This is a genomic window from Microcystis sp. M015S2 (genome assembly GCF_020245945.1).
Classification (GTDB): Bacteria; Cyanobacteriota; Cyanobacteriia; order Cyanobacteriales; family Microcystaceae; genus Microcystis.
In genome coordinates this window covers 1-46,681 of record NZ_JADBTX010000019.1, presented here as the reverse complement: position 1 = coordinate 46,681, position 46,681 = coordinate 1, and the positions used below count along the sequence as shown (strand labels likewise).

The 46,681-nt window shown below is 43.6% G+C and carries 36 protein-coding genes and 2 pseudogenes; 20 read left to right on the top strand and 18 right to left on the bottom strand.

The genetic code is table 11. From position 1 onward, the window contains the following. Window positions 1–144 precede the first annotated feature (144 nt). On the bottom strand, window positions 145–1,218 hold the full coding sequence (locus tag IM473_RS05070) for a calcium-binding protein (RefSeq protein WP_287690368.1): 1,074 nt from the start codon (window positions 1,216–1,218) through the stop codon (window positions 145–147). A 258-nt stretch (window positions 1,219–1,476) separates the two neighbouring features. On the opposite strand from IM473_RS05070, the gene IM473_RS05065 reads away from it, so the two are divergent. Together IM473_RS05065 and IM473_RS05060 are read left to right on the top strand one after the other, a co-directional pair. Continuing rightward, window positions 1,477–3,276: an acyl-CoA dehydrogenase family protein gene (locus IM473_RS05065; protein ID WP_287657857.1), complete on the top strand. Its 1,800-nt coding sequence runs from the start codon at window positions 1,477–1,479 to the stop codon at window positions 3,274–3,276. Beyond that, a complete protein-coding gene (locus IM473_RS05060; RefSeq protein ID WP_004163872.1) occupies window positions 3,254–3,616 on the top strand; it encodes an acyl carrier protein in 363 nt (120 codons plus the stop codon). Before IM473_RS05065 ends, IM473_RS05060 begins: the two co-directional genes overlap by 23 nt. A 321-nt stretch (window positions 3,617–3,937) precedes the next feature. Here the strand turns inward: IM473_RS05060 and IM473_RS05055 are convergent, their stop codons facing one another. The 3 genes from IM473_RS05055 to IM473_RS05045 form a co-directional block, all read right to left on the bottom strand. Continuing rightward, window positions 3,938–4,561, bottom strand: a complete 624-nt coding sequence (locus IM473_RS05055) for a cytochrome c oxidase subunit 3 (protein WP_024970698.1) — start codon at window positions 4,559–4,561, stop codon at window positions 3,938–3,940. 125 nt (window positions 4,562–4,686) lie between these two features. Continuing rightward, complete coding sequence (ctaD, locus tag IM473_RS05050; protein WP_104397273.1) at window positions 4,687–6,363, bottom strand: cytochrome c oxidase subunit I; 1,677 nt, start codon at window positions 6,361–6,363, stop codon at window positions 4,687–4,689. Between the two features lie 29 nt (window positions 6,364–6,392). Then, entirely contained in the window at window positions 6,393–7,358 is a 966-nt protein-coding gene (locus IM473_RS05045) for a cytochrome c oxidase subunit II (RefSeq protein ID WP_287657859.1), read from the bottom strand. A 314-nt stretch (window positions 7,359–7,672) separates the two neighbouring features. Between IM473_RS05045 and IM473_RS05040 the strand changes: the two genes are divergently transcribed. Next, window positions 7,673–8,593 (top strand): COX15/CtaA family protein, encoded by a 921-nt coding sequence (locus IM473_RS05040; RefSeq protein WP_287657861.1) that lies wholly within the window; start codon window positions 7,673–7,675, stop codon window positions 8,591–8,593. Between the two features lie 13 nt (window positions 8,594–8,606). Further along, the gene (locus tag IM473_RS05035; RefSeq protein WP_287657863.1) at window positions 8,607–9,557 is read left to right on the top strand and encodes a heme o synthase; all 951 of its coding nucleotides are present in this window, start codon (window positions 8,607–8,609) and stop codon (window positions 9,555–9,557) included. A gap of 142 nt (window positions 9,558–9,699) precedes the next feature. On the opposite strand, the gene dnaA is transcribed toward IM473_RS05035, so the two are convergent. Then, window positions 9,700–11,034 (bottom strand): chromosomal replication initiator protein DnaA, encoded by a 1,335-nt coding sequence (gene dnaA, locus IM473_RS05030; protein ID WP_287657864.1) that lies wholly within the window; start codon window positions 11,032–11,034, stop codon window positions 9,700–9,702. A gap of 120 nt (window positions 11,035–11,154) precedes the next feature. Between dnaA and def the strand changes: the two genes are divergently transcribed. From def to hemB, 3 genes are all read left to right on the top strand, one after another. After that, window positions 11,155–11,697 (top strand): peptide deformylase, encoded by a 543-nt coding sequence (def, locus tag IM473_RS05025; protein ID WP_287657866.1) that lies wholly within the window; start codon window positions 11,155–11,157, stop codon window positions 11,695–11,697. 426 nt (window positions 11,698–12,123) lie between these two features. Then, on the top strand, window positions 12,124–12,780 hold the full coding sequence (gene folE / locus IM473_RS05020) for a GTP cyclohydrolase I FolE (protein ID WP_287657867.1): 657 nt from the start codon (window positions 12,124–12,126) through the stop codon (window positions 12,778–12,780). Window positions 12,781–12,896: 116 nt separating this feature from the next. After that, window positions 12,897–13,877 carry a porphobilinogen synthase gene (gene hemB, locus IM473_RS05015; RefSeq protein WP_002733412.1) on the top strand — a complete coding sequence of 327 codons (981 nt, stop codon included), beginning with the start codon at window positions 12,897–12,899 and terminating at the stop codon, window positions 13,875–13,877. Here the strand turns inward: hemB and IM473_RS05010 are convergent. After that, entirely contained in the window at window positions 13,874–14,482 is a 609-nt protein-coding gene (locus tag IM473_RS05010) for a chromophore lyase CpcT/CpeT (RefSeq protein WP_004163859.1), read from the bottom strand. The two genes, hemB and IM473_RS05010, sit on opposite strands and share 4 nt — an antisense overlap. Before the next feature lie 77 nt (window positions 14,483–14,559). Here IM473_RS05010 and IM473_RS05005 point away from each other — a divergent pair, with 77 nt between their 5' ends. Next, a complete protein-coding gene (locus IM473_RS05005) occupies window positions 14,560–16,638 on the top strand; it encodes a thioredoxin domain-containing protein (RefSeq protein ID WP_287657868.1) in 2,079 nt (692 codons plus the stop codon). A 194-nt stretch (window positions 16,639–16,832) separates the two neighbouring features. Here IM473_RS05005 and IM473_RS05000 read toward each other — a convergent pair. Then, window positions 16,833–17,024, bottom strand: a pseudogene (locus IM473_RS05000) (type II toxin-antitoxin system HicB family antitoxin); the annotation flags it as partial. Window positions 17,025–17,026: 2 nt separating this feature from the next. Here IM473_RS05000 and IM473_RS04995 point away from each other — a divergent pair. The 3 genes and pseudogenes from IM473_RS04995 to recQ form a co-directional block, all read left to right on the top strand. Then, window positions 17,027–17,233, top strand: a pseudogene (locus IM473_RS04995) (zinc ribbon domain-containing protein); the annotation flags it as partial. Between the two features lie 312 nt (window positions 17,234–17,545). Next, window positions 17,546–18,157, top strand: a complete 612-nt coding sequence (locus IM473_RS04990; RefSeq protein WP_287657870.1) for a DUF3318 domain-containing protein — start codon at window positions 17,546–17,548, stop codon at window positions 18,155–18,157. A 108-nt stretch (window positions 18,158–18,265) separates the two neighbouring features. Further along, entirely contained in the window at window positions 18,266–20,371 is a 2,106-nt protein-coding gene (recQ, locus tag IM473_RS04985) for a DNA helicase RecQ (RefSeq protein WP_287657871.1), read from the top strand. A 105-nt stretch (window positions 20,372–20,476) separates the two neighbouring features. Here recQ and IM473_RS04980 read toward each other — a convergent pair whose 3' ends face one another. Both IM473_RS04980 and lnt read right to left on the bottom strand, forming a co-directional pair. Continuing rightward, window positions 20,477–20,719: a DUF8620 family protein gene (locus IM473_RS04980; RefSeq protein WP_002740130.1), complete on the bottom strand. Its 243-nt coding sequence runs from the start codon at window positions 20,717–20,719 to the stop codon at window positions 20,477–20,479. A gap of 60 nt (window positions 20,720–20,779) precedes the next feature. Next, window positions 20,780–22,306: an apolipoprotein N-acyltransferase gene (gene lnt / locus IM473_RS04975; RefSeq protein ID WP_287657873.1), complete on the bottom strand. Its 1,527-nt coding sequence runs from the start codon at window positions 22,304–22,306 to the stop codon at window positions 20,780–20,782. Window positions 22,307–22,542: 236 nt separating this feature from the next. Here lnt and IM473_RS04970 point away from each other — a divergent pair, with 236 nt between their 5' ends. Continuing rightward, the gene (locus IM473_RS04970) at window positions 22,543–23,301 is read left to right on the top strand and encodes a GAF domain-containing protein (protein ID WP_287657874.1); all 759 of its coding nucleotides are present in this window, start codon (window positions 22,543–22,545) and stop codon (window positions 23,299–23,301) included. 81 nt (window positions 23,302–23,382) lie between these two features. On the opposite strand, the gene IM473_RS04965 is transcribed toward IM473_RS04970, so the two are convergent. Beyond that, on the bottom strand, window positions 23,383–23,769 hold the full coding sequence (locus IM473_RS04965) for a hypothetical protein (RefSeq protein ID WP_002739650.1): 387 nt from the start codon (window positions 23,767–23,769) through the stop codon (window positions 23,383–23,385). Between the two features lie 79 nt (window positions 23,770–23,848). Between IM473_RS04965 and hpsP the strand changes: the two genes are divergently transcribed. From hpsP to IM473_RS04945, 4 genes are all read left to right on the top strand, one after another. Then, on the top strand, window positions 23,849–25,009 hold the full coding sequence (hpsP, locus tag IM473_RS04960; RefSeq protein ID WP_287657876.1) for a hormogonium polysaccharide biosynthesis glycosyltransferase HpsP: 1,161 nt from the start codon (window positions 23,849–23,851) through the stop codon (window positions 25,007–25,009). Between the two features lie 404 nt (window positions 25,010–25,413). Beyond that, window positions 25,414–25,980: a glyoxalase-like domain protein gene (locus IM473_RS04955; RefSeq protein ID WP_287657878.1), complete on the top strand. Its 567-nt coding sequence runs from the start codon at window positions 25,414–25,416 to the stop codon at window positions 25,978–25,980. Window positions 25,981–26,028: 48 nt separating this feature from the next. Next, window positions 26,029–26,370, top strand: coding sequence for a hypothetical protein (locus IM473_RS04950; protein ID WP_061432977.1), 342 nt, complete (start codon window positions 26,029–26,031; stop codon window positions 26,368–26,370). A 28-nt stretch (window positions 26,371–26,398) separates the two neighbouring features. Further along, window positions 26,399–27,733 carry a flotillin family protein gene (locus IM473_RS04945; RefSeq protein WP_287657880.1) on the top strand — a complete coding sequence of 445 codons (1,335 nt, stop codon included), beginning with the start codon at window positions 26,399–26,401 and terminating at the stop codon, window positions 27,731–27,733. A gap of 176 nt (window positions 27,734–27,909) precedes the next feature. Here IM473_RS04945 and hemL read toward each other — a convergent pair whose 3' ends face one another. After that, complete coding sequence (gene hemL, locus IM473_RS04940) at window positions 27,910–29,211, bottom strand: glutamate-1-semialdehyde 2,1-aminomutase (protein WP_043996299.1); 1,302 nt, start codon at window positions 29,209–29,211, stop codon at window positions 27,910–27,912. A gap of 404 nt (window positions 29,212–29,615) precedes the next feature. Between hemL and dnaN the strand changes: the two genes are divergently transcribed. Next, window positions 29,616–30,764: a DNA polymerase III subunit beta gene (gene dnaN, locus IM473_RS04935; RefSeq protein WP_002739977.1), complete on the top strand. Its 1,149-nt coding sequence runs from the start codon at window positions 29,616–29,618 to the stop codon at window positions 30,762–30,764. Window positions 30,765–30,922: 158 nt separating this feature from the next. Here dnaN and IM473_RS04930 read toward each other — a convergent pair whose 3' ends face one another. The 3 genes from IM473_RS04930 to IM473_RS04920 form a co-directional block, all read right to left on the bottom strand. Continuing rightward, on the bottom strand, window positions 30,923–32,974 hold the full coding sequence (locus IM473_RS04930) for an FAD-dependent oxidoreductase (protein WP_287657881.1): 2,052 nt from the start codon (window positions 32,972–32,974) through the stop codon (window positions 30,923–30,925). 244 nt (window positions 32,975–33,218) lie between these two features. Further along, window positions 33,219–33,782 (bottom strand): Uma2 family endonuclease, encoded by a 564-nt coding sequence (locus IM473_RS04925; RefSeq protein WP_287657883.1) that lies wholly within the window; start codon window positions 33,780–33,782, stop codon window positions 33,219–33,221. Between the two features lie 58 nt (window positions 33,783–33,840). Beyond that, window positions 33,841–35,367 (bottom strand): bifunctional aminoglycoside phosphotransferase/ATP-binding protein, encoded by a 1,527-nt coding sequence (locus IM473_RS04920; protein ID WP_287657885.1) that lies wholly within the window; start codon window positions 35,365–35,367, stop codon window positions 33,841–33,843. 1,107 nt (window positions 35,368–36,474) lie between these two features. Between IM473_RS04920 and IM473_RS04915 the strand changes: the two genes are divergently transcribed. Continuing rightward, window positions 36,475–38,289 (top strand): EAL domain-containing protein, encoded by a 1,815-nt coding sequence (locus IM473_RS04915; protein ID WP_287657886.1) that lies wholly within the window; start codon window positions 36,475–36,477, stop codon window positions 38,287–38,289. A 392-nt stretch (window positions 38,290–38,681) separates the two neighbouring features. After that, complete coding sequence (locus IM473_RS04910; RefSeq protein ID WP_149985530.1) at window positions 38,682–39,683, top strand: phosphoribulokinase; 1,002 nt, start codon at window positions 38,682–38,684, stop codon at window positions 39,681–39,683. 52 nt (window positions 39,684–39,735) lie between these two features. Here IM473_RS04910 and IM473_RS04905 read toward each other — a convergent pair whose 3' ends face one another. From IM473_RS04905 to IM473_RS04890, 4 genes are all read right to left on the bottom strand, one after another. After that, window positions 39,736–40,449 (bottom strand): response regulator, encoded by a 714-nt coding sequence (locus tag IM473_RS04905; RefSeq protein ID WP_287657887.1) that lies wholly within the window; start codon window positions 40,447–40,449, stop codon window positions 39,736–39,738. 779 nt (window positions 40,450–41,228) lie between these two features. Next, window positions 41,229–42,296, bottom strand: a complete 1,068-nt coding sequence (mtnA, locus tag IM473_RS04900) for an S-methyl-5-thioribose-1-phosphate isomerase (RefSeq protein ID WP_287657889.1) — start codon at window positions 42,294–42,296, stop codon at window positions 41,229–41,231. A 177-nt stretch (window positions 42,297–42,473) separates the two neighbouring features. Next, window positions 42,474–42,851 carry a helix-turn-helix domain-containing protein gene (locus tag IM473_RS04895; RefSeq protein WP_287657890.1) on the bottom strand — a complete coding sequence of 126 codons (378 nt, stop codon included), beginning with the start codon at window positions 42,849–42,851 and terminating at the stop codon, window positions 42,474–42,476. Between the two features lie 195 nt (window positions 42,852–43,046). After that, the gene (locus tag IM473_RS04890; protein ID WP_287657891.1) at window positions 43,047–44,654 is read right to left on the bottom strand and encodes an MFS transporter; all 1,608 of its coding nucleotides are present in this window, start codon (window positions 44,652–44,654) and stop codon (window positions 43,047–43,049) included. Window positions 44,655–45,103: 449 nt separating this feature from the next. Between IM473_RS04890 and IM473_RS04885 the strand changes: the two genes are divergently transcribed. Beyond that, the gene (locus tag IM473_RS04885) at window positions 45,104–46,207 is read left to right on the top strand and encodes a glycosyltransferase family 4 protein (protein ID WP_287657892.1); all 1,104 of its coding nucleotides are present in this window, start codon (window positions 45,104–45,106) and stop codon (window positions 46,205–46,207) included. Window positions 46,208–46,681 lie beyond the last annotated feature (474 nt).

Sequence of the window (46,681 nt, the reverse complement as noted above, 5' to 3'; positions counted from 1 at the left end):
TCGGGCTACATCAAATGTTCCAAAAAAATATAGAAGAGCTAATGCAAATTAGCCGCTATCGGTTGAAGGATTACATCAAAGGACAAAGAGCGATATCGCTTGCCCTATCTACCTTCTAGCTCGCTTGTCCCCCTCTCAGAAGACTTACAATCCGTAAACGAAGTCAGCATTAGTCATGCCAAATGCGGCACCAGCACCAACATTGGCAATTAGGTAACTACCGACGAGGTTGGAATCGTTATACCAGATGTCGCCGTTGCTAGTGTTGACGTAGATGCCGGAGAGGTTTCCCAATGCTCCCCCAGTGAACCCCGCTCCCTTGAAAAACCAGGCAGAGTTAAGGACACTTCCGTTCACATTACCACTATTAAAGATCAGACCCTTGATCCCCAGATTCAAGGATCCGGCTAAAGTGCTGTCAAGACTGTTCGCCAGAATGATCGTGTCAGCGGGTACAGAGAAGTCGGTGATCAGATCACGGTTCGCTACGTTGTTGAGCCTGAAGAAATCGTTTCCAGCACCACCAGTGAGAGTATCCAGACCCAGGCCACCATCGAGGACATTGCTGCCACTGTTGCCCGTGAGGATGTTGTTTTTACCATTGCCAGTAGCGTTGATATTGCCAAACCCCGTCAGGGTCAAGTTCTCAATCCCATATCCTTGGTTCCCAGGTGTCCCCGGTGCTAGAGAATAAGTGACTGAGGCCAATACCGTATCAGCCGTCCCACCTAGGGCATCATCGAAGACCTCCTTGACGATATCGCCCACATTGTCCACGAAGTAGGTGTCGTTGCCATCACCACCATCCATAGTGTCAGCACCCAGGCCACCATCGAGGACATTGCTGCCACTGTTGCCCTTGAGGATGTTGTTTTTGCTATTGCCAGTAGCGTTGATATTGCCAAACCCCGTCAGGGTCAAGTTCTCAATCCCATGTCCTTGGTTATAAAATGTCCCTGGTGCTAGGGAATAAGTGACTGAGGCAAATACTGTATCAGCTGTCCCACCCAGGGCATCATCGTAGAATTCCTTGACGATATCGCCCACATTGTCCACGAAGTAGGTGTCGTTGCCATCACCACCATCCATAGTGTCGGCACCCAGGCCACCATCGAGGGTATCATTCGACCCGAGTCCCAAATACCATCCAGTGACTCCGGCTGATGCCGAAGATGGAGTAATGGTGTTATTAAGGCCATTTCCCGTAACTAGGGGCATAAATTTAATCCTCCTTAACAATTACATAATTTACACCCTGTGCAACTGTATTTTTAGTCTTGATTTCCAAGGCTTTCAGAAATCGGCAGAGATAAAGTATCCTCGGTAACCCTGATTCCGTCGTTTTTAGTTGCACATCGCATAATTATTGCTACTCTACAGCAAAACGTCTAGAATGGTCATTAATTTTTGTGAATGGTCGGGTCTTCTAACCGAAGGCATTGACGAAAAGCACATTGTATCTGTCCTAGAGGCACTATGAAAAAGCTTAAGCAATACTGGACTGCTGAAGCACTGGAAAAAGACTTAGGCGATCCTCTCAATCCCGATAACCCTCTATCCTACAAGCGGGTGATCGAAATTGACGAGAGCGAAGAATTTCCCCACGAGGAAATTCGCTGGTTATACGACTGGAAACTCCAACACTACTACATTCCCACGGATTGCGGCGGTGAGTTCACCTCTTTTGAGGAATTTGTCGCTTTTGTGCGCGTACTTTCCCGACGGGATCAAACTATCGGTATCGCTTTTACTACCCTATTCTGGTCGTTTTTAAACTGGATGGCGGGAACCCCAGAACAGAAACAGAAGCTCGCCCGTTTTATCATGGATGACTATGGGGCGATGTGTCTGGGTTACTCGGAAAAGGAACACGGCAGCGATCTGATCAATGGTGATCTGACCGCGACGAAGGTGGAAGGAGGTTATATTCTCAATGGGGAGAAATGGCCGATTAACCGGGCGACTATCTCTGGAATTTCCTTTATTTTGGCGAAAACCGATGCTAACGGCGGTCCGAAGTGTTTAACCCTATTTATGGTAGATAAACGGCAATTAGACCCCGAAAAATACTATAATTTACCGAAAATATACACCCATGGCGTGCGCGCCTCCGATATGAGTGGGATTGGTTTTAAGGATTGTTTCGTCCCTGATTCTATGCGTTTACGCGAGGAGGGAGACGGTTTAGAATTAGCCCTGAAAGGTTTCCAAATCACCCGAATGTTGTGCGCCGCTTTTTCCCACGGGGCAGCCGATACCGCTTTAAGAACTACCCTCGGTTTTGCCGTTAATCGGGTAATTTATAACAAAACTGTGATGGATTTGCCCCAACCCCGGCGCACTCTCGTGGATGCTTTCCTTGACATCCTTATTTGCGATTGCGAGACGATTCCGGCCGCGAGAGGTTTTCATATTATCCCCGAACAGTTTAGCGTCTGGGCTTCGGTGGTAAAATATTTTGTCACCGTCCGTCTGGAGGAGATGGTTAATAGTGTTTATGTGGTCTTGGGGTCGCGTTTTTATATGCGAGAAGAACACGAATTCGGCATCTTCCAGAAGCTACTGCGGGATAATTCGATTATCAGTATGTTTGACGGCAGTTCGATCGTCAATCTTCATGCTTTAATCCTACAATTGCGTCCTTTAACCAAATATCGGGCTAAACGCAACTCGGGCACCATGTCGGCGTTAACAACCCGTTTAGAGGCGATTTTTAGCCTAGAAAAGTCGGTTCCTCCCTTTGAACCCAATAATTTAGAGTTATTTGGCCGGGGAATGGATGATTCCCTGCAAGGTTTAGAGATTGCCCTTGATATGCTAGAGGGATTGAAAGATTCTCAGGAGGTGGACCGGGAAGTATTAGAAAATCTATTGATGTTGGGTAATTTAGTTTTAGAGGAACTAAATGCTCACGATGAACAGATTAGTCAATCGAAATTCGAGTATGGTCACGACCAATCACCCGAATTGTTCGAGATTGCCAAGAAATACTGTACTTTACACGCTGCTTCCGCTTGTTTACACACTTGGCTTTATAATCGTTCCATCTTGGGGGAATTTTTTGCCCGGGGGGAATGGTTGGTGTTGAGTTTACACCGATTACTGCGAACTCTCCGGCCGCTGCCTTACACTCTATCTGAGGTGTATGTAGAAAATGTTGCCCAAGAATTGCTGAAATTATATCGAGAAAATCAACATTTTTCGATCGTGCCTTTTCAATTAGCCCCTTCACAAACTACCGAGGAAAAAACCCATGAACTCCAACTCCAATCTTAATAATCTCGTACAAAATTGGTTAGTCAAACAGTTAGCCGATCAGTTATCTTTGGATGCAAAAACGATTAATGTGACTGAACCTTTAACCCGTTATGGTTTAGATTCGATCGATGCGGTAACGATGGTGGGTGATCTAGAAGATTGGGTCGGTCAAGAGTTACCTTCTACCCTTTTCTGGGATCATTCTACTATTGAAAAAGCGTCTCTTTTCCTAGTAGAAAACTACGATCTTTCTAATCTTTCCGGTGAGGAAACCCCCGCAGAAGTTGCTCCCGTCGCTGAAAAAGCTGAACCGGCCGTTAGTGGTGGCAAAGGTTGGAGTTTATTCGGTCGTCGTTAATTTTAGGTGTAGGGTGGGTTAGGCGACGACAATTTATGCTAGGGAAAATTATCTAGTATTCGCCGTAACCCACCTATATTAGTTATCAATTGGCTCTGTTCTCTACTCACCAGTATAGGAATTGCTAAGTACCTAAACAAAATTAATTACCCATTTCTCCGTAAAGCAACAATCGCTGTATTTCTTTTCTGTTGCCCGTTCCGCAGTTCTGGAGTTCCCTCTCACCACTAGGAAATTTATTTTGTACGACTACTTATAAATTGAAATATATAAAAAAGGGCGATCACTTGATCGCCCTTTTCTCCTACTAAATAACAAAAATTAGCGTAAGATATACACCAGTAAAAATAGGATAATCCAGACCACATCGACGAAATGCCAGTATAATTCTGCCGCTTCCACACCAAAGTGAGATTGACTAGAATAGTGGTCTTTTTGACGAGAACGCCAGAGGACCGATAGAATCAGCACTAAACCGAAGGTAACGTGGAGACCGTGGAATCCGGTTAAGGCATAAAAAGCGCTGGTGAAAACATTAGTTGTCAGACCGAATTCAGCGTGATAATATTCGTATCCTTGACCACAAAGGAAGATAATTCCCATCAGGGCAGTAATGCCGAACCACAATTGTAAACCGGCATTATTGTTTTGTTTAATTGCCTTTTGTCCCATGTGCATAACAAAACTACTGGACACCAGAATAATCGTGTTAATTGTCGGTAGGGTTAATTCTAATTCGGGCGTGCCGGCGGGGGGCCAAACGGGTAACATGGTACGGTAGAGCAAGAAAGCGGTAAATAAGCCTAAAAAGATGGAACTTTCCGCCACTAGAAACAAAACCAAACCGAATAAGCGATGATCCGGGTGGCCATGATGCCCGTGTTCCACCGTTTCCTGATGATAATTGACAGAGAGTTGAGAATCTTCGAGCGTTGAACCTTGCATGATTGAATGTCCTTAGTTTACACGGGAGACGGGGAGCTTTTTCTCAGTGATCAGTAAACAGTAAACAGTAATCAGTGAACTGAAAACTCACATCTGATAACTGATAACTGATAACTGATAACTGATTATTGCGATTCGGCGCCCACTTCAGCGAGGATATCTTGTACTGATTCCTCTGCTTCCGATTCTTCCATATCAATACCGTAATCGTAGGGGCCGGACCAAAGAATCGGCATTTCCTCGAAATTCTCGATAATTGGGGGAGAGGAAGTTTGCCATTCTAGGGTTAAAGCGCGCCAAGGATTACGACCGGCGGGTTGACCTTTAAAGGCACTCCAGACCATATTAATAGCGAAGGGAATACTCGATATACCGAGAATATAAGCTCCTGCGGTACTAAGAACATTTAAATCCTGAAACTGCACATCATACAGGGCAATACGACGGTTCATACCCAATAATCCCAATTCGTGCATCGGCATGAAAGTTAAATTCAAACCGATAAAACTGAGAACAAAGTGGATACGACCGAGAGTCTCGTTATACATCCGTCCGGTCATTTTCGGGAACCAATGGTAAACGGCAGAAAATAAGGCCATTGCCGTACCACCAAATAGTACATAGTGGAAGTGACCGACGACAAAATAGGTATCGTGGACGTGGATATCGAAGGGAACAGAAGCCAACATAATCCCGGTCAAACCACCGATGAGGAAGGAAGACAGGAAACCGATCCCAAATAATAAAGACGTATTGAGACTCAGTTTACCGCCCCAAAGAGTGGCACACCAACTAAAGATTTTAATGCCAGTGGGAACGGCGATTAACATAGTTGCCGCCATGAAAAACATCCGTAACCAACCGGGGGTGCCGCTGGTGAACATATGGTGGGCCCAAACGATTAAACCCAAGAAACAGATGGTGAGACTGGAATAGGCGATCGCTCGATAACCAAAAATCGGTTTACGCGCATGAACTGGTAATATCTCCGATATAGTGCCGAAAAAGGGCAAAATCATGATATAAACAGCAGGATGGGAGTAAAACCAGAACATATGCTGATAAACCACCGGATCGCCGCCGCCGGCGGGGTTAAAAAAGCTCGTGCCAGCGATTAAATCAAAGGACAAGAGAACGAGAGCAGAAGCGAGAACGGGGGTGGAAAGCAGTACCAGAGTCGAGGTGGCCAGCATTGCCCAACAAAATAGCGGCATACTGTACAAATCCATCTCAGGAATCCGCATTTTCAGGATTGTGGTGATGAAATTAATCGAGCCTAAAATCGAAGAAGTCCCGATCAATAAAAGGCTCAAAATCCACAATTCTTCCCCCCATTTGCCGCTAATTAAGCTCAAAGGTGGGTAGGAAGTCCAACCGGACTGGGGTGCGCCGACAAAGAAACTGGATAACAATAGCAGCCCGCCGGGGGGATTAAGCCAGAAAGCCACAGCGTTAAGACGAGGAAAAGCCATATCTTCCGCCCCAATCATCAGGGGAATGAGATAATTGGCAAAACCTGCCCCAACCGGAACGATCCAAAGAAAGATCATGATCGTTCCGTGCATGGTCATGAATTGGTTATATAGTTCTGGGGAGACGAAATCGGGGTCGGGAGTGGCTAATTCTGTCCGCAGCACTTCCGCGAAAGCACCGCCAATAAAGAAGAAAAGAAAGGCAGTCACCAGATATTGAATACCGATGACTTTATGATCGGTGCAGAAAGTAAAGTAATCGGTCCACTTGCGGTGATGAATCACCTCGGGAACGGTTGCTGGGGTGGTTATTTCCGTTGATGCTGTCATAAGGCCAAGATTTTAGATGACAAGAAAAATTACATTTGGTGCTGATGGGGAACTTGGGCGAGGATTTCAGCGTCTATGCCCATTTCTTCGGTGTAGGGGGTCAAATATTGACTATCAGAGCGATCTTTAGCGGTCATGGCTACGGTTTGATCGCTGTCAACTTCAGCGATTGTGTTATCCTGCACCCATTGGTCGTAATCTGCTTGGGAGTGAACCACAAAGCTAGATTTCATGCCACCGTGATAGGCCCCGCAAAGTTCCGCACAAATGATCGGATATTGACCAATTTGATTGGATGTGAACGATAACACCGTTTCCTGTCCGGGGATAACGTCCTGTTTTAGACGCAATTGGGGAACCCAGAAAGCATGGATCACATCTCCCGCTTCCATATTCAGTTGCACGGGGCGATTGACGGGAGCGTGCAGTTCCCCGGAAACAATGCCAGTTTCGGGATAGGTGAAGATCCAAGCGTATTGAATACCTTTAACATTGACCACTAGGGGGGGAACTCCTTCACCATCGTAGGAATTGCCGATTCCTAGGGCTACTCTGCGATCGCCGCCCATGGCCATCATCGTGCCGTGGTGATGACCGTGGTGGGCGATTTCTCCTTTGTCACCCTTGGAAATCAAGGGATCGAGACCGCCGATATTGTTATAAATCTCGAAGCTATAGACGGCAAGGATAAAGACGATTACCGTCGGAATGGCTGTCCAGAAGATTTCTAGGGGGACATTGCCCTCCACTGCCGGCCCGTCGGTTTGATCCCCCGGTTGACGGCGAAAGCGAATCACTATATAGATGATCACGCCTTCAACTATTAAAAATAGTCCCGTGGCGATGGTCATCATCAGATTAAAGATATTATCTATCTCCTGAGCATCTTCAGAAGCGGCCACAGGCATTAAACCATGATTTTGGCCGTACCAGAGACTAATTAAGGTTAAAGTGATCCCGAGTACGAGCGTCAGGATACTGCTGGGAATTTTCACGGTCTTTTCAATATTTTTAATAGTGGCTACTTATTCAAGGCTAAAACATGATTCCCCTATAGATGGGAAATTTAACCAGCATCTTCTGAGAATTTTATCTTTTCTTTGGGATCGTTTTCAGGGAAAGTATTTAAAATCACTAATTTTTATATTTTATTCTGAGTTTATGTAAACAAATGTAACGGAAATGGCCAGAAATCTAAAGAATATCTAAAAGGTTTTACCGGTCGTAAAAAAACTCATTCACAGTGATAACTAACTGGCAAACAAAGCCATGATCTTTGATGACAGACTCCTTGAGAACAGGCAAACCGATGACCGAATCTGTTTTTAACCCGACACCCCTAAGAGAAACCGGCAATATTCAGGTGTGGATGCGCCGCTTAGTCTGGAAAATTGCGATCGCTACTTTCGCCCTCATGGTGGTGGGCGCTGCCACCAGAGTTATGAACGCCGGTTTAGCTTGTCCCGATTGGCCTCTCTGTTACGGTCAATGGATTCCCAGTCAGCAGATGAATCTACAGGTATTTCTGGAGTGGTTTCATCGTCTCGATGCCTCTTTGATCGGGTTTAGTACGATCGCTCTCGTCGGTCTGTCTTGGTGGTATCGTCGCCATCTTCCCCCTTGGCTGTTGCCATCTGCGATCGCCGCTTTGGCTTTAATTCTCCTGCAAGGAGTCCTAGGAGGATTAACCGTCACCCAATTACTGCGATTTGACATCGTAACCGCCCATTTAGCCACAGCTTTGCTCTTTTTTGCCACCCTAATCGTCATTGCTATCGGTCTGACTCCCTACCGTGGCACAGGTAGGGTCGGGAAACTAACTGGGATGGGAATAGTCGCCACCGGTCTAGTTTATCTGCAATGTCTCCTCGGCGGTCTCGTCGGTTCCCGTTGGGCGGCCCATCAGTGTTTAACGGTTTCCCAACTCTGCACCGTAATGAATAGCCACATTATCGGGGTTTTTCCCGCCACTGTCTCGGTGTTAACCCTAGTTTTCTTCGCTTGGCGAGCTGCCGCTATCCATCCTCTCCTTAAAAAACTAGCTTTTAGCGCCGGGGGATTAGTCGCCCTACAGGTGTTTTTGGGCGTTGCCACCCTGAAACTGCATCTCCAGGTGGAACCCTTAACCATTACCCACCACAGCATCGGTGCGCTATTGGTGGCAACCCTCGTCGCTTTTACCACTTTTGCCCTTCGCGATCGTTCTTTCGCACCTATAAGCCATCTCTAAGGATTTAATCACGATGACTGGAACTCAAGCCCTTCGCCACCACGATAATTTTTTACAAGTCGCTAAAAGTTATTATCAACTCACCAAACCGCGAATTATTCCTCTACTGCTGATTACTACAGCCGCTTCTATGGAAATCGCCTCTAAAGGTCAGGTTTCCCCTCTCTTACTCTTTCTTACCCTCCTCGGTGGCACTCTCGCCGCCGCCGCCGCTCAAACCTTAAACTGCATCTATGATCGCGACATCGATCACACCATGCTTCGTACTCGCGCCCGTCCGATCCCCTCCGGTCGCGTGCAACCCCTCCACGCCCTCATTTTTGCCCTCGTTTTAGCCTCTCTTTCCCTAGCACTTTTTGTCTTTTTTGTCAATACTTTGAGCGGATTTTTAGCAATGACCGGCATCGCATTTTATATGCTGATTTATACCCATCTGCTCAAGCGTCATAGTATCCAAAATATTGTTATCGGTGGCGCGGCTGGCTCGATTCCTCCCCTCGTCGGTTGGGCGGCAGTAACGGGCGATCTCGGTTGGATTCCCTGGATTTTATTCGCAATTATTTTCCTCTGGACTCCTCCCCATTTTTGGGCTTTAGCTTTAATGATCAAGGATGATTATGCAGAAGTGGATATCCCGATGATGCCCGTAGTTAAAGGAGAAGAAGCCACTAGCGAGCAGATTTGGCTCTATACTTTAATCGTCGTTCCTTTCACTTTCCTCCTGATTTATCCCTTGGCTGCCTCTGGTGTGGTTTATGGTGTAGCGGCTTTAATTTTAGGGTTTGTTTTCCTGAAAAAAGCTTGGCGATTAAAACAGAATCCTTTTGATCGGGACATGGCTCGATCGCTGTTTAAATATTCCATTCTTTACATGATGTTATTATGTACAGCTATGGTGATCGATAGTTTACCCATGACCGCTCGTCTCATCGCTACAATTGCCAGTTTATTCTCCTGTAGTTAATCTCAGTTATCAGTTATCAGTAAACATTTATCAGTTATCAGTACCGATCACCGATTACTGTTTACTGTTCACTGAAAATACTCCCCATCTCCCCATCTCCCCAATTCATAATTGATAATTCATCATTCATAATTACCCCCGACTACTGATTGCGACTGAGGGAGTTAATTCGCTCGATTAGTTGGGCTAAGATGTCTTGTAATTGTCGATCTTGATGCTGGGAAAGGTTGATTTTATCACAGCTATAAATAACGGTGGTGTGATCTTTGCCGCCAAATTCTTCGCCAATGCGCGGTAAGCTTAAATCCGTGTGTTGACGCATCAAATACATTCCAATCTGTCGGGCAAAACTAATTTCTCGTCGGCGGGAATTTCCTTTTAGATCGGCGATTGAGAGTTGAAATTTTTCCGCTACTACCGCCATAATAATCTCAGGAGAAGTGGCAATTTTGGCCATTGGTGGATTTAAAACCGGCGCGATATTTTCTACCGTCATCGGCAATCCGGAGATAGAAATATAAGTAGTAGCCCGGATTAATGCCCCCTCTAATTCGCGAATATTAGAAGTATAATTAACGGCAATATATTCGATAACTTCTCTTGGGAGACGCAGATTTTCGTACTCGGCCTTTTTTTGTAAAATTGCCATACGAGTTTCGATATCCGGTGCTTGGATATCGGCGACTAATCCCATAGAAAAGCGAGAAATTAAACGATCCTGTAAACTGGGAATCTGTTTGGGGAGGCGATCGGAGGCTAAAACCACCTGTTTTCCCGCTTCGTGCAGGGTATTAAAGGTATGAAAAAATTCTTCTTGAGTGTATTCTTTTCCTTCAATAAATTGCAGATCATCCACTAATAATATATCGGCATGGCGATAATGATTACGAAAACTTTCCATACTATCTTGACGGATAGCGGTGATTAAATCATTCGTAAATTGTTCCGTGGATACATAAAAAACCCTGGATTGGGGATATAATTCTAGACGATAATGACCGATGGCCTGCATTAAATGGGTTTTACCTAATCCCACCCCACCACAGAGAAAAAGCGGGTTAAATTCCCTCCCGGGTAATTCCGCCACCGCTAAAGCAGCCGCGTGGGCCATACGATTGGTTGGACCGACAACAAAACGGGAAAAATTATATTTAGGGTTAAGTTGATTACCGGGAGATAATTCTAATTCTAAGCTAGTGTGAGGCTGGAAAATAGCGATCGAATCGCCCTGTTGTGCCGTTAGTTGAATCTCGACGGGATAACCGACGATATCCTCGACCACTTCAGCAATTGTTGACAGATAATTTTTCTGAAGATGGTTAAGAATAAAGGGATTGGCTGCCTGAATTACTAAGCGATCGTTTTGCCATTCTTTAACCGTCGCTGTTTGAAACCAAGTCTCGAAAGCGGGACGGGTTAATAGTAATTTTAGACGCTCTAGGAGATTATGCCAAAGTTGTTGGGCTCTGCTGTCCACGGTTAATTTTGATTAACAAAGTTGCTCTAGTGCTGCTGCGGGGAAACCTTATCAGTTTAGCGATATTTTGCCGTTGACGATAAAATAATTTTCAGAGGGAAACAATTAATCTTTAGACAGATGACGCAAGTTTTAACAATCACCCAATTAGGAAATCCAATTCTACAGCAAAAAGCAGCAGCGATCGATAATCTTCTCGGTGCTGACTGTCAAAATTTGATCGATTCCCTGATTACCACCGTACAAGCTGCCCACGGGGTAGGAATCGCCGCGCCCCAAGTTGCTCGGTCTCTGCGTCTGTTTATCGTTGCTTCTCACCCCAATCCTCGTTATCCCGACGCTCCGATGATGCCACCCACTGCCGTGATTAATCCTCGCATTTTGCGGGTCAGCGAGGAAATGGTCAAGGGTTGGGAAGGTTGCCTCAGTGTCCCAAATTTACGCGGTTTTGTCCCCCGTCATCAGTGGATCGAGGTGGCTTATTGCGATCGCAATGGTCGCGAAATCCGTCAAGTGTTCAGCGATTTTCTGGCGCGTATCTTTCAACACGAATACGATCATCTGGAGGGAGTCCTCTTTCTCGATCGCCTTGCCTCTCCGGCGGATTTATATTCGGAGGAAGAATATCAAAAAATCAGTAATATTCCTGAATATAAGCGATAAAATCGCAAAATATCTCTACATCTTCAAAATAGTTTAAACAGCTTAACGGGACTATATTTATCTGACGACAAAGTTTTTGTTGGTAAAGCTGAATTTTTTGTTAAAATGATAACGATTATCATTCTAAACAGGACACCTTTGCAAACAAATGAACTACTTGACAAAGTAAACTAATTGTGTTTTAGAACTCTGCCCTCAATTAACTAGGGAGATACTCAAGACTTTTTCGGTGACTAGGAAAATCAATTTTTCCAGATTTCCGCACCGGAGATAACCCCAGAGACGAGGGAATAACCCGATAGCTTTCATTAGTTATCGTCTAGATGCCCAGAAAAATAAATACTCTAGCAAAGGGTATTTATTGACAATTGGTAAAATCAGAAAACTTTGCCGATTAATTAACTATTGGAGTCCGTAAAAATATCTATGACCTTAGCTAAGTCCAAAGCAATTTTCCACAATGATGACTACAATCACTTTCCCGAAGTGATTACCGAACCTAAATCGCCGGTATCAGAAGCCGAGATGATGCAAGCGGTAAGAACACTGCTGTTAGGATTAGGAGAAGATCCCGATCGCGAAGGTTTACGAGACACTCCTAAACGAGTAGTAAAAGCCCTAAAATTTCTCACTTCTGGTTATCAGCAATCCCTGGATGAATTGCTGAATGGGGCAGTTTTTCACGAGAATGCTAACGAGATGGTTTTAATCCGAGACATCGATATGTTTAGCTCCTGTGAACACCATATTTTACCGATAATCGGCCGCGCTCATGTTGCCTATATTCCTAACGGGAAAGTGATCGGTTTATCGAAAATTGCCCGCATCTGTGAAATGTACGCCAGACGACTGCAAGTGCAGGAACGTTTAACCGCACAAATTGCCGATGCTTTGCAAGGATTACTACAACCTCAAGGGGTAGCTGTGGTGATTGAAGCGACTCATATGTGTATGGTAATGCGCGGGGTTGAAAAACCCGGTTCTTGGACTTCTACGAGTGCCGTGCGCGGTATTTTTGCCGATTCTGCTAAGACTCGTCAAGAGTTTATGAGTTTGATTCGTCATAGTCCCGATTTTCACTAATTAGTCAGGGGGATCAGGATTATTTGATCGTCCTATCCCCGGTTTTTGCCTAGGCAAAAAACCAGAGCAAAACCAGCTATTTACTGTTTACTTTTTATTTTTGACGCGCTGTTATCATGCTGATTCGTCCCCGTCGTCTTCGTTATACTCCAGCGATTCGCCGTCTTGTTCGTGAAACTGAATTAACCGTTAATGACTTGATTTATCCCCTCTTTATCATGGAGGGAGAAAATCAAAAGGTGGCTATTCCTTCTATGCCCGATTGTTATCGTTATTCCCTTGATTTATTGCTCAAAGAAGTGGTTAATGCTTATAATTTAGGCATTAATGCCATCGCTCTTTTCCCCCTGATTGCCGAAGATAAAAAAGATAATTTCGGTAGAGAAAGTTATAATCCCGATGGTTTAGTGCCAAGGGCGGTGAAAGCGATCAAAAAAGAAGTCCCTGAAATAATTATTATTACCGATGTAGCCCTCGATCCTTTTTCGATTTATGGTCATGATGGTATTGTGGAGGACGGTAAAATTCTCAACGATGAAACCCTGGAAGTTTTAGTGAAAATGTCGCTCTCGCAAGCGGCAGCCGGGGCTAATTTCGTCGCCCCTTCCGATATGATGGATGGTAGGGTCGGGGCGATCCGTCGAGCTTTAGATGCGGCTGGCTATTTGGATGTGGGAATTCTCGCTTATACGGCTAAATATGCCTCTGCTTATTATGGTCCCTTCCGAGATGCCTTAGAATCAGCCCCAAAATTTGGTGATAAGAAAACCTATCAAATGGATGGGGCTAATAGTCGGGAAGCCTTACGGGAAGCCAGTTTAGACATAACAGAAGGGGCAGATATTATTATGGTTAAGCCCGCTCTGGCCTACCTCGATATTATCCGTCGTCTGCGCGATAGTAGCCATCTTCCCGTCGCCGCTTACAACGTCAGTGGTGAATACGCAATGATTAAAGCGGCGGCAAAACAGGGCTGGATTGACGAAAAAAGCCTGATTTTGGAAACTTTAATCAGTATGAAACGAGCGGGGGCCGATTTGATTTTGACCTATTTTGCTGCCGATGTGGCATTAATGAAACAAGAAAGCCGATTTTAGGGTTTTTGCCAGCGAAATTGATAGACATTATCCTGCGCTCCCCATACCTGCCGACCAAGGCTATCATAACCTCGATCGCTGGTATCCATGCCCTGGGAATGTAGAATAATTGTATTAGTTATTTTCACCGCACCTCTGGCATTAGTGGGACAACCCTGGGGGGGAGTTTCTCCCCGATAACCCCCCGCTATCGGTTTTAAAAACACAGTACACACCGACTCGGCCAAATCTGATACATTTAATTTTCTTTCTGTCAAGTCTTTGTTACAAAAATTAATAAAGTTAGGGGCATTATTTAACTTATAAGCTTTTGATTCCACAGTGGAATTATCGGGGCTAGGTTGAATGACTAAAATTCTTTGACGATAGGGTTGATTTAAGCGATCGATAATTGCCTGTTCCTGATAAAGATAAATACTATCCTGTTTGGGGGAAAAATCCACGGCACAGGTGGTCATTTGCACCTTAGCAATGCGGGGGTTAGTCTGCGCTTGTTGCGTCGTATCCATGACCCCAATTAAATGATTAGCCACCCCCTGCACTTGCGGATTAAGGAGCAAAGATTGAGTGAGAAAAAATCCTAGGGCGATCGAAGTTTTCAGCATAAGCAGAGGCTTGATTCCGGTTAGTCTCTAATTAGCTTAAACTAATAAGCAGCAAGAGCAAAAATACCCCTTTTCCCATGGCTAATCATCTGGCTGAATCTGAAAGTCTTTACCTGCGAAAACACGCCGAAAACCCGATCGATTGGTGGTATTGGTGTGACAGCGCTTTAGAAATTGCCAGGAGAGAAGATAAACCGATCTTTCTCTCGATCGGTTATTCTAGCTGTCATTGGTGTACGGTTATGGAAGGAGAAGCGTTTTCCGATCGGGCCATTGCCGATTATCTCAATCAGTATTTTTTGCCGATCAAAGTTGATCGCGAGGAAAGACCGGACATCGATAGTATCTATATGCAAGCATTGCAGATGATGGTCGGTCAAGGAGGTTGGCCTCTGAATGTTTTCCTAACACCCGATAGTTTAATTCCCTTCTATGGTGGCACCTATTTTCCCGTGCAACCGCGCTTTAACCGGCCCGGTTTTTTGCAAGTGTTGCAATCGGTACGTCGCTATTATGACGAGGAAAAGCAGAAATTAAGCAAATTCACGGCCGAAATGCTGGGCGCACTGCGTCAATCGGTCATTTTACCGCGAGCAGAGACCAATTTAGCCGATACTTCCCTTTTAGCCACAGGAATCGAGACAAATACGGCGGTGATTCGGGTTAATCCCAATAATTACGGTCGGCCCAGTTTTCCGATGATTCCATATTCTCATCTGGCTTTGCAGGGCAGTCGCTTTGGTGACGATTTTGAGGATTCCCTCCGGCAAGCGGCCTATCAACGGGGGGAAGATCTGGCCCTGGGGGGAATCTATGACCATGTGGGGGGAGGATTCCATCGTTATACGGTGGATTCGACGTGGACAGTTCCCCATTTTGAAAAAATGCTCTACGATAACGGGCAAATTGTCGAATATTTAGCCAATTTGTGGAGTGCGGGTAATCGAGAGGCAGCCTTTGAGAGAGGGATTAAAGGCACGGTTAACTGGCTAAAACGGGAAATGACCGCCCCAGAAGGTTATTTTTATGCGGCCCAAGATGCCGATAGTTTTGAGAAGGCCACGGATGGGGAGCCGGAGGAAGGGGCCTTTTATGTCTGGTCGGATTTGGAGTTAAGGGATTATCTCTCGACCGAGGAATTGGGGCTGCTGCAGGCTAATTTTACCGTCACTGGCGAGGGTAATTTTGAGGGTCGTAATGTGCTGCAACGTCGACAAGGGGGAGAATTATCAAAGGAGATAGAAAATATCCTCGATAAGTTATTTATTCGGCGTTATGGCAGTTCTCAAGCCCAATTAGCTCTTTTTCCCCCGGCCAGAGACAATCAAGAGGCGAAAAACGTCTCTTGGCCGGGACGGATTCCGGCGGTAACAGATACGAAAATGATCGTCGCTTGGAATAGTTTGATGATTTCCGGTTTAGCCCGGGCCTTTGCCGTCTTTGGTGAACCTTTGTACTGGAAAATGGCTACGGTCGCGGCCGAGTTTATTCTCAAGCATCAGTGGTTAGATGGACGTTTTCAGCGCTTGAATTATCAGGGTCAGGCCTCGGTTTTGGCCCAATCGGAGGATTTTGCCTATTTTATTAAGGCTTTGCTGGACTTGCAAACCGCTAATCCCCAAGAAACTGGCTGGTTAGAGGCGGCTATCGATTTACAGGGGGAATTTGATCGCTGGTTTTGGGCCGAGGATGAGGGGGGATATTTTAATACTGCGTCCGATCATAGTCTCGATCTGATCGTGCGAGAACGGGGTTATACGGATAATGCCACCCCTTCGGCCAATGGAATTGCGATCGCTAATTTAGTGCGTCTGTCGCGATTGACGGAAAATCTAGAATATCTCGATCGGGCCGAAAAGGCCTTGCAATCTTTTAGTACCATCCTCGAACAGTCCCCCACCGCTTGCCCCAGTTTATTTGTTGCCCTCGATCACTATCGTCACGGTTTCTGTCTGCGCGCCCCGGAAAGCTCGATCGAGCCGCTGTTAAGTCGCTATTTACCCACTGCGGTCTATCGAGTCGATGCCAGTTTGCCCTCTAGCACATTTGGGTTAATTTGTCAAGGGTTATGCTGTCTTGAACCGGCGGAAAATTTAGAACAGTTGGACCAACAAATTGCCGGGGTGATGGTGGGGAAGTCAATACTACTCGGTTAAGGTTTTTTCTCTCTGCTCCCCACTCTCCTAGGAAATAGGCTCTGGTGTTTGGCTTTCGTTGGCAACTTCTAACTAGGGTTTGCTGAATAAATCTAAAAACCTTGTTGGATAGGGTTTTTAGACTTGCTTTCCCTCAAAAAGTGCCGACCTTTGGAGTGATTGGGGGGAAAATTCAGGTACTTTTTCCCTGAAAATTAGGTAATTGACCCCCTGAAAATGGGTAAAACCCCACACCCCACACCCCACACCCTGCCCCCAGGAAAAGCTTTTTCAGCAAACCCTAACCAGCCTTGGATGGCATCTTGAAGGTTATTGATGAGTTCATCTGTACCATGCCCTTCTGTTATGCAGCCAGGGAGTGCGGGAACTTCCGCCCAGTAGCCTCCTTATCGGCGGGAAAAAGGCGTTAAATATCCGTGAGTGGGAATGTCTTTTCTGTGGGACTTTTCATGATCGAGACATCAATGCTGCGGTAAATGTCAAGGTCGCCGGTGGGCAATCGGAGACCCTAAATGGACGGGTCGGAAAGCGTAAGACTACCGCTAAGGTAGCGGCATCCCGGGTCGCGTTAACCCCATTGACGCGACCATTCTAAAAAGGTGGCGTGGTGAGGAATCACCGTCCGTTTACAGCGGTGAGGATGTCAAGGTTTCCCCAACTTCAGGATTTACCCCAAAGAAATTGCTTAATCTGACTGCATAATCAACATAGTCTACCCCCAGAAGTACAGGGCAAATGGTGCTTCCCCACCATTGCCTTGCTGAGAGCTTCGACGGTGAGTTCAGCCGAACCGCCGAACGGTGGGGACTGACGCGGATTCGTTCAACTTTGAGAAAATTGTCGGAAAAGAGATATTAACTCGGAAAGCCATTATACTCAATGATCGAAGACTATTGGCCAGCGATCAATGAACCAAGATAACGAGATTAGTCATTTACTAGACCTCATGCCCGCCTCGGGAAGGATGATGACGCGCATTGTCAGCAAACCCGAAAGCAGCAAGGTAATCGAAACTAATTTTCCCCTGCCCTGGCAAAGAGGGGTCAGACCAATTCAAATTAATTTTGACCTCTGGCGGCAATTATCAAGACCCCAACGGGATTTAGTCTTGTTAAGGGCCGTCTGTGTTTTAACGGCAGTAAAATGGTTTAAACCCGATCTCGATCAAGTAATTGCCCTAGCTGGTATCATCGGTTTAAGCGTGGAAACCCTGCAAACCGATGCCGTCGGGATGGCAGTAGCGGGGGGTTTAACTGCCTTGGCAATTAACCGGATTTGGCGAGAAAAACGCAGCCCCCAACGGGAATTAGACGCAGATGAAGCAGCCCTAAAAGTGGCTGTTAGACGCGGTTACACGGAAACCGAGGCCGCTAAAAGTTTATTATCGGCTATTGAGACTATAGCTGAAATTGAAGGGCGATCGAGTCTCAATTTTAATGAGTTATTGCGCTGTCAAAATCTGAAAAAATTAGCCAATCTCTCCTTTGTTGGTGTTCCCGATCAGGTGAGACAATCTTAAGGTCAGTTGTTTTGGCTACCGGCTTTCTTTTTACTGATTACTGATCACTGATCACTTAAATCCCTAACCTTAAAATAACTACTATAAAAATATTTTTCCCCTTGCTCAATGGCTGCAATTGACTCTTTAGAAAAAGTCTTAAAACATCACTTTGGCTACGATCAATTTCGACCGAATCAACGCCAAATAATTGAGGCTGCTTTAAATGATCAGGATTTATTAGTAATTATGCCCACCGGAGGCGGTAAATCTCTCTGTTTTCAACTACCTGCTTTAATTAAAAAAGGGGTGACGGTGGTGGTTTCTCCCCTAATTGCTTTAATGCAGGATCAGGTAACTGCTTTAGCTGATAATGGCATCGGGGCAACATTTCTCAATAGTACTTTAAACGCTAAACAAGTTAGAGAAAGAGAATCTTTAATCCTGCAAGGGAAAATTAAACTGTTATATGTTGCCCCAGAAAGATTATTATCGCCTAGTTTTTTAGACTTTTTAGCTGTTATTGATAATTACCTCGGTTTAGCCTGTTTAGCAGTGGATGAGGCACACTGTGTCTCCGATTGGGGTCATGATTTTCGCCCTGAATATCGACAAATTAAACAAGTTCGTCAACGCTTTCCCTCCGTGCCAATTCTGGCTTTAACTGCCACCGCTACCCAACAGGTTAGGGAAGATATTATCCAACAATTAGGATTGCGAGATACTTCCATTCATATTGCTAGTTTTAATCGTCCTAATCTTTATTATGAAGTTCAACCTAAAACCAGTAAATCTTATCAGCAATTGTATCAATATATTAAAGGACAAAAAGGGTCTGGTATTGTTTATTGTATCAGCCGCAAAACCGTCGATCAAGTTGCCGAACAGTTACAAAAAGATGGTATTAATGCCCTACCCTATCACGCGGGTATGGATGATCGAGAAAGAAGCGAAAATCAAACCCGTTTTATTCGGGATGATGTGCAGATTATGGTGGCAACAATTGCCTTCGGTATGGGGATTAATAAACCAGATGTACGCTTTGTCGTTCATTACGATTTACCCCGCAATTTAGAGGGATATTATCAAGAATCGGGCCGCGCCGGTAGGGACGGAGAACCGGCTAAATGTACCCTCTTTTTTAGCTTTGCAGATGCCAGAAAAATTGAGTATTTTATTAACCAAAAAACCGAGCAAAATGAACAACAGAAAGCCCGCCAACAATTGCGACAGGTGTTAGATTATGCTGAAGGGACTGAATGTAGAAGATCGAGCGTACTAGGTTACTTTGGAGAAAGTTTTGCGGGTAACTGTGGTAACTGTGATAACTGTCGGAATGGGAACAATTCTGAGGATTGGACAATCGAGGCACAAAAATTTTTATCCTGTGTGGCGCGGACGGGACAAAAATTCGGTATGATGCACATAATCAACGTACTCAGGGGAGGAAAAGGTGAAAGAATCACCCAATATCAACATCATTTATTATCCACTTATGGCATCGGTAAGGATAAAACTCTCGGGGAGTGGAAACGTTTAAGTCGTTCCCTTGTCCAGCAAAATCTATTAGTAGAAACTGAAGACGATTTTAGAATCTTGAAACTTAATCAACACAGTTGGGAAGTGATGCGGAAACAACGTTCCGTGTTTATTGCCGTCCCCCAAAAAGCTAACGGTCAAATCTTGGGAGACGACAATCCCAATATGGTGGAAAGTGATTTATTATTCGAGCGCTTGCGGCAACTGCGGAAAAAAATTGCCGATAGTCAAGGGGTTCCCCCCTACGTTATTTTCCATGATTCTAGTCTGCGTTTGATGGCCCAATCAAAACCCCGGAGTTTAGGGGAGTTTCGTCAAATTTCTGGAGTAGTACACAGCAAAGTCCAACAGTATGGGGATATATTTATAGCGGCAATTAATGATTTTTGTCAGGATAGTCTTCCCTCTACTCAATTCCTGACTCTCCAATACTATCAGGATGGTTTGACTGCGGAAGAAATCGCTCACAAAAGAAGCTTAAAAGTCTCAACAATCTATGAACATTTAGCTAAATTGCTGGAAGCTGGTTACGAAATTGATATTAATCAGTTAGTTTCTAAGAATAAACAGGAATATATTCGTTTAGCGATTAAAAAAGTTGGCGTTCAATCCCTGAAAACTCTCAAAGAAAATCTGGGAGATAATTATAGTTATGAGGAAATTAAATTAGTTGTTGCTTGGCAAAGAAGACTTTAAAAACTATAGGAGAGGGGGAATTATGAATTATGAATTATGAATTATGAAGTGGGGAAGTGAACTGATAACTGATCACTGATAACTGATCACTGAATTAAGCAAACCCTATTTAGGGGACAAGCGTTCTTGAATTTTATTAATCGCCCAGCTTAAAATCGCCCCCGCAATTAAAATACTAATAGCAGGATTGAATAGGGGCAGCCAAAGACGCTGAAAAAGTTTAAATCCTAGGGGAATTCCTGTGGATTCACCGATAACAGCCACGGCAAACCAGAGAAAACCCGCTATCACTAAAAACACATCAAATATTAAGATTCTATTCAACCACTTGACAAATTGCTCTTTCATTGCATCAAAAACTTAGGTTATTTATACAGTTTATTCAGGAAAAAGTATAGCACTGTCACCTTAATCCCAAGCTCTCCAGAGCCAAGCTAGTCCGGCAGTAATAATTAAAACTTTAGTTAACCAATCTCCCCAGCGCACATATAAAGTTCTCGTATCCCGTCGATAAATTGTTTCGCTATGGATTTGATATTTATCTAAATCCGATAGCCAAAGGTGATTACCGTGGGGATCGACAAAAGCAGAATAACCTGTATTGGTGGCCCGGGCCATCCATCGATCGGTTTCGATCGCTCGCATGGTATCCTGAGCATGGTGTTGAGCGGGCATGGCGTGGCTATAATGGGCGTTATTAGAAGCAGTAATAATAAATTCGCCTCCCCTAGCAGTTTGACGGCGAAAATGTTCGGAAAAAGCCGACTCGTAACAAATGCCCACAATGATTTTACCGAAAGGACTGTCAATAATTTGAGCGGGATCTCCCGGTATTAAATGCGCTTGCAAGGGAGAAAGGCGATCAACAATTCCGCCTAAAATTTCCTGAAAAGGAACGTATTCGCCTAAAGGCACGAGAATTACTTTATCATACCGACTAATCACCTGTCCCTCGCCATCAATGGTCAAGAGACTATTATTATAACCCTTGTCCACCTTGCCAAATGCACCCAACCAGATCGGCGTTTTTTTGGCTAAAATTGCCGAATAAATCGAGCTATTATTGACTAAGTTCTCCCAATAGTAGGGTAAGGCGGTTTCAGGAGTTAAGACGGCATCTACTCCTTGATCGGCGAGAATTTGATAACCAGAGGTGTAACCTTCGAGCGCCTTTTGAAATCCTAGGGGTGAAAGTTTAATCGTGTTGGGAATATTGCCCTGAATTACGCCAATTTTTATCCCTAAATCCCTTGACTTTTCGAGCGGTTTATGGTAAACATTCCATCCCCAGAGATGCAGGCTCAAACAAATGAGGAGGGGTAAAGAGAGAAAAGCGAGATTTTGCCGCGATTGACGGATTAGGAGCAAGCTTTCGGCGATTAAACCGTTAACTGCCACAATTGCCGCCGTTATCGTCGTAAAACCCGATAATTTTCCCAATTGCAGAATCAATAAATTATGGGGACTTTGACTATAAGCAAGGGTAGTCCACCAGAGAGGGGATTGACTCCAGAGAGATTCTAACCCACACCAGAGGGCAGTGCCGATGAAAACCCGTAGGAGAGCATCGCGAAAAGATGACCGATTAACACTTTTGTTGACATAAAACATAACTAACGTCCAAGTTAGCACGATCGCCGTTCCCCAAAAAGTGATAAACAACCAACAAAACAGGGCAATTGACAAACTGGCTAACCAGGGGACACCCATCCAAGTCATCGGGTGAATTCCCGTGATCCAGAATAAAGCGAGACCATGGTAGGCAAAACCCCAGCCAAAACCGTATAAAAGCTGTTTTTTTAGGGATTTTTCCGCTAATCTCACAACCATCCACAGGGGGACGAGAGAAATCCAAGCGAGTAACCACCAAGAAACCGGCGCTACTGTTAACCCCATCCCCACACCGGCCAAAATTGCCCAGAGAAAACGCACCATCTTTCACTCCAGTCAGGTTAAACTCGTCTAACCTACTAGATCAGAGTAGCTAGAGGGAAGACAAAAAACAAGAGAGACACAGAAGTTTTGGCTACATCTACAATAGATCAGTTAGCGAGCAAAAAACCCCTTCCATGAGATGCTATGGCAAGCTATAGACTCAGACAAACACAGAGATGGGGAATGTCACCCTCACCCTAAAAGCCTAAACTCGGACTGAATAAGTGATTGAATACATGAATAATTTTAACCCCAAATTGACTACTCTGGCTCTTGTCTTGAATGTCGAGGAAAATCTCGAAGATATTTTTCGGAAAATAGCTAGTCTGAGCGCTCATCAATTGCGAGCGCGGCACTGTTCAATTATGTTAAGCTCTCCACAGGAATTAAAAGGGGAAATTACCGATTATCTAGAAGTTTTTGCCCATTATGATGATCTATCACCTTTGGCTGATCAAGAAATAATTAAACTCGATCAAGGTATTGCCGGCACTGTAGTGGCTACAGGGAAACCTTTACTAATTAAGGATATAACTCGATCGCCATTTTCCAGTGCAGCCCGTTATCCCAAAAGATCAAATAATAATAGTTTTATATCCGTACCGATTATCCTGAAAGAGCAGGTAATCGGAGTAATTAATCTCAGTTTTCCCCTAGACAAAAAACATTTTGAACCATTAGATTTAGAAATCTTGCAGTTATTCGCTCAACAGGCTGCCCAATCCTGGCAAATTTTTCATTTGCAAGGGATGTTAAAATCTCGTTTTGTGGCTATGGCAGTGACTAGAGAAATAGCAGAAATTCAGTCCGAACATTTGATCGCTGTCCCTCCTTATCCCCCGAAATTAGCCAAAATTGTCGCTAAGGCTTTTTTTAAAGAATTAACTCAGGCCGGTTTTGGAACCCATCAAGTTATTGAGATTGCCAATGAGGTTTTGAATTTACTACAAAAGACTCTTAATAAACATAAAAATCGTCTGGAAGCAAAAGATTGAGCGCTAGTCAGGGGTTAAAATCGACTCACTTGCCACTCCCGTGCTGTCCTAAGAAGTAATTGGGATATTTAACAGCTTAATTTACTGATTGCCGCTGCCGTCCTGCCGTCCTAATTCATAGACACCGGAGGCAACACAAGCGAGAATACCGACACTAATCGGCCAACTTTTTCCTAAACTAATCTCGATTAACCAATCGGAGAAACCGCCGAGAATGAGAAAGGGAATAATACTAAAGATAGAGGCATAAAAAGCATTTTGTGATTCTCTGGCGACGCGAGTTTTTTCAAACTCCTCTAGGGAAGTATAGAGGAAACGCTCGGCAAAATTAAACCAGCGATAGAAAATTTCTATAAACCAATTTCGCACCCCAGCTAACCCCAAATATAATGCTAAAGACCAGAGACAGCTACCGGCAATAAAAGCCGGGGAAATATTGATAGTGAAGGGCAGAAAGTCGATTACCATAAATGAGAGCCACAGAAGTGGTAAATTTGAGCGAACGGCTTGATCGATCTTAACAAGTCTTGACCCTTGCACCAAAAAGATGAAAATTCTTCAGATTGTTCCTTCGATTTCCCTTGTTTACGGGGGTCCTAGTCAAATGGTACTCGGTTTGTCAGCGGCCTTGGCGCAACTGGGCCAAGAGGTGACTATTATTACCACCGATTCCAATGGTGACACGGGACAAGCACCCCTAGATGTGCCTTTGGGGGTCCCTGTTAGTCAAAATGGCTATCAAATCTATTATTTTCCCTGTTCTCCCTTTCGGCGCTATAAATTTTCCCTTGATCTGTTTACTTGGTTGGCTAATAGGGCAAAAGATTACGATATCGCCCATATTCACGCTTTATTCTCCCCGGTAAGCAGTATATCGGCTTTGATCGCTCGTTACCGTCAACTGCCCTATATTCTCCGTCCCCTAGGCACCCTCGATCCGGCAGATTTGCAAAAAAAACGGCAACTTAAACAAATATATGCCAATTTTCTGGAAAGACCCAATTTAGCGGCGGCGGCGGCAGTTCATTTTACCAGTCAGCAGGAGTGTCAAATCGCCGAAAGATTTAATATAAAAACTAAGGATATTGTCATCCCCCTAGGGGTAGATTTTTTTAACCCACAAGCTTTACCAGTAACGGGTTTTGATCTTCCCGAAAATAAACAGATCATCCTCTATATGTCCCGTCTTGACCCGAAAAAAGGTCTAGATTTATTGCTGCCCAGTTTAGAAAGGTTGTTAGAAAAAGGCCTAGATTTTCATTTTGTCTTAGCAGGAGGCAATCCCCAGGATCGAGACTACGAAAATCGCATTAAAAATCAGATCGAGCGGTCAATCTTGGCTAAAAACACGACAATTACCGGATTTGTCACTGGAGAAGTGAAAAATAGCCTCCTCGCTAGGGCCGATTTATTTGTTTTACCTTCCTACTATGAAAATTTTGGCATCGCAGTGGCAGAAGCTATGGCCGCCGGAATTCCTGTGGTCATCTCGGACCGGGTGGATCTGCATCCTGCGGTGGCAGCAGCGGCCGCGGGATGGGTGACAGCTTGTCAGTTGGAGGATTTAACTAATACTTTAGAAGCGGCCATCACTAATCCTGAAATTCGCCAACAACGAGGGAAAAATGCCAGGGATTTAGTCTTAAATCAATACAGTTGGTCAGCGATCGCTGAACAGATGCTAACTGTCTATCAAAATCTAGTCTGAGCTATTGATCGTCCCCTGCTCGATCGAAGTCACAGACGGATTAAGATTTAGGCCATCAGGATAACCAGCACTAAAAATGCCAATAAGGTTAAACCTGATTGCAGAAAGACGGGGAGTGCAAAAGAGTCCATAATAGTAGCTCACTTTTTAGGGATGGCTCTATTTCCAATATACGCTTTCATCTCCGCTAATTCCTCATATTTCCCTCCGCAATGTCATCATCTCATCATTTATTCATCCCATGGGGAGAATTTGAGGCAAATTGTACTGTATTTAAACTGGGTAGGGAGCATTTTAATACAAATGTACAGAACTTGGTTACTCCCCACCCTGTTCACTTAAGTTTCAGCGTCATGATTATAATTAGGGAATGATAGAAATTCTTAGGCAATAGGATCACATCAGTGTTGATAAATCATCTTTTCTTCGGCGCTTTCCTACCCCTTGATACTCTCCTGTCCACCCAGGGGATTATGGTTATGCTCCTGGCCGCTTATGCTTTAGCCATGTGGATGTTTCTAACTAGCGCCCCAAAAGTTCATACAATCATGGTGACAGATTTGGAGACAGCCCGACAATTTTATGAAGGACTTTTAAATTTGCCCACGGCCGATGTCCCCCTCCATTACTATTACAATTATGAGCAGACGATGGGCAATAATATGATTGACCCATTTTATATGTCTAGTAATCCGGCTGTGACTACTGCCAACACTTCTTTGGGAGATCAACCCCAGGGTTTATGGTATCAGTTAAAGAAAAATACCCAACTGCACATCGTTGCTGGAGCAACCGCGGGTTATAAGGATCGTCATCGTCACGTTTGTTTTGATCACGATTGTTTAGAACAAATTCTGATGCGGGTGGAATCACGACGCTTAAAGTATAAAGTTCGTCGCAATAAACCTTTAAATTTTTTGGTCAAAGATAATGCCAATCGCGTGATTGAAATGGCCGAAGTCTCAAATTAGTTAACGGTAATTTGATTGGGGGCAACCATAACGGTAAATAACTAAACTATGAATGCTCAACTGCTCACAATCGTTTTAATTTCTTTAGGGGTAGGTATTGGTTTGGCGATTCTACTCCTGATTTTAGTCAAGTTAAGACGCTGCAACCAACAGGTAAATAGTATTGTCGATCATCACTCTCTCATCGGTTTAATCGGAGTTGTTCAAATCCCCTTCGATAAAAATAGCAAGGGGAAAGTGCGAGTTAATGTCGGGGATAGTCTGATCGATATAGTAGCGATAACGGAAGGGGAAGAACAATTTAATGTCGGGGATCAAGCATTTATCCTCAATTTCCAGGATAATAAAGTTTTAGTCATTGCGGAAAAGTATATCAGAGGCGATTTGTAATTTCTTCTAGACCAAAGGGTAACTAACTATGAATAGTCAAAATAATTCCTATCTCATCCAAATTAATCCCAACCAATACGACAACAATAACAATAACAGTGCTGGCAATTTATTATTGAATAGTGTTCCCATTGCTTTATTGATATTTCTGGGGGTCGGTGCGATTTGGTTTATCAATTCTTTTTTGTGTATTTGTAAACCCAATGAAGTGGTAATTCTGAGTGGGATGAAACGCAAATCAAAAGATAGACAGGATGCAGGTTATCGAGTAGTATCGGGGGGTCGGGCGATTCGTATTCCAATTTTAGAAACCGTTAAACGCATGGATGTCACCACAACCCCGATCAGAATTGAGATTAAAAATGCCTATTCTAAGGGCAATATTCCCCTGAATATAGTGGCAATTGCTAACGTGAAAGTTAGTTCTAAACCTGAAATAGTCGGCAATGCGATCGAACGATTTTTAGATCGAGATCGAGAAGAAATTATTCGCGTAGCTAAAGAAACTTTAGAAGGAAACTTGCGGGGTGTAGTCGCAACAATGACCCCCGAACAAGTGAACGAAGATCGCCTAAAATTTGCCGAAAGTATTACCAGTAACGTCAGTCAAGATCTGTTTAAACTCGGTTTAGAAATTGATACTCTCAAAATTCAAAATGTTGCCGATGACGTGGATTATCTTAACTCCCTCGGACGGGAAAGAATCGCTTTAGTCATGCGTGATGCTGAAATTGCCGAATCAAATGCCCTCAATGAAGCTGAACAAATAGTTGCGGAATGTGAGGAACAGGCAACCGTGGCTAAAACCCGGGATCAAATTATCATTTTAGAGCAAGAAAACGAGTTGAGAAAGTTAAAGGCAAAACTGGAACAACAGGCAAAATCGGAAGAAGAAATAACTATTGCTGCCGCTAAGGAAAAACGTGCTATAGTTGAGGAAAAATTGCAGCAGGTTAGGGCAGAATTGGAAAGATTACGTCTCCAAGCAGATCAAGTTTTACCTGCAGAAGCGCAGCAGGAAGCTGAAACTTTCCGCGCTAGAGGAGAAGCGGCAATTTTTGAAGAAAATGCTAAAGCTGAAGCCTTGGTTAACGAATTATTCGCGGAAGTCTGGCAAAACACCGGCAGCGAAGCAGAAGCAATTTTCTTGATTCAACAGTTAGAAACTATCCTAGAAGAAGCGATCAAAATTCCTAAACGATTACACCTCGATCGAGTTAATATCGTTGATAATGGTGATGGTAAATCCCTGGCTACCCTGATCAAAGTCTATCCCGAAATCGTCAATCAATTCCTCGCCAGTGTCCATCAAACCCTCGGTATTGATGTAGTGGGAACTCTCACCAATAAAATTGAAAAATAGCAGTCAGAAAACCTACTAGACAGGCCTTCTAAAATAGATTGTTACCGAGATCGAGCAGGGTTAAAACCGCACTCGATCTCACCGATAAGAATCCCCGTCTTTTGCAAGCGGGGAAATGTCAACTCATCAATACTTGGGACCCTATCAATCGATTTTCCCAGTCGAAGCGGCATTAACTATAAACTTGCTAAAACCTCCTTAGCGGCGGCCAAAGTCCGTTCGATATCGGCCTCTGTGTGAGCTAAAGAAGTAAAACCAGCTTCAAACTGGGAAGGAGCTAGATAAACGCCTCTTTCCAACATTCCCCGGTGAAAACGACCGAATTTAGCCACATCGGCCTTTTTGGCATCTTCATAGTTATGCACGGGGGAGCCGGTGAAAAACATTCCGAACATGGCACTAATATAACCTCCAGAAACGCTGTGACCAGCATCTCTAGCCACTTTCAGCAGCCCTTCAGTTAAGGATTTGGTCACTTTATCGAGATATTCGTAGGTGCCGGGGCGCTGGAGTAACTCGAGGGTTTTAATTCCCGCCGTCATGGCCAAAGGGTTGCCGGATAAGGTTCCCGCTTGGTACATCGGGCCAGCCGGAGCCACCATCGCCATAATATCGGCCCGACCGCCGTAGGCCCCCACCGGCAGCCCACCGCCGATAACTTTGCCCAGGGTGGTTAAATCGGGGGTGATGCCGAATTTTTCCTGAGCGCCACCGTAGGCGATGCGGAATCCGGTCATTACCTCATCAAACATTAATAGGGCCCCGTATTCCTTGGTTAATTCCCGCAATCCTTCTAAAAAGCCGGCATCCGGCACGATAAAGCCGGCATTACCCACCACTGGCTCTAAAATCACCCCGGCGATAGAGTCGGGATTTTCGACAAAGAGGGCTTTTACCGCTTCCAGGTCATTGTAGGGGGCAGTTAAAGTGTTGTTAGTGGTGGTTTTGGGAACCCCCGGCGAGTCGGGTAGGCCCAGGGTGGCTACACCAGAGCCAGCTTTAACCAGGAACATATCGGCGTGACCGTGGTAACAGCCCTCGAATTTGATGATTTTATCCCGGCCGGTAAAAGCCCGCATTAAGCGCAGGACGGACATACAGGCTTCGGTGCCGGAATTGACAAAACGCACCATTTCAATGCTGGGAACGGCATCAATCACCATTTCAGCGAGAATATTTTCCTGGACACAGGGAGCGCCAAAACTGGTCCCTTTGTCTAGGGCCTGGTGTAGGGCGGCAATCACTTCGGGATGGGCATGACCACAGATAGCCGGCCCCCAAGTTCCCACATAGTCGATGTATTCGTTACCGTCCACGTCGCGAATATAGGCCCCTTTGACGCTTTCAAAAACGATAGGTTGACCACCGACGGATTTAAAGGCCCGCACGGGGGAACTTACACCCCCCGGCATTAATTTTTGAGCGGCTGTAAAGATTTCTTTCGATTTTGTTGTTTGATACGAAGATGTGCTAACCAATCCTGTCTCCTTGTCTATTTGAGTCTATCGGTTTCGGGGAATGCCCGGAGTTTTGTTTTGTTAATTTCCTGCTGCTTGTTCCATTTTAAAGATCACCAGCCTACATTTTACGCAATTTTTTCCCTAAGAAAGGCGCTGGTCGGCTCAAGTCTCGCTATTGTTAACTTGTAGCTTGATCCTTAACAACTTATGTAATTGGCTGAGAAGGAGCAAAAATTTCACTTTTGACAATTTTTCCACAATCTTTTCAGAATTGCCAGAAAAACCTAGCAATGGGCGAAGTTATTGCTATTGATAGATTTTAGACCGGAAAGAGCGATCGAAAAAAGCTCCGGTTTTCCACAGATTTTCCACAGGGGAATTCTTGCTATTATTTCTTAGCGTACAAAAAAACTATTCCTGCTATGAAATTTACCAGTAGTCAAAGCGAACTCAACAGCAATTTATCCCTAGTTAGTCGGGCCGTTGCCAGTCGTCCTACCCATCCGGTGTTGGGCAATGTTCTTTTTTGTGCCGATGAGGAAAAGGGCGAAATTAGCCTGACTGCTTTTGATTTGAGTTTAGGGATTCGCACCAGTTTTCGGGCCGAGGTGGTGGAAGGGGGCAAAATTACCCTGCCGGCAAAATTACTTAACGATATTGTCTCTCGTTTGGGAGAGGGGGAAATCACCATCTCTGTGGAAGAAAACGAGAATGATGAGGAGCATAGTCTCGCTTTCCTGAAAACTGCCTCGGCACAGTTCCAAATTCGCGGCATGAAGGCCGATGAGTTCCCAGAATTGCCCACGGTGGCCGATGGAGAAATTGTTAATTTACCTATAGTTGCCTTGACAGAGGGACTAAAAGGTGCTTTATTTGCCGCTAGTGGCGATGAAACTAAACAGGTGTTGACGGGGGTACATTTAACTAAAACCGTCGATTGTCTAGAATTTGCCGCTACAGACGGTCATCGTTTAGCGGTGGTACAAACTCCCCTAGAGGAGGTGGAAAGTGCCTCTGGTGGCTTTAATGTCACCATTCCGGCCCGGGCCCTGCGAGAATTGGAAAGAATGATGGCAACAAAACAAAATATCGAGACTATTACTCTGCACGTGGATGATTCTCAAGTCATCTTTGAAATGGGGGAACAGAGGTTAACCAGTCGTAAGTTAGAAGGGGCCTATCCCACCTATAATCAGTTAATTCCTAAATCCTTCGAGCGCTCTTTGGTTTTAGACCGCAAACAATTAATCCGTTGTTTGGAATTAGTGGCGGTTTTATCGGACCAAAAGAATAATTTAGTCAAGTTTAGCCTCGATAGCGAAAATGACCGTTTATCCCTAGCGGTGGAATCTCCCGATTTAGGTAGCGCCAAAGAGTCCATGGCGGCGGAAATTCAGGGAGAAAGTGGCGATATTGCCTTTAATGTTAAATATTTAATGGACGGTTTGAAGGCTTTACCCAATAATGATATCCAAATGCAGTTAAATGCTAGTACCCAACCGGTTATTTTTACCCCCTTGGGAGGTTTAAAGATGACCTATTTGGTGATGCCAGTACAAATTCGTCAGTAATTTTCCCCTAGCAATTATAGAAGGAGAGGGAGACTTTTCAGCTATCAGCTTTCAGCATTTGTTTGCCAATTGATTAGGCAGTTTTCTAGTTATTATCACAGTCCGAGTCCCTGACTGCTGACTGCTTAAAGACTCCTGACTCCCCCAATTCTGGTTAATTAATACCAATTATCCATCGACCGGAAAATTGAGGCATCGGGGAACACAGTGGGATTACCACTAGCGTCGATTTTTTGCCGTAATTCTCGCAGTTGTTGATTGCCGATGAGAAAATCACTTTCTACTAATTGATAGGGCAGTACATTATTATTTAAAGCATACACTGCCGTGATGCCGGCAGCTACCCCAGAGGACCACTCGAAGGAATGGACACGATAGGCGGCCGCGGCAATATGACTGAGAGCGATACTTTTACCCGCTATCAGTAAATTATCGATTTTTTGGGGAATTATAGCCCTTAAAGGGATCTCGAAGGGGTAAGCTTGGCCCTGTCCCTGTCTTTCTCCTGCTTTTTCTGTATTACCTGGTTTTTCGGGGGGATGTTCCGTCATGCAGGGATGAAAATCAATCGCATAGTGACCGATACCGACGGAATCGGGGTAAATAGTCGATCGCTTGCGTTTAACGGCCTGATCGGGGGATAATGTGCCATCAAGTACGGAAAATCCCTCTAATCCTGCCAAGGTGGCAATTAAGCGCCGATATTCTGCTGGAGAAAGATTTTGACGATAGAAATCGCTTTGAAAATTTTGTCGGGAAATATCGATTTCTGTGACGGTAAAACCAGCGGGGAAAGTCAGGGAAGGACGACCGATAATCCGTCTTGCTTCCCGAATATAGGGATATTTCGACAAACCGTGGGCAGTTCCCATGGGAGAATCAAAACCGGAGAGATAACGGTTATTCAAATGGGCAACTTTTACCCCGTCCCCTAACTGGGAATCGGTGGTTCCTTCTACTAACCAATAATAGTAGGAAATGGCGTGTTCTTCGCCCCTCGCGAGGGTTTCTGTGCGTAATCCTCCCATCCATCCCCCCGGAGATAACTGTCCTAACTCTTGCAACTGTTCACGGGTGTAGATAAAGTTATCCTTGGCAGTCCCCGGACGATAATCATTTCCCCAAGTCCAATTCTGCATGGAGATATCCCCTGGGACGGGTTCGGTAAAAGTAATTCCCCCAAAGGTTTTCTCTTTACCCAGTTGTGGACTCCAGATACGACGATAGGTGAAAACTAGGTCAAAATCGGCTAATCGCGGCAATTCATAGCTAAAATAGGGGGCATAGCGTTCATAATAAACGGGTTTCTCTTGGGTTTGTGGTTTTTCTGTTTCCTCCATGGCGAAGGTATAGGTAAAGCCTTGGGTACAGTAGGGGTCGCCAGTGACGCTAGAGGAAGAAGGTTCGAGATAACTGCGCTTATCGACCCCTAAACGGTAGGGAATATCTGATAATCCGATGATTTCCCCGGTTTCGGTCGCTTCAATCACATACCAATCTGCTAATTGATTCGGTTGGGAGGATTTGGGGACAAAACGGAGGATTTTCTTATCAAAACGGGGAGAATTTTCGTAGCGATAGATATCCTCCATTTTTTGCGATAAAAACTCGGTATTTAGGGGAGGAGTATCTTTTGCGGGACTATGTTGAATAGCAATTACACTGGTAATCTGTTGACCAGTGCCGCGATTGGGTAAAGTTTCAAGATTTAATTCTTTGACTACCGTGGAGGGAAACCATTTCAGGGTTCCTTTGCCTTTTTTGGCAGCGTCTTCTAACTGTTGAAATAATAATTTATGTCCATCAAAAGGCAAAAAACAAGACCCGCTTACCCAACATTCCCCGGGGTTGCGTTTGCCGTAATGCTTTCTAATTCTTTCCCTAAATTCTAGATAACCTTTCGGGAAAAATAATTTTTCTCTTTGTGTCCGTCTTTCATCTAATGCGGAGGTTCCCTGAGAAGATATCTGTCCCCCCACCCAGTCGGTAATCTCGGTTAAACAGACGGTTTTTCCTAATAATAAAGCTTCGTAGGCCGCACCGGCACCGGCTAAACCACCACCCACCACCAGAATATCACAGCCGACGGTTTGATCCGGTTCTCGCGGGGGGGCTGCTAGGGTAAGGGGAGTGAAAGCTTGTAGGAGAAATAATCCCAGAGAGAGGGATTTAAGAGGAGTAAAGTGATGATTGAAAATTTTAGGTGACATTATTGACAAATATCAATGTTGTGACTGAGAGTTTCCTCTTTCTTTGAAGAAGTAGCCAGAGAATCTGTTCCTGAAATCCTGATTCTTTTTTTTGGGCGATATTGAAAACTTTGTAGCTTGATGCTGGCTTTTGAGAGATTATACACCTTCAAGCTGACAATCGATCGCTTTTCTGGAAATGTCTTGACAAAATAGAGATAGCCTGATTCGGTGTCATTCCCTTTGTTATTCCCTGTAATCCTTCCTAAGTTAAATGCAAAACAAACCCGGGTAACACATCTTCCCCGGATAAAATAGCAGGTAAATTAATAATTTCCACATCGCTATTTAGTCGGTAGATTTCCACCTGCTGCTGTTGCGGATTAATCAACCAACCTAAACGTAAACCACTAGCTAAATATTCACGCATCTTGTCCTGTAAAGAGGTTAAGGAATCAGTACGAGAACGTAATTCAATCACAAAATCAGGACACAAAGGTGGGAACTTTTCTCGCTCTTCTGCGCTCAAAGCTTCCCATCTCTCCCGTTTTATCCAAGCAACATCAGGAGAACGATATCCTCCCTTTGGTAAACGAAAAATTGTCGAAGAACTAAAGACTTTACCAGAATTACTTTGACGATTCCAAATCGTTACATCAGCAATTAAATCAGCTTCTCGATTACCACTATTTCCACCCACGGGAGGCATAATTAACAATTCTCCTTTTTGATTACGTTCTAAATTCCATGTTTGATTAGCCTGACAGAGATGATAAAATTGTTCATCAGTCAAATTAACTGTCTCTAGATTTAACACTACAGTTTCCATAATCGCTTCTCCTTCTTGCTACTTTATAAGAATGGCTATATCGGTGATTCATCTCAACCTATTTATCTAATTGACTCTCTAAAAATTCTGGCCAATTGGGGTTAGTAGTGTCTAGGGAAATTAGATAGGGTTGTTCTTTTTCATTAAAAGGTTCTGTTTTCTCAATTTGGGCATTTAAAACCTCGATGGTAGCGTCAGAAATATCACCTTTTCTAGCGGCAATCCGTTGTTTTAAAACTTCTATAGGTGCGTGACAATGGACAATATGAAAAGGAATATGTAAATTTTGGGCATAGGTTAATAAGGGTTCTCGCCAAGCATATTTATCGTAGCGTGCATCGAGAATAACCCTATAACCTAAAGCTATTAAAATTTCGGCTAATTCTGTCAGTCTAGCGAAGGTTTTTTGACTCATTTCGAGACTATATATGTCTAGACTTCCTGCTTGATTTAAGTCAATTCCAGCCAAATGTTTGCGAACTGCATCGGAACGAATCTGAATAGCATTAAGATTTTTAGCAATTACTTTCGCTATGGTACTCTTACCCGAGCCAGAAAATCCCGACATCAGAATTAATCTCGGTTTCTGCGGTTGTGTGTAATGCCAAGCTAATTGATAATAATCCTGTGCATTGGCTTTAATTTTCTCGGAAAAAGTGTCACCATCAAGCAAAAAACTATTGACTTTTGCCCTCACATACGCTTGTCTAGTCAGGTAGAGAGGCAAGACTTTTAAACCCTCCCAGTCGGCGGTTTGTTCTAAATAAGTATTCACAAATAAATTAGCGAAATCTTCTCTCCCTCTAGCGGTTAAATCCATCGCTGTAAAAGCAATATCATACATGACATCAACGAAGCGAAAAGATTCATTAAATTCTATGCGATCAAATAATTGTATTTCTCCCTGCCACTGACAGATATTATTTAAATGTAAGTCGCCGTGACATTCGCGAATCATCCCTTTTATTTGTCTTTCTTCTAACCAATCTCGGTGTTCTGCGAAGAATTTATCTGTATAAGCTTTCGTTTCATCGTATTGTTTTTGGGTTTGGACAAAATTAATATATTTCTCGGTTTGTTGGTAGTTTTCATCAAAAGCTTGTTTAATAACTTCTAAATTGCCAAATTGAGTAATATGGGAATTAGTCAGAGCTTGTCGATGAAATCCTGCCACTTTTTCAGCCAAAGATTTTATAGCTTTTTCCGTTAGTTCTCCCCGTTCAAAAATTTTACTCAGTAAACATTCTTGGGGGAACTGATTCATTTTTAAAATGTATTCGATCGCCTTTCCTTCTCCATTTAAACTTATGCGACCCCGTTGCTCATTAATTGACAAAACTTCCAGATAGATATTGGCGGCAACTTTTTTATTTAACTCTAGTTCCTGTTCTAGATAATATTTTCTCTTTTCTAAAGTGGAGAAATCTAAAAAATTATAATTAACTGGTTTCTTGACTTTATAGGCATAATCTCCTGTCAAGAAGATAATGGAAGCATGGGTTTGGATAATTTCAACGGGAATTTTGACAGAATGAGGATAAAAGTCGGGATTTTTTAATTCTTCGATTAATTGGTTGCTATCCATAGCAAGAACTCCTCTGGGGTGCATCTTATTTTTGTAAATCTACTAAGTTGGGATTTTTCAAGGGAACCCCTCGGTTAAAATTGGGCGTTATTTCTGATTTTATCACTCAATCTTTGACTCTTGGGGGATTCTACCCCCCAAACCCCGTTGGTGAGGACAGGACTGTGAGTACAGGTCGCGCAGTTTCAGATGTCCGTGGAGGAAGTACCTCTTGCAAACGCTGGAAAGCATTAGCTTGACAAGTGGGATGCTGACACTGGTAGCATACATTTGTACCAGTTTACGGATGACTGATAAGTAGTCGTGCAAAATTAATTTCCTAGTCGAGACTCCGAGACTCCGAGACAGCTATCAGGGATCAGATTTGAGTTCACTGTTTACTGATCACAGCAAAAAGCGTTCAACTGACCCCTTAGATGTGTAATTAATTTTGCTTAGGTACTTAATTGCTGATTGTCGGTAAACTGTTGACTATCTAAATTACTCGTTAAGACTGCATGGGAACGGGGTCAGCTTTAAACGAAGGAATTAGGGGTACAGTTAGCTTGAGATAATTTTGGCGCCGGCTATTCCTTCTTAAGTTATATAGCTCTCTTATTCTTTGTGTGATAGGTTTAACTTAATATAGAAGCGATCAATCTTTGTGTCCTTTGTGTCTTTGTGGTTCGTTCCAGTCGCTCACTAGCAGGACTGTGTCTTAGAATATATTTTACCCACCAAACCCAAGAGAGCCGTTATAATTATAAGTCCCCCCCCCAACAGTTTGAAGAGCGATCAAACCCTTATCCAATATTTACCATCAAAAAGCAAGCATTTAGCCATGTTATCGACTATGATCGGCCTAGAGCAGAATTTGAAGAAGTACAAGGATTTTGGTTTACCCAGGCCTTGAAACCAGAAGATGTGACACAATTACTGTTAAGTAACTGTTCCGAATCACACCCAAAACTTTATTGAGAAGATAAATTAACTTAAAGACGAATGAGCCATGACTTTATCACACCCAAAACTTTATTGAGAAGATAAATTAACTTAAAGACGAATGAGCCATGGCTTTTGAGGGAGCATATTAACTTATATTTTTAGTTTTGTCGAGGTGCCGAAAAAATGATTAATAGTTCATCTAATTCCCGTTATCTCCTGATTGTGGAAGATCCTCAAGGTAGAAGAACAATTACCCTAGAAGAAATGAAATATTCTCTCGGACGTAAGTCCGATAATCAAATTGTTCTTCGCTCCAAACACGCGTCTCGCTATCATGCGACTTTAATTAAAAAGAGTATTGATAGCCAAAAATTTTCCTATTGGATTCTTGATGGTGATTTAGAGGGAAATAAAAGTCATAATGGTATTTATGTCAATGGGTCTAAATGCTTAATTCATGAATTAAAAGATGGTGATTTAATTAACTTTGGCTGTGATATAAATGCCAGTTTTCATTTAATAGCCAGTCAAGCAAAAATAGAGCGAGAATCAGTTGAAAGTCTAGGACAGTTACAAGGGAACCCTACGGAAAATGAAACCCATTCTAGCGATAATGACCCCCATGCAAAAAGTACCTTAATTCTCCATCAAGCTCCATCGCAAATCATAAGTTTTAATAGCAAGATTCAAGAGGAATATTCTTCGGTTGTTCTCACGGATTTACCTAACCGTTCTCTCTTTAATGAATATCTCTCAAGTGCTATTAATAATGCCTGGAAAAATAATAAACTGATCGGACTGTTATTAGTGGACGTAGGGCGGCTAAGAAATGTCAATAATAAACTAGGTTATCGACTGGGAGATAAACTATTAAAAATCTTAATTGAACGTTTAAGAAAAAGTTTGCGATCAGAGGATATAGTCGCCCATTGGAGAGGGTACGCATTTATTATCCTGCTGCCAGAAATTAATGATGCTAATGATCTAGAAAAAGTTAGTCAAAGAATTATTAAAACCCTAGAAAGTAATTACGAAATCGAAAATCACTCCCTAGTCGTGCGATTAAGTTTAGGTTCAGTTATCTATCCCCCCGACGGCACAGACAGGAAAGCAATATTACAGAAACTGGAGGAAAATTTAGTAGCAGTCAAAAATAATATAAATAATAACTCCCAGATAGAGTCAGTTAATGTTCACACCAAAAATACTCGTAGTTCTAAAGTTGAATATTTTCTCTATCAGGCAATGAGAAATAATGAATTAGCTCTTTACTATCAACCGCAAGTTAATATGACTCAGGGGCAAGTGGAAGGATTGGAGGTATTATTGCGCTGGTTACACCCTCAATTCGGATTAATCGCTCCTAATCGTTTTTTACCCTTAGTCGAAGAAAGCGAGTTAATCCTTGAGCTTAATCGTTGGGTGCTAAAAAATGCCTGTCAACAGGCACAAATATGGCAGCAGCGAGGGTTATTATACACTCCCATCTCGATCAATCTGTCCCCACACCAATTGCGCGATCCCCAGTTGTTCACCACCCTAAAAGAAGTCTTGACTGAAACCAAAATCGGGCCTTTCTTTCTGGAGATGGAAATAACCGAGACAAGTTTACTGGAAAATAGCCGCGAAACTGGTCGAATTCTTGGGGATTTGCAGAAATTGGGTATTAGTATTACCCTCGATGATTTTGGCAGCGGCTACGCTTCGATCGCCTATCTCGGTCAATTTCCCGTGAAAAAACTGAAAATAGAGCAATCTTTAACGAAAAAACTGACTAATACTCCCCAAGATACCCGTTTTATCTCGTCATTGCTGGCGATAGCGAAAAGTTTTAACTTAATAGCGATCGCCAAGGGAGTAGAAACACAACAACAATTAGAAATCCTGCAAGAATTAGGTTGTGAGAGAATGCAAGGCAATCGCATCAGTTGCCCCCTAGCAGTGGAGGAAATGACTACATTTCTCCACACCCACCGCACCCTCTCAGTTGGGGATTAGGAGTTAGTCCCGATGAAAAAATTTTCACCAGCACAGATGAAAGAGGTTTCTTTCCCCACATCCTACACCCCACACCCTCTTTCCAGTCAGGAGACAGGAGACAGGAGACAGCTTTTGTGTATTCTCCCCACTTGCCACTCGCCACTTGCCACTGATAACTGATAACTGATAACTGATAACTGATAACTGATAACTGATAACTGATTTTGGCCACTGATTCCGGTATGATCTGAACAGAGAATCTAGTATTAAATACCTACTCATTCTAGCGTGAGGCTCTTGCCGAACCTGTCAGCAGCAGAAATTTTTGGCGGCGGGGTACTGCTGGATCCAGAGTCTGGTTTAATTACATACTATGGGTTAACAATTAGTTGTGTATTTAGAGGGAAACTATGGCCAATAAGCCAGAGCGCGTGGTTCTAATCGGTGTAGCTGGGGACTCCGGTTGTGGGAAGTCTACTTTTTTACGTCGTTTGACGGATTTATTCGGGGCCGAGTTTATGACAGTGATCTGTTTAGATGACTACCATTGCCTCGATCGCAAACAGAGAAAAGAGGTGGGTGTCACCGCACTCAATCCGAAAGCGAATAACTTTGACCTGATGTATGAGCAGATTAAAGCTCTCAAGGAAGGTCAAGCCATTAATAAACCTATTTATAATCATGAAACGGGGATGATCGATCCCCCCGAAATCATCGAACCGAATAAGGTAATCGTGATCGAGGGACTGCACCCCTTATATGATGAACGAGTCCGGGCCCTATTAGATTTCAGCGTTTATCTCGATATTAGCGATGAAGTCAAAGTTAACTGGAAAATTCAACGGGATATGGCCGAGCGCGGTCACACCTATGATGATGTGATGGCGGCTATTAATTCTAGAAAACCGGATTTCAGTGCCTATATCGATCCCCAAAGACAGTACGCTGACGTGGTGATTCAAGTGCTGCCCACCCAATTACTTGAAGATCACGAAAGTAAGTTACTACGGGTCCGTTTAATCCAGAAAGAAGGGGTAGAAAACTTTGAACCCGCTTATCTGTTTGATGAAGGTTCCACCATCGATTGGCGGCCCTGCGGTCGTAAATTGACCTGCACTTATCCCGGTATTAAACTCTACTATGGTCCAGATGGCTTCTTGGGGAATGAAGTGTCGATTCTGGAACTAGATGGTCAATTCGATAACCTCGAAGAAATGATCTACATCGAAAGCCATTTGAGCAAAACTGGCACTAAATACTACGGTGAAATGACCGAATTACTGCTCAAACACAAGGATTATCCCGGTTCCACCAATGGTACGGGTTTATTCCAAGTCTTAGTCGGTCTCAAAATGCGTGAAACCTACGAAAAACTAATGGCAGCCGAATCAAAAGTGGCAGCCCAAGTCTAGTTTTTAGTTTTGACCGAACTGGCATCCTATATGGTTAGGATGCTGGTTTTTTTTAATCCACTAATCCCGATCGCAGGGCCAGCACTGCCGCTTGAGTCCGATCATCCACAGAGAGTTTATTTAAGATATTGCGGACATGGGTTTTCACCGTGCCGATGGTGATATAGAGTCGCTCGGCAATCTGAGCATTACTACAACCCGCAACAATCAGCTCGAGAATTTCTCGCTCTCGTCCCGTTAGGGACACATTTTCCCGCCATTGGCTATATTCTCGGTCAAGGCCGTGAATTATCACTGTTTTCGACCTGGCAGCCGCACCGACGGGAACATTTTGGCGCACTTGTTGCAGAATAATATTGGCGATCGCAGGGTCAAGCCAATGATTGCCTTCGTGGGTGGAATAAATCGCCTCGATTAACTTATCAATGCTAATATCCTTCATACAGTAGGAATCAGCCCCAGCACTAAAAGCCGCTAAAACCTGTTCTTGGGTTTTGTGCATGGTTAGCATGAGGATTTTCGTGGCCAGGGGGTCTTCGCCCCGATTTTGTTGGAAGCGTCGCACTAACTCGATCCCATCGATCATGGGCAAACCTATATCGATGATCGCCACATCGGGTTTAGTCTCCTCTAGCAGTTTCAGTCCCTGTAATCCACTGATCGCTTCCCCTACCACTTGAATACCTTCCCGATGCTGGAGAGCCACCACTAAGCCCATGCGCGTTAAATCGTGGTCTTCTACAACGATAACCCGCACTTTATCCATATTTTTTGACCAGTTTCGCCGAAGTAAGTGATGATTTGATAATTTTGGCTTTTCGATTATTCGAGCCGCTCCTTAACATTGACTTCACTCCCTTCCTCCTTCTCTGAATTCCGCTTTCTTATTCTTCATTCGGCAATCCCCTTTTTCCGGTTGATTTTATTGATACTTACTAAAAGCAGAGATGGCAAATATACTTAGCCTCCCCTAAAATCTACTCAAATCTACCCAAATCACCCAGAATTTTCTGCTTTAATTATTTCTTTATAATATCATACAAATCTCGATTATGCAAGGATTTGGCTTTTCTGGTTTCTGTGTGGAAACGAGGCCTATACTGATAGTTGATTTATTCACCAAAATAGCCCTAAAAGTCTTTCCCAGTAAACATTTCAGAATTTGATCGGCAAAAATTATTACACAAAGTCGAGAAGAGCCAAGATAATTTTAAGAAGAATACATCTTTGAGCTGCTTGGATTTTCATAGAATAGAACCAAGCTCTGGTTTAATTAATTTTTTAGCCTATATTAACAAAAAAATAATCTAAAACTAATAAATAATTTATGGTTTCTTGATTTAAGTAATCAATAATTAATTCAAACTATTCTATTGATAACTAGATAGTTTCTCAAAATTACTCTAGTCCTTTAGTTTATGGATAGAGGTAGTTTTTGTCTATTTTTCGCCCTTGGCCGTCACCTCCAATGGGATTGAGGCGGAATTTTTCCCCACTGTGCCAATCGATATAAACAAATAAAAATGGTGTCAGTAGGGAAAAAGCTCACCCCGAGGATTCCTGTAAAAAAATTAATTCAGCCGGTGTTACCGCTCCTTTTTCCGTAATGATAGCGGTGATTAAAGCGGCGGGAGTAACATCGAAAGCGGGGTTATAAAAGTTAACATCTCTGGGGCAAACGGTAGTTGTCCCCACCTGATAAATTTCGGCACGATCACGCTGTTCGATCGGGATACCCGTACCGTCTTTAAGGGAAAAATCCACCGTCGATAGGGGGGCAGCCACATAAAAAGGCAGATGATGAGCTTTTGCCAGCACCGCGAGGGAATAGGTGCCGATTTTGTTAGCCGTGTCCCCATTGGCCGCAATGCGATCGGCCCCAACAATCACCGCATCGATCAGTTTTTGCTGCATACAGTGGGCCGCCATGCTATCGGTGATCACGGTGACGGGAATTCCCTCCCGCAGACATTCCCAGGCGGTTAATTTTGCCCCTTGCAACCTTGGCCGGGTTTCGTCTGCATACACTTGTATTAATCTTCCCGCCGTCCAAGCGGAACGAATCACCCCTAAAGCAGTACCATAACTGGCCGTGGCCAGGGAACCAGTATTACAGTGAGTTAAAATTGTCAGTTTTTCTGGTTGCTCTGGCAGCGCCAATAAACCATGATGACCGATCGCCCGACAGGTTTCCACATCTTCTTTTTGGATATTGTGGGCAGTTTCCAGGAGATTTTTGCTAATTACTGCCACTTCTGGGCCACTTTCCTGGGCCACTTTTAACATTCGCTCGATCGCCCAGAATAAATTCACCGCCGTCGGCCGGGTTTGCGCTAATCGCTCGGCTATTCTAGTTAAATCGGCCAGAAATTCTTCTGTCTGGTCGGTTTTAATTTCCTGCGCTCCTAAAACCATACCATAGGCAGCCGCTACCCCGATCGCCGGGGCACCGCGGACAATCATCGTTTCGATCGCCCGGGCCATGGCTTCACTGCTGGTGATCTCAACTTCCTCATACTCCATGGGTAAACGGGTTTGATCGATCAGCCAAACTTTGTTATCTTGCCAACGCACGGGATAGATTGAGTTATTCTCGGCATTGTTTGTGGTCATAATTAGTAATCTCCGTAATAGTTGCAAAATTTTGTTTTTTTTTAAGAGGTCTAGTCCCGTGCGCTCTAGTTACTTTAAGCGAGCCAGCTTGGATTCTGGTCATAGCTAGATTAGGGTTTAATCTGATACATCCCGAATTTTATCCTTTATATTCTTGTCTAAGTTTTTGGACTCTTTCTATCTCTTTTCTGGTCGGGTGTAGAGTTTTTTTTTGCGGGTGATTCTCAAGCGTTCGGCTATTCTTGCCACTGTCGCCACACTTAACACTATACCAGTTCTTTCTAGGAATAGTTCCGATAGTTCGGCTAGAGTTGCGTCATTATTTTCCTCAATCAAATCACCGAGGGCGATCACCTGTTCTGGCGTAAGTTTTAAATGACGGCCACATCGATAAGTCTTCGGTCGAATATCTCCCGTTTCTCGAGATTGCTTCAAAAGCTTTTGTACGAAACTTAAGGTTACGCAGAATCTTTTCGCTAATTGTCTTTGAGAGATGGGTTCGTTATAATAACAGTCTAGGATTTTCTGACGGAACTCTACTGGATAGGATTTCATTTTTTTTACAATTTAGCTATCGATAACATTATACTCATTGAAGACATTATGCTGCCGGGTCGATTGTACCCAGTAACAAGTAGTTCAAAAATCAATACAATTACTTTGGGGTAAGGGTTTGGTGATTTTGCTTGGGAGGAATTTCGGGAATAAATAAAAATAATCTCTTGTCTCGTGACGACTGACAACCGATGTTTACTTTTCCTCTTGTCTTCTTGCTGCTAATTGGTCTAAAATTTCGGCGTGAACTTGGCGAGTAATTGGATAAAAATAGGCAAGAATTAAGCTAATGATCAGAAAAAATGCCGGTAAAGGCGCAATTGCTAGGCGAATTGCTATTAAAGCACTATCCGGCTGCAGGGGAATTGCTTCTCCTAGAATTCTCGGTTTAAAACCCGATGTTTCTAGAGCAATACCGACAAGAAATAACCCCAAAGCTAAACCAATTTTTTGCAAAAGTACCATAAAAGCATAAAAAATACCTTCTCGACGTTTTCCTGTTTCTAATTCGTCTAATTCAATCACATCAGGAACCATTGACCAAGGAATTAAATAGGCCACAGATACGCCAAATCCTGCCAAAACTGCCAAAGTATACATTAAAGTTATTTCTCCTGGTTGGAGCAAAAATAAACCGATTTGGGCAATAATCCAGAATGTCATCCCTAAAAAATAGACTATCTTTTTGTCTAATTTCTGACTAACTGCTTGCCAGAAAAATAACATCACTAAAGCTGTTCCCTGTACTGCTAAAGCGACTAAACCCGATTCTGCTTCCGATAGTCTCATGTAGCTGACGACGTAGTAAACCAAAATCGAGGCGGTTAATTGTACTCCTAACCAAGCACAAAGATAGATGCCAATAACGTATAAAAAGGGACGATTACCAAAAACTATTTTTAATTGTTCTTTCAGGGGAATAGTTTCGGTATTATTATCCGCTTCTCTCTGTTTAATTGCCGCACCATCCCTGAGATGATTTTCAGTTTTACCATAGTAAATATTTAACCCAGAAACTATCCCTTCTATTCCTAATAAAATTGTAGAAATAGCGATAAAATCTCTGGGATTTCCCCCCATTTTTCCTACTCCATAGACAAAGGAAAGCGCACCGATAACTATAAAAGCAATTGCCAAAACTTTTTTCCGAGCGGGATTAAGAATCGCTTTTGCTCCTCGTTCTTGTAAAACTAAAGCGCACCAAATAACTGCTATAATCGACATTAAAGCACAAACTGCACCTAACAATAAAAAAGCTTGATGGAGATCATTGGCATAGGAGGATGAGACGAGAATATAGAGAATTAATGAGAGAATGCTACCCCCGATCGAAAAGGCAAAACGAAAACTATTTAAGCGGGTTCTCTCATTATAATCATAGGTTAATTCAGGGGTGAGTGCCTGGTAGGGAAGATTGACTACTGTATAGGTTAAATTAAAAATAATGCCGATAAAAATATAATATAAAAATAACCATAATTGGTTATTAGTCGGGATTAACCACAGTAAAAAATAGCTAATTCCGAAGGGAATCGACCCCAATAACATCCATGGTAAGCGACGACCCCAGATCGTACGAGTTCGATCGCTCCACATGCCAATGATCGGATCGTTAATAGCGTCGAAAATTCTCACCACCATCAGCACACTACCAGCTAATCCTGCCGATAATCCTGCCACATCAGTGAGGAAAAATAGCAGGTAAAATACTGAGATATTGGCAGTGATAGCCGGTCCCAAATCGCCAGCACCATAGGCGATTTTTGTGGTTAAATTGAGTCTTTCAGCAGTTAAATGAGCCATAAAAGCAATTACAGAGACTAAAATAAGCTTAACCGTTCTGGGGGCATTTGTAACCTTTGTCAGAACAGTTGAGGAACTTTAATTTTTTTATCTCTAGTAATTCCCGAAAATATCCAGCGTTAAAAAGGGAAGATTCCTCGATGACACCGGGGAAAGAGAAATAGCTTTATCTTTGGCATCCGAGAAAATTCTGACTATTCTATCGCCTTGGCCAGCATTATGAGCTAAACTGACTAATATCAGTTATTTTAGCTATCAGCATCCGAATTTCCCTGATTCTGGCAGTTACACGCAAGAAGAGCCACAAGATTGTTCTTTTTCGGACTGTTAGCGGTTAGGATCTATTACTTGGGAGACGCTCGAAATAGATCAAGAAAGTGTGATAGTACAGATAAGAGATCGGGGAAAATTTTTTCGCCAAACCTAAACCTTTTTGACACTGACGTTCTATGATGCCTCATATATTCCTATTTTTAGAGATTTTTTCCCAAGAAGGTGGTATTCAATCCTATATCAAGGATGTTCTGCAAGCCTATCTCACTTTACCCGATTCTGAGGCGGCCGAGGTTTTTTTACTGCGGGATGCCCCTGATTGTCCTAATCCTTTTAAAAATCAAGGTATTACCTTTCATTACCTGAAAAATAACTCAGCAACTCTCGGACGCATCCAATTAGCCCTTAAGTTTTTAGTTTCTCTCCTCCAGAAACGTCCCCAACAGGTTTTTTGTGGTCATATAAATTTAGCCCCCCTCACCCGTCTTTATTGCCAAGCTTTAGACATACCCTACACCGTCCTTACCTACGGCAAAGAAGTCTGGGAACCTTTACCAAATTCCCAAAAACAGGCTCTGCAAGCGGCCGAATCGATCTGGACAATTAGCCGTTACAGTCGCGATCTTATGTGTAAGGCTAACGCTATCGATCCCAAAAAAGTAGCAATTCTCCCCTGTGTGGTGGATGAGGAAAAGTTTAATTTAGGTGAAAAGTCCTTGACATTAATCAAAAAATATGATATAGAAAATGCCAAAGTTTTATTAACAGTGGCCCGATTGTGGTCGGGGGATATCTATAAAGGGGTAGATGTTACCATTCGGGCCCTGCCGACAATTCTAGAGACTTATCCCGAAGTAAAATATCTAGTCATCGGACGAGGGGACGACCGCCCAAGGTTAGAAGCTTTAACCAAGCAGTTAGGAGTGGATAAACAGGTAATTTTCGCGGGTTTTGTCCCGACGGAGGAATTAGCGGACCATTATCGTTTGGCCGATGCTTACGTTATGCCTTCCCGGGAAGGGTTCGGGATTGTTTACCTAGAAGCGATGGCCTGCGGTGTTCCCGTGATTTCTGGAGATGAGGACGGTTCAGCAGAGCCGCTCCAGGATGGTTTGGTGGGGTGGCGCGTTCCCTATCGAGATGCTGAAAAGGTGGCTAAAGCTTGTTTAGAAATTTTGCCAGGTCAGGATCAACGTTGTCACCCGCAATGGTTGCGTCAACAAACTCTAACTAAATTCGGCAAAAAGACTTTACGAGCAAAATTAGAGCAGTTAATCTAAATCCCTATGCTCTATGTTAGTGCGGGTTTTGGGGAGCATCCCAGAGCTGCACGGGCAGGAGACCCGTTTTACATAGATTCTCTAATTTTATCTGTGGGCTAGGCCTCTAGCCCGTCCTTCCTGTCATTCAACCAGTTTACCTAAATTACACTAAATCCGGTTATTAAAAACTGCTGATTGTCGGTATTCCTGCAAATGTAAGATGCACCAGGTCAATTTATTGCGGGGGAACCTAGGAGCGAAGGTGATAATTTCGGTCAAAGAAATAAGTAGAGGTAGAACCTCGCTTATCTGCATTGCAAGCTATAACCTTACAACCAGTCAAAAATATTTGGCTCTTCTCGGTTCTGTGTGATCAGTTTAACTTACATAGGATCGATCTTTGTGTCCTTTGTGTCTTTGTGGTTCGTTCCACCCCCTCGCTAGGAGCAATGTATCTTAGAATACATTTTACCCACCAAATCCAAGAGAGCC

Bases quoted from the DNA above. Each gene is read 5' to 3' on its own strand.
- IM473_RS05070 (WP_287690368.1), bottom strand. From the start codon at position 1,218: ATGCCCCTAGTTACGGGAAATGGCCTTAATAACACCATTACTCCATCT.
- IM473_RS05065 (WP_287657857.1), top strand. From the start codon at position 1,477: ATGAAAAAGCTTAAGCAATACTGGACTGCTGAAGCACTGGAAAAAGAC.
- IM473_RS05060 (WP_004163872.1), top strand. From the start codon at position 3,254: ATGAACTCCAACTCCAATCTTAATAATCTCGTACAAAATTGGTTAGTC.
- IM473_RS05055 (WP_024970698.1), bottom strand. From the start codon at position 4,561: ATGCAAGGTTCAACGCTCGAAGATTCTCAACTCTCTGTCAATTATCAT.
- ctaD (WP_104397273.1), bottom strand. From the start codon at position 6,363: ATGACAGCATCAACGGAAATAACCACCCCAGCAACCGTTCCCGAGGTG.
- IM473_RS05040 (WP_287657861.1), top strand. From the start codon at position 7,673: ATGACCGAATCTGTTTTTAACCCGACACCCCTAAGAGAAACCGGCAAT.
- IM473_RS05035 (WP_287657863.1), top strand. From the start codon at position 8,607: ATGACTGGAACTCAAGCCCTTCGCCACCACGATAATTTTTTACAAGTC.
- def (WP_287657866.1), top strand. From the start codon at position 11,155: ATGACGCAAGTTTTAACAATCACCCAATTAGGAAATCCAATTCTACAG.
- folE (WP_287657867.1), top strand. From the start codon at position 12,124: ATGACCTTAGCTAAGTCCAAAGCAATTTTCCACAATGATGACTACAAT.
- hemB (WP_002733412.1), top strand. From the start codon at position 12,897: ATGCTGATTCGTCCCCGTCGTCTTCGTTATACTCCAGCGATTCGCCGT.
- IM473_RS05010 (WP_004163859.1), bottom strand. From the start codon at position 14,482: ATGCTGAAAACTTCGATCGCCCTAGGATTTTTTCTCACTCAATCTTTG.
- IM473_RS05005 (WP_287657868.1), top strand. From the start codon at position 14,560: ATGGCTAATCATCTGGCTGAATCTGAAAGTCTTTACCTGCGAAAACAC.
- IM473_RS04990 (WP_287657870.1), top strand. From the start codon at position 17,546: ATGAACCAAGATAACGAGATTAGTCATTTACTAGACCTCATGCCCGCC.
- recQ (WP_287657871.1), top strand. From the start codon at position 18,266: ATGGCTGCAATTGACTCTTTAGAAAAAGTCTTAAAACATCACTTTGGC.
- IM473_RS04980 (WP_002740130.1), bottom strand. From the start codon at position 20,719: ATGAAAGAGCAATTTGTCAAGTGGTTGAATAGAATCTTAATATTTGAT.
- lnt (WP_287657873.1), bottom strand. From the start codon at position 22,306: ATGGTGCGTTTTCTCTGGGCAATTTTGGCCGGTGTGGGGATGGGGTTA.
- IM473_RS04970 (WP_287657874.1), top strand. From the start codon at position 22,543: ATGAATAATTTTAACCCCAAATTGACTACTCTGGCTCTTGTCTTGAAT.
- IM473_RS04965 (WP_002739650.1), bottom strand. From the start codon at position 23,769: ATGGTAATCGACTTTCTGCCCTTCACTATCAATATTTCCCCGGCTTTT.
- hpsP (WP_287657876.1), top strand. From the start codon at position 23,849: ATGAAAATTCTTCAGATTGTTCCTTCGATTTCCCTTGTTTACGGGGGT.
- IM473_RS04950 (WP_061432977.1), top strand. From the start codon at position 26,029: ATGAATGCTCAACTGCTCACAATCGTTTTAATTTCTTTAGGGGTAGGT.
- IM473_RS04945 (WP_287657880.1), top strand. From the start codon at position 26,399: ATGAATAGTCAAAATAATTCCTATCTCATCCAAATTAATCCCAACCAA.
- dnaN (WP_002739977.1), top strand. From the start codon at position 29,616: ATGAAATTTACCAGTAGTCAAAGCGAACTCAACAGCAATTTATCCCTA.
- IM473_RS04930 (WP_287657881.1), bottom strand. From the start codon at position 32,974: ATGTCACCTAAAATTTTCAATCATCACTTTACTCCTCTTAAATCCCTC.
- IM473_RS04925 (WP_287657883.1), bottom strand. From the start codon at position 33,782: ATGGAAACTGTAGTGTTAAATCTAGAGACAGTTAATTTGACTGATGAA.
- IM473_RS04920 (WP_287657885.1), bottom strand. From the start codon at position 35,367: ATGGATAGCAACCAATTAATCGAAGAATTAAAAAATCCCGACTTTTAT.
- IM473_RS04915 (WP_287657886.1), top strand. From the start codon at position 36,475: ATGATTAATAGTTCATCTAATTCCCGTTATCTCCTGATTGTGGAAGAT.
- IM473_RS04910 (WP_149985530.1), top strand. From the start codon at position 38,682: ATGGCCAATAAGCCAGAGCGCGTGGTTCTAATCGGTGTAGCTGGGGAC.
- IM473_RS04905 (WP_287657887.1), bottom strand. From the start codon at position 40,449: ATGGATAAAGTGCGGGTTATCGTTGTAGAAGACCACGATTTAACGCGC.
- mtnA (WP_287657889.1), bottom strand. From the start codon at position 42,296: ATGACCACAAACAATGCCGAGAATAACTCAATCTATCCCGTGCGTTGG.
- IM473_RS04895 (WP_287657890.1), bottom strand. From the start codon at position 42,851: ATGAAATCCTATCCAGTAGAGTTCCGTCAGAAAATCCTAGACTGTTAT.
- IM473_RS04890 (WP_287657891.1), bottom strand. From the start codon at position 44,654: ATGGCTCATTTAACTGCTGAAAGACTCAATTTAACCACAAAAATCGCC.
- IM473_RS04885 (WP_287657892.1), top strand. From the start codon at position 45,104: ATGATGCCTCATATATTCCTATTTTTAGAGATTTTTTCCCAAGAAGGT.